Annotated in this window: 42 protein-coding genes and 8 pseudogenes (1 of these 50 only partly in view); 20 read left to right on the top strand and 30 right to left on the bottom strand. The window is 38.2% G+C overall.

Features of this window, described 5'->3' with window-relative positions:
- Positions 1 to 453, top strand: partial view of a cytochrome c oxidase accessory protein CcoG gene (ccoG, locus tag OWR28_RS26290; RefSeq protein WP_332389151.1) — the 3' portion only. Its footprint begins 990 nt before the window's first position; the window shows 453 of its 1443 coding nt (coding positions 991-1443); the start codon falls outside the window, past its left edge; its stop codon occupies positions 451 to 453.
- Positions 454 to 615: 162 nt separating this feature from the next.
- Here the strand turns inward: ccoG and OWR28_RS26285 are convergent, their stop codons facing one another.
- Complete coding sequence (locus OWR28_RS26285; RefSeq protein ID WP_332389150.1) at positions 616 to 1044, bottom strand: helix-turn-helix domain-containing protein; 429 nt, start codon at positions 1042 to 1044, stop codon at positions 616 to 618.
- Between the two features lie 56 nt (positions 1045 to 1100).
- Complete coding sequence (locus tag OWR28_RS26280; RefSeq protein ID WP_332389149.1) at positions 1101 to 1496, bottom strand: AraC family ligand binding domain-containing protein; 396 nt, start codon at positions 1494 to 1496, stop codon at positions 1101 to 1103.
- Positions 1497 to 1677: 181 nt separating this feature from the next.
- Between OWR28_RS26280 and OWR28_RS26275 the strand changes: the two genes are divergently transcribed.
- A complete protein-coding gene (locus tag OWR28_RS26275; RefSeq protein ID WP_002980674.1) occupies positions 1678 to 2022 on the top strand; it encodes a MerR family transcriptional regulator in 345 nt (114 codons plus the stop codon).
- A gap of 117 nt (positions 2023 to 2139) precedes the next feature.
- Here OWR28_RS26275 and OWR28_RS26270 read toward each other — a convergent pair whose 3' ends face one another.
- Positions 2140 to 2367: a hypothetical protein gene (locus OWR28_RS26270; RefSeq protein ID WP_332389148.1), complete on the bottom strand. Its 228-nt coding sequence runs from the start codon at positions 2365 to 2367 to the stop codon at positions 2140 to 2142.
- A 234-nt stretch (positions 2368 to 2601) separates the two neighbouring features.
- Here OWR28_RS26270 and OWR28_RS26265 point away from each other — a divergent pair, with 234 nt between their 5' ends.
- On the top strand, positions 2602 to 3861 hold the full coding sequence (locus OWR28_RS26265; RefSeq protein WP_332389147.1) for a hypothetical protein: 1260 nt from the start codon (positions 2602 to 2604) through the stop codon (positions 3859 to 3861).
- Between the two features lie 56 nt (positions 3862 to 3917).
- Here the strand turns inward: OWR28_RS26265 and OWR28_RS26260 are convergent, their stop codons facing one another.
- The 7 genes and pseudogenes from OWR28_RS26260 to OWR28_RS26230 all read right to left on the bottom strand — a co-directional run bounded on the left by OWR28_RS26260 (position 3918) and on the right by OWR28_RS26230 (position 8981).
- On the bottom strand, positions 3918 to 4601 hold the full coding sequence (locus OWR28_RS26260) for a hypothetical protein (RefSeq protein WP_332389146.1): 684 nt from the start codon (positions 4599 to 4601) through the stop codon (positions 3918 to 3920).
- Positions 4559 to 5140 carry a hypothetical protein gene (locus tag OWR28_RS26255; RefSeq protein WP_332389145.1) on the bottom strand — a complete coding sequence of 194 codons (582 nt, stop codon included), beginning with the start codon at positions 5138 to 5140 and terminating at the stop codon, positions 4559 to 4561. The genes OWR28_RS26260 and OWR28_RS26255 overlap by 43 nt, the downstream gene beginning before the upstream one ends.
- Before the next feature lie 161 nt (positions 5141 to 5301).
- On the bottom strand, positions 5302 to 6024 hold the full coding sequence (rluF, locus tag OWR28_RS26250; protein WP_332389144.1) for a 23S rRNA pseudouridine(2604) synthase RluF: 723 nt from the start codon (positions 6022 to 6024) through the stop codon (positions 5302 to 5304).
- Positions 6025 to 6133: 109 nt separating this feature from the next.
- On the bottom strand, positions 6134 to 6832 hold the full coding sequence (gene truB, locus OWR28_RS26245; protein WP_332389143.1) for a tRNA pseudouridine(55) synthase TruB: 699 nt from the start codon (positions 6830 to 6832) through the stop codon (positions 6134 to 6136).
- Between the two features lie 23 nt (positions 6833 to 6855).
- Positions 6856 to 7673, bottom strand: a pseudogene (locus tag OWR28_RS26240) (undecaprenyl-diphosphate phosphatase).
- A 109-nt stretch (positions 7674 to 7782) separates the two neighbouring features.
- Positions 7783 to 8079 carry a DUF3098 domain-containing protein gene (locus tag OWR28_RS26235; protein ID WP_131438506.1) on the bottom strand — a complete coding sequence of 99 codons (297 nt, stop codon included), beginning with the start codon at positions 8077 to 8079 and terminating at the stop codon, positions 7783 to 7785.
- A gap of 2 nt (positions 8080 to 8081) precedes the next feature.
- The gene (locus OWR28_RS26230; protein ID WP_332389142.1) at positions 8082 to 8981 is read right to left on the bottom strand and encodes a cell division protein FtsX; all 900 of its coding nucleotides are present in this window, start codon (positions 8979 to 8981) and stop codon (positions 8082 to 8084) included.
- A gap of 91 nt (positions 8982 to 9072) precedes the next feature.
- Between OWR28_RS26230 and rsmA the strand changes: the two genes are divergently transcribed.
- Positions 9073 to 9843, top strand: coding sequence for a 16S rRNA (adenine(1518)-N(6)/adenine(1519)-N(6))-dimethyltransferase RsmA (gene rsmA / locus OWR28_RS26225; RefSeq protein WP_332389141.1), 771 nt, complete (start codon positions 9073 to 9075; stop codon positions 9841 to 9843).
- Between the two features lie 124 nt (positions 9844 to 9967).
- On the opposite strand, the gene OWR28_RS26220 is transcribed toward rsmA, so the two are convergent.
- From OWR28_RS26220 to OWR28_RS26180, 9 genes and pseudogenes are all read right to left on the bottom strand, one after another.
- Positions 9968 to 12220 (bottom strand): choice-of-anchor L domain-containing protein, encoded by a 2253-nt coding sequence (locus tag OWR28_RS26220; RefSeq protein ID WP_332389140.1) that lies wholly within the window; start codon positions 12218 to 12220, stop codon positions 9968 to 9970.
- 378 nt (positions 12221 to 12598) lie between these two features.
- Complete coding sequence (locus OWR28_RS26215) at positions 12599 to 14764, bottom strand: Ig-like domain-containing protein (RefSeq protein ID WP_494168546.1); 2166 nt, start codon at positions 14762 to 14764, stop codon at positions 12599 to 12601.
- A gap of 72 nt (positions 14765 to 14836) precedes the next feature.
- A pseudogene (locus OWR28_RS27455) lies at positions 14837 to 16131 on the bottom strand (choice-of-anchor L domain-containing protein); the annotation flags it as partial.
- A 218-nt stretch (positions 16132 to 16349) separates the two neighbouring features.
- A complete protein-coding gene (locus OWR28_RS26205; RefSeq protein ID WP_332389137.1) occupies positions 16350 to 18710 on the bottom strand; it encodes a choice-of-anchor L domain-containing protein in 2361 nt (786 codons plus the stop codon).
- A 188-nt stretch (positions 18711 to 18898) separates the two neighbouring features.
- Positions 18899 to 19468, bottom strand: coding sequence for a DUF1003 domain-containing protein (locus tag OWR28_RS26200; protein WP_332389136.1), 570 nt, complete (start codon positions 19466 to 19468; stop codon positions 18899 to 18901).
- A gap of 10 nt (positions 19469 to 19478) precedes the next feature.
- The gene (locus tag OWR28_RS26195) at positions 19479 to 20249 is read right to left on the bottom strand and encodes a TIGR02757 family protein (RefSeq protein WP_433987035.1); all 771 of its coding nucleotides are present in this window, start codon (positions 20247 to 20249) and stop codon (positions 19479 to 19481) included.
- A 7-nt stretch (positions 20250 to 20256) separates the two neighbouring features.
- Positions 20257 to 21169, bottom strand: a pseudogene (locus OWR28_RS26190) (ribonuclease Z).
- A 68-nt stretch (positions 21170 to 21237) separates the two neighbouring features.
- Positions 21238 to 21813 carry an RdgB/HAM1 family non-canonical purine NTP pyrophosphatase gene (gene rdgB, locus OWR28_RS26185; protein ID WP_376746461.1) on the bottom strand — a complete coding sequence of 192 codons (576 nt, stop codon included), beginning with the start codon at positions 21811 to 21813 and terminating at the stop codon, positions 21238 to 21240.
- A gap of 41 nt (positions 21814 to 21854) precedes the next feature.
- Positions 21855 to 22685 carry a CPBP family intramembrane glutamic endopeptidase gene (locus tag OWR28_RS26180; RefSeq protein ID WP_332389135.1) on the bottom strand — a complete coding sequence of 277 codons (831 nt, stop codon included), beginning with the start codon at positions 22683 to 22685 and terminating at the stop codon, positions 21855 to 21857.
- A 108-nt stretch (positions 22686 to 22793) separates the two neighbouring features.
- Between OWR28_RS26180 and OWR28_RS26175 the strand changes: the two genes are divergently transcribed.
- The 6 genes and pseudogenes from OWR28_RS26175 to OWR28_RS26150 all read left to right on the top strand — a co-directional run bounded on the left by OWR28_RS26175 (position 22794) and on the right by OWR28_RS26150 (position 27313).
- Positions 22794 to 23039, top strand: coding sequence for a hypothetical protein (locus OWR28_RS26175; RefSeq protein WP_332389134.1), 246 nt, complete (start codon positions 22794 to 22796; stop codon positions 23037 to 23039).
- A gap of 11 nt (positions 23040 to 23050) precedes the next feature.
- Positions 23051 to 23248 (top strand): hypothetical protein, encoded by a 198-nt coding sequence (locus OWR28_RS26170; protein WP_332389133.1) that lies wholly within the window; start codon positions 23051 to 23053, stop codon positions 23246 to 23248.
- Entirely contained in the window at positions 23245 to 23496 is a 252-nt protein-coding gene (locus OWR28_RS26165) for a hypothetical protein (protein WP_332389132.1), read from the top strand. The genes OWR28_RS26170 and OWR28_RS26165 overlap by 4 nt, the downstream gene beginning before the upstream one ends.
- Before the next feature lies 1 nt (position 23497).
- On the top strand, positions 23498 to 23968 hold the full coding sequence (locus OWR28_RS26160; RefSeq protein ID WP_332389131.1) for a hypothetical protein: 471 nt from the start codon (positions 23498 to 23500) through the stop codon (positions 23966 to 23968).
- A gap of 399 nt (positions 23969 to 24367) precedes the next feature.
- Positions 24368 to 25962, top strand: a pseudogene (locus OWR28_RS26155) (peptide chain release factor 3).
- Between the two features lie 406 nt (positions 25963 to 26368).
- Entirely contained in the window at positions 26369 to 27313 is a 945-nt protein-coding gene (locus tag OWR28_RS26150; protein WP_332389130.1) for a hypothetical protein, read from the top strand.
- Between the two features lie 239 nt (positions 27314 to 27552).
- Here OWR28_RS26150 and OWR28_RS26145 read toward each other — a convergent pair whose 3' ends face one another.
- Positions 27553 to 27918, bottom strand: a complete 366-nt coding sequence (locus OWR28_RS26145) for a hypothetical protein (RefSeq protein ID WP_002980711.1) — start codon at positions 27916 to 27918, stop codon at positions 27553 to 27555.
- Positions 27919 to 27938: 20 nt separating this feature from the next.
- The gene (locus OWR28_RS26140; protein ID WP_332389129.1) at positions 27939 to 29078 is read right to left on the bottom strand and encodes an acyl-CoA dehydrogenase; all 1140 of its coding nucleotides are present in this window, start codon (positions 29076 to 29078) and stop codon (positions 27939 to 27941) included.
- Positions 29079 to 29430: 352 nt separating this feature from the next.
- Between OWR28_RS26140 and OWR28_RS26135 the strand changes: the two are divergent.
- Positions 29431 to 31207: pseudogene (locus tag OWR28_RS26135) on the top strand (AMP-dependent synthetase/ligase).
- A gap of 248 nt (positions 31208 to 31455) precedes the next feature.
- Here OWR28_RS26135 and OWR28_RS26130 read toward each other — a convergent pair.
- The 3 genes and pseudogenes from OWR28_RS26130 to OWR28_RS26120 form a co-directional block, all read right to left on the bottom strand.
- Positions 31456 to 32231 (bottom strand): annotated as a pseudogene (locus OWR28_RS26130) (zinc ribbon domain-containing protein).
- 2 nt (positions 32232 to 32233) lie between these two features.
- Positions 32234 to 33331: a Nif3-like dinuclear metal center hexameric protein gene (locus tag OWR28_RS26125; RefSeq protein ID WP_332389128.1), complete on the bottom strand. Its 1098-nt coding sequence runs from the start codon at positions 33329 to 33331 to the stop codon at positions 32234 to 32236.
- A 129-nt stretch (positions 33332 to 33460) separates the two neighbouring features.
- Positions 33461 to 34309, bottom strand: coding sequence for a phage tail-like protein (locus tag OWR28_RS26120; protein WP_332389127.1), 849 nt, complete (start codon positions 34307 to 34309; stop codon positions 33461 to 33463).
- Between the two features lie 250 nt (positions 34310 to 34559).
- Between OWR28_RS26120 and OWR28_RS26115 the strand changes: the two are divergent.
- Both OWR28_RS26115 and OWR28_RS26110 read left to right on the top strand, forming a co-directional pair.
- Positions 34560 to 35386: pseudogene (locus tag OWR28_RS26115) on the top strand (ion transporter).
- Positions 35365 to 35586, top strand: a complete 222-nt coding sequence (locus OWR28_RS26110; protein ID WP_332389126.1) for a hypothetical protein — start codon at positions 35365 to 35367, stop codon at positions 35584 to 35586. Before OWR28_RS26115 ends, OWR28_RS26110 begins: the two are co-directional and overlap by 22 nt.
- Before the next feature lie 173 nt (positions 35587 to 35759).
- On the opposite strand, the gene OWR28_RS26105 is transcribed toward OWR28_RS26110, so the two are convergent.
- The 4 genes from OWR28_RS26105 to dnaE form a co-directional block, all read right to left on the bottom strand.
- Complete coding sequence (locus OWR28_RS26105) at positions 35760 to 37982, bottom strand: GEVED domain-containing protein (RefSeq protein ID WP_332389125.1); 2223 nt, start codon at positions 37980 to 37982, stop codon at positions 35760 to 35762.
- Between the two features lie 269 nt (positions 37983 to 38251).
- Positions 38252 to 41533, bottom strand: coding sequence for a fibronectin type III domain-containing protein (locus OWR28_RS26100; RefSeq protein WP_332389124.1), 3282 nt, complete (start codon positions 41531 to 41533; stop codon positions 38252 to 38254).
- Positions 41534 to 41878: 345 nt separating this feature from the next.
- Complete coding sequence (locus OWR28_RS27450) at positions 41879 to 42490, bottom strand: hypothetical protein (protein WP_494168543.1); 612 nt, start codon at positions 42488 to 42490, stop codon at positions 41879 to 41881.
- Positions 42491 to 42501: 11 nt separating this feature from the next.
- Complete coding sequence (gene dnaE, locus OWR28_RS26095) at positions 42502 to 46545, bottom strand: DNA polymerase III subunit alpha (protein WP_494168542.1); 4044 nt, start codon at positions 46543 to 46545, stop codon at positions 42502 to 42504.
- 344 nt (positions 46546 to 46889) lie between these two features.
- On the opposite strand from dnaE, the pseudogene OWR28_RS26090 reads away from it, so the two are divergent.
- The 3 genes and pseudogenes from OWR28_RS26090 (at position 46890) to OWR28_RS26080 (ending at position 51376) form a co-directional block, all read left to right on the top strand.
- Positions 46890 to 48960: pseudogene (locus OWR28_RS26090) on the top strand (alpha-ketoacid dehydrogenase subunit alpha/beta).
- A 114-nt stretch (positions 48961 to 49074) separates the two neighbouring features.
- Entirely contained in the window at positions 49075 to 50103 is a 1029-nt protein-coding gene (locus OWR28_RS26085) for a bestrophin family protein (RefSeq protein ID WP_131438487.1), read from the top strand.
- Between the two features lie 181 nt (positions 50104 to 50284).
- The gene (locus OWR28_RS26080) at positions 50285 to 51376 is read left to right on the top strand and encodes a serine hydrolase (RefSeq protein ID WP_332389123.1); all 1092 of its coding nucleotides are present in this window, start codon (positions 50285 to 50287) and stop codon (positions 51374 to 51376) included.
- A gap of 35 nt (positions 51377 to 51411) precedes the next feature.
- Here the strand turns inward: OWR28_RS26080 and OWR28_RS26075 are convergent, their stop codons facing one another.
- Positions 51412 to 51870, bottom strand: coding sequence for an Lrp/AsnC family transcriptional regulator (locus OWR28_RS26075; protein WP_332389122.1), 459 nt, complete (start codon positions 51868 to 51870; stop codon positions 51412 to 51414).
- A 157-nt stretch (positions 51871 to 52027) separates the two neighbouring features.
- Here OWR28_RS26075 and OWR28_RS26070 point away from each other — a divergent pair, with 157 nt between their 5' ends.
- Positions 52028 to 53257, top strand: coding sequence for an aminotransferase class I/II-fold pyridoxal phosphate-dependent enzyme (locus tag OWR28_RS26070; protein WP_332389121.1), 1230 nt, complete (start codon positions 52028 to 52030; stop codon positions 53255 to 53257).
- 168 nt (positions 53258 to 53425) lie between these two features.
- On the opposite strand, the gene OWR28_RS26065 is transcribed toward OWR28_RS26070, so the two are convergent.
- Complete coding sequence (locus OWR28_RS26065; RefSeq protein WP_332389120.1) at positions 53426 to 54430, bottom strand: glycosyltransferase family 2 protein; 1005 nt, start codon at positions 54428 to 54430, stop codon at positions 53426 to 53428.
- A 207-nt stretch (positions 54431 to 54637) separates the two neighbouring features.
- On the opposite strand from OWR28_RS26065, the gene OWR28_RS26060 reads away from it, so the two are divergent.
- From OWR28_RS26060 to OWR28_RS26050, 3 genes are all read left to right on the top strand, one after another.
- Positions 54638 to 55651, top strand: a complete 1014-nt coding sequence (locus OWR28_RS26060) for an SDR family NAD(P)-dependent oxidoreductase (protein ID WP_332389119.1) — start codon at positions 54638 to 54640, stop codon at positions 55649 to 55651.
- A gap of 37 nt (positions 55652 to 55688) precedes the next feature.
- A complete protein-coding gene (locus tag OWR28_RS26055; protein ID WP_332389118.1) occupies positions 55689 to 56495 on the top strand; it encodes an AraC family transcriptional regulator in 807 nt (268 codons plus the stop codon).
- Positions 56496 to 56647: 152 nt separating this feature from the next.
- Entirely contained in the window at positions 56648 to 57112 is a 465-nt protein-coding gene (locus OWR28_RS26050) for a helix-turn-helix domain-containing protein (protein WP_494168545.1), read from the top strand.
- Positions 57113 to 57671 lie beyond the last annotated feature (559 nt).

Genomic DNA, 57671 nt, shown 5'->3' with positions numbered 1-57671 from the left:
GAAATTGAAAACCGCGATAAATTCAGATTTACTCCGAGAATGAAAGCTACCACTGTAATTCTTGCCCTGCTAATCGGATTTCTTGGATTTTTAATGTACGACCGTGGTTCTATGGAAGCCAAGTTCATTAAACCGGCGGGTTCTACCTTTTTCGTTAAAAATGGTAAAATCACCAACACCTTTATTTATACTCTTCTGAATAAATCTAATGAGAAGAAAACCCTTACCATTAAAGTTATCACTCCGGCAAATGCGGAAATCACTTATTTTGGTTCTGAAAAGATCATATTGAAAGGAGACCAGATCCTGAAAGGTAACATCAACATTTCTTTCCCTGAAGAGGAAATTAAGTTCTCAAAACAAAATATGGTCATCGGTGTTTTTGATGAAAAAGGGAAACTTGTGGATTCATTTGAGACAACTTTTGAAGGACCGTTTAAGTTGGCACTTTAGGTTGCAGATGGCAGGAGGAAGGCGGCAGAGATCAGAATAGTAGTTGATATTTCTAATTCCCCTCCTCTGAGGGGTGGCGAAAATTCAAAGAATTTTTGTCGGGGTGGTTTTCAACAGTCTCTCTCCCAAACTTTGAACCTTACACTTTAAATTTTAAACTCATCAAACCTTATATTTCCTCATAAACTGCGTGGGAGTCATTCCGGAACTTTTCCGGAATACTCTTACAAAGTAGGAATATTCTTCGTATCCCAGCCGGAAAGCAATTTCCACCAGGCTTTCGTCCAGGTACATCAGCATCCTTTTGGCTTCCAGCACTACTCTTTCCGTAATAACATCAGTCGCTGTTTTTTGAACAACAGTCTGTGCAATCCTGTTCAGATGTTTGGATGAAATTCCCAGCAACGATGCATAATATGCAATTGATTTCTGCTGTGTAAAGTGCTGCTCAATCAGGTTTTCAAAATCCTGATAATGTTTAAAATAAGAAAGTCCGGCTGAAGAAGCCAATGTATCAAAGTCTTTCGAAAACAATCTGGCAGCATTGATGAAAATCCGGGACATCAATGACAAAATCAAACCTTCTTTCATTATATTTTTTGCCTGATGCTCTTCCCCCAGTTCCTGAAATAAATTTACATATTTCTTTAGCTCATGCGAATCCAGCTGAAGTTTCCTCGGGAACGATACAGATCCGAAAAAGGAAAGTTTCTGAGCTTCTGATTGACATAATGCATTTCATAAAATTCCTGAGAACAAAAGAAAATATAGCCTTCAATATCCTCCGAAAGCTCCCAGCTGTGAACCTGCCCCGGCGACAGAAAGAAAAGACTTCCTTCAGAGACTTCATATTTATGAAAATCAATTTCATGGACTCCTGTTCCTTTCGTAAAGAGAACAGCGGCATAAAAATCATGTCTGTGGGGTTTCTCTATATGACGATGTCCCACCACCAGATGATTCTTCATCGTGTTAAAATAAAAATCTGAAGTATTTTTACCCGCCTGAAAAAGATCGATATGAAGAACTGAGATCGGATTCATTAATATTGGTATAAGAATTTACAAATTTAGATAAAAAGAACTGGTATATAATGATCCTTACCATCTGTACTTTATTTTACTCCCATAAATTTCCTTTAAAACAAAGCCTGACCTTACTTTTTGCAATATATTTTGGATAAAACTTTAAAAATTTTTATCTTTGAAGTTTAGGAGTTGTAAAATGAAAATAAATTTACCTGATAAACTGTACTATTCTATAGGAGAAGTTGCAAAAGCATTCGATGTAAACACTTCATTAATACGTTACTGGGAACAGGAATTCCCCATTATCAAGCCTAAAAAAAACAGAAAAGGAAACCGATATTTCACCCCTGAAGACATCAAAAACCTTCAGATGATCTACCATTTGGTAAAAGAAAAAGGATACACTCTTGACGGAGCCCGTGTAGCTCTTACCACCAACAGTAAAATTTCTGAAACCATCACCCTGATTGACCGGCTGGAGTTTGTAAAAGCTGAGCTTATCAAGCTGAAAGAATCCCTGGGAGAAAAAGATAGTGAATAAATTATTCAAAATACAGAAAAGGCGCCGCAATTCATTGCGGCGCCTTTTTATTGATACACTCTTATTGAGTTATTAGCTGCAAAGCAACAATTAATTCCTATTTTATTCAGGTAAAAATCACTTATCCTCTTTCTTAAAGCTCACCACCAGATATTCTCCGTCTGAACAATATTTCTTACAGCTATCATCTTTAAAACTTTCAGGTTTTCTGGTGAACTCTTCAATATATTTGGTGCTTTCAGCCGTATCAGCCGGAACGATAACAATATGGTAATTATCAACAACTGTACTATCAGCCTTTTTCAACGCTTCTTCCTTGTATTGTAATGCTTCACTGTATTTCATAGTATTATCAATTAATGGGTGTTGGATAAATAAAAAATTACAAAAACCAAGCCGTTAAGAAAAATATACAATATAAAAACAATCACAACTTTTAGCTCTGATAACGAAATTATATCACATAAAGAACATGATCCTCATTATCTTTTAAACAATAAAGCACCTTCTACTATATAATCTTTAACCATTTCATCATCAGCTATTGTTGTGCTTTATTTTTATCAATAAGTTTACTTCATGATGAGAAAAAACGATTACCGGAAACTGGCATTTATGGTCACATTGCTGACTGTTTTATTTGCCTATCAGAAATATACCAGTAGGGAAAAAGAACCTTTTCCTGAGGTAACATTCATTACAGCTTCAAAGCCGGCAAGCCTATCGGATTTTGATCCCAATGTTCTGAACAAAGAGCAATGGAAGAAACTGGGGTTTTCAGAGAAACAAACCGCTACCATTCTTAAGTATAAAGATATGGTAGGCGGAACGTTTACTTCAAAAGAACAGCTGAGAAAATGTTATGCTATTTCTGAAGAAAAATTTAATGAAATAGCATCTTTCATCCTGCTTCCTGAACTGACAGAAAAAGAAAATTCAAAAGGAGTCCATACGTCCGGAAAAAGAGGAATCACCATTTCAGGAAAATTCAATCCTGATCAGTTTTCTGCTGATGACTGGCACAGGATGGGCTTCAGTGAAAGGCAGGCAGAAGCCATTATAAAGTATAGAAATTATTTAGGCGGAAGCTTTATCAGTAAAGAGAAATTTAAAGAATGCTTTATTATTTCGCCAGAAAATTACAGCAAACTTGAACCCTATATTCTACTGCCGGCAAAAACTCCCGAAAGTTTCAGAAAATTTGCGAAGAGCAATACTGTAAAATCTAAAATTCAGTATCACAATTTTGATCCTGATCAATTAAACCTGGACGGGTGGAAAGCACTTGGATTCTCAGAAAAACAGGCTGCCGCCATCATCAGCTACCGCGACAGGAATTTACAGGGAAGCTTTAAAAATCCTGAAGAGCTGCAAAAATGCTTTGTGATTTCTGCTGAAAAATTTCAGGAAATGAAGCCTTATATCAAACTTCAGGAAAAACAGCAGGAAAAAACAGATTTTTCAAAAACAGATCTCAATATCATTACTTTCAAACAGCTTATGGAGTTCGGGCTGGACGAAAGAAGCGCAGGTTCAATCATCGGTTTCAGGAAGAAGCTGGGAGGTTTTATGAATAAGCAGCAGATTCTAGGCACTTACAATATTGATCAGGACCTTGTCCAAAAGCTGATTTTAACAGCACCGCTGGATACATCCAATGTTCCAAGATACACATTAGCAGACGCACCGGAAGAATGGCTTAAAAATCATCCTTATTTCAAATATTCTGCAGACAAAATCATATTCTACCGGATCAGTAATCCGGATGATAAAAAAATATGGAAACTGTTAAAATTGAAACCCGAGTATGAAGAAAGAATGAAATTATATTTAAAATAAAAACTATTCCAAAAAATAATATCCGGAATAGTTTTATTAAAGCAAAATACTGAATGTTAATGATGCATATAACTGCTGGGGCCATTGGTCCCTTCAATCGATTCCGGCAGTATCCCGTATTTGTTGCGCAGATCCACTGTTCCCAGTTTTTTTCCGGTATTAATATCAATAATACTGATGGTTCCGGAGTTTAAATCAGGAAGATCCAACAGATTATTTTGTACCGCTACCACATCTTTTCCTGATCTGGTTTTAAAGAAAGCCATATGATGAGCTCCTTTATCAGCGTCAAAAGTTTTCAAAAGCTTCAGCTGAGGAAGATTGTTTATATCAAACACAAGCACTTTTCCAGGATCTGCAAAACTTACGTAAAGTTTATTTGAATCATCAATATACATTTCAAGTGTCCAGCCTAATCCTTGTGTGCTTCCGTCAAAGACCTTCGTAAAAGCATCATACTTTTGGGTTGTGTTATTGTATGGAGCTATCCAGATATCGCCGCCAAGCATGGTCGTAGCAAGTGCATATTGTGGAAATTTTCCGCGCAGCAGTAAAACTTCAACGGGAGCAGACAAATCCGTTGGTGAATCTGCTACCTGATAGGTCTCCTTGATTTCATAAGTATTCAGATCCAGTAATGTACACGTATTTCCCATCCCTGTTGTAAGATCCGGATGAATGGTAGAGGTTACCATCATCAGTCCTTTTTCTTCATTAACCGAAATACCATGCGGATACATGATAAATTTATTGGGATTACTCTGAACGGGTGCTTTAATCGTCTTGATAAGCTGATTATTGTTAGCATTAAAAACCCCGATGCTTCCATCTTTCGGACCTCCTGCACCCCCATGAAAGTCATAAAATATCTTCCGTCATTAGTGAAAAATAAATTTTCACCTACCGTATTCTCCCCGGTATCAATAGGGGTGGCGCTTATGAGTTTCGGCTGCCCATTTTGATCTTTTCCTGTTTTTATTTCATAGAGATAGCTGCCTCCTAAAGCTGTTGTAAACATTTTTTTCGCATCCAGATTATAATAAATATGATGCGGCAATACACCAATACCCAATTCAAGCCTGCTGCTGATGTTTCCAAAATTCGGGGCCTCAGGATCAAGTTCTATAACTGCTATTCCGTCTGATGATCCTTTTAAGCTTCTGTAATCAATGTAAAATGAAGTATTATGAGGATGGTCGGGATTGTGGTTCTCATTCAGACAACTCGTAAATATTACCAAATTAAGAAACAGGAATACTGATTTAAATTTTAATTTCATGATTTTATGATTATGGTTATTAGTCTTATAAATATAATATATTTCCTGTAAAAAACACAATATATTACACCAATATGTGAAAAATCATTACTCATAAAAAAATACCATCCGGTTTATATTACCGAACAGTAAGAAATTAAAATCATTAAAAAGTTCTGTTTTTAATCAAAGGTTTTACTGGAATCCGCCAGTAAAGTGTTTAGCATATTAAGCTCATCATCAGTCAGATCCCTCCACTTTCCGACCGGGAGATCAAGCTTGATATTCATGATGCGGATTCGTTTCAGCTTTTTTACTTCATATCCGAGATATTCGCACATTCTTCGGATCTGTCTGTTAAGACCCTGAGTAAGAATGATTCTGAAATTCATTTCATCAATCTTCTCAACTTCACATTTTCTGGTAACGGTATCAAGGATGGGAACACCGTTTCTCATTTTTTCCAGAAACTTTGGAGTGATCGGTTTATCTACACGGACAAGATATTCCTTCTCGTGATTATTACGGGCTCTCAGAATTTTATTGACAATATCACCGTCACTTGTTAAAAGAATGAGTCCTTCACTGGGTTTATCCAGTCTGCCGATAGGGAAAATTCTTTTCGGGTGGTTGATATAGTCAACAATATTATTCTTTTCACGTTTTGTATCTGTAGTACAGACAATTCCTACCGGTTTATTAAAAACGATATATACCGGTTTTTCCTGAGGTTCTCTGATCGGCTTTCCATCTACTTCTACAAGATCTTCGTCTGAAACTTTTGTTCCCAATTCAGGAATTTTTCCGTTTATTGTAATCCTGCCCTCTTCCAGAAGTTTATCTGCCGCTCTTCTTGAGCAGTATCCCACTTCGGATAAATATTTATTGATACGCGTCTTTTCCATTAGTCTTTTCCGTAGCCGGTATAATTTTTATTGCTGAAAATAGTAATTCTGTAAGTTAAGCCTGTAAAAAAATATCAGCTCCATTTTTAAGGTTATGTCATTCCTATTCTCACAGACTTTCGAATCTATAATCATTATTCAGGAACTGATCTGTAGCATCTTCAATCGCATAATCACCGATTTTGGTACGCCTCAGCTGTGTCAGATAAGCTCCTACTCCCAGTTCCTGCCCGATATCATGAGCCAGGCTTCTGATATATGTTCCTTTTGAGCATCCCACCATGAAACTTACAAGAGGAAAATCTATTTTGATATCTTTAATATAATGAATGGTTGTTTTTCTTGCCTTCATTTCAACTTCTTCACCTGCTCTGGCAAGGTTGTAAGCTCTTTCACCATCAATTTTAATCGCTGAATAAACCGGTGGTTTCTGCTCTATTTCTCCGACAAATTTCTCCAGAGCGCTTTTTACCTGTTCTTCAGTAATACCCGAGATATCCTGATGAAGGATTTCAGGCTTTTCGGTGTCATAGGATTCTGTCTGTACACCAATCTTGATCTCTGTCCAGTATTCCTTGGGAGCGTCCTGAATCTCAGGAATTTTCTTAGTAAATTTCCCACAGCAGACAATAAGTAGTCCGGTTGCCCTAGGATCTAACGTTCCGGCATGTCCGATTTTAAATTTCTTGGGAAGATCAAATTCCCTTTTAAGTTTATATTTCATTTTATTGACAGCCTGGAAGGAAGTCCAGTCCAGAGGCTTATCCAATAAAAAAATGTATCCTGATTTCAGTTCTTCAGCAGTCATGAATGGGTATAGTATGTAATTTCTTATTTAAAGAAATAAAAATAAATCAACAGGGCTATTCCAACAAAAATACGATACCAGCCCCATGGTTTAAATCCATATTTGTTAAGTACTCCAATGAAAGCTTTAATCGCAATAAGAGCCACGATAAATGCCACTATATTTCCGATCACAAAGATCATAATGTGATCCTGAGAAGCCATAATCATTTCATATCCTTTCTGTGGATTGGCTGTTTCCTTTCCCCAGGTCTTAACGAAAACTGAATATACAGTTACTGCCAGCATGGTAGGTACCGCAAGGAAGAAAGAGAATTCTGCGGCTGCTTTTCTGGTAAGACCTTGTGCCATTCCCCCAATAATAGAGGCTGCACTACGGCTTGTACCCGGCATCATTGCAAGACACTGCCAGAAACCGATGGTAACAGCATTTCTTATGGTAATTCCTTTTTCATCATCAATTTTAGGATTCTTAAACCATTGATCTGCAAACAATAAAACCACACCACCTAATACCAATACTGAAGAGATCGCAATCTGATTTCCAAGGACAGCTTCAATTTTATCATCAAATAAATACCCCAGTACCAAAGCAGGAACTACAGCAAAAGCAAGTTTGAAATAAAACTGGATATTATTTAAATCAAAAATTTTTTCCAGTATGCCACTACCACAGATAAAATGGCTCCAAACTGAATAGACACCTGAAACATTTTTAAAAATTCTGTTTCTTCCAACCCCATAAGATTTGCTGTGAATCCCATATGTGCTGTAGAAGAAATCGGAAGATATTCTGTCAGTCCTTCTACGATGGCAATAATAATTGCTTTGATTAAATCCATATTCTTTTAAAAATTAAAAAGATTAAAAGATTTAAGAATTAAAAAAATCGGCTCACTGGCTTACATCTTTCAATTCTTAAATTTTTTAATCCTTAAATAAAATTATTATTTATTTTCTTTTTAAGATCGCGTACACTTCTATTACAAACCCGATCACAACAAACAGAGGCGCTATTCTGATTCTTCTGATAGAAAAGATATCGTCATTCCATGAGTTGGGATCAAATTTTCCATCTACCGTATTGGCATCAGGCCCCATCATCAGTAGAAATCCTACTACAATAAATGCCAGCCCTATCAGCATCCATTTGAAATTCTGCTGCCCGAAATAGAAAGCGTTTTCCTGTGGTACTTCTGCTTCACGTCCAAAGTCTGAAGCGGAAAATTTATTTGTTTTTTTGCTCATTATTAAGAGTAATATAAATCGTCAACGTTTGATTTTAAGAATCTCCATGTAGCGAAAATCGTACTTAAGACAGAAATAAAAATTCCTACTCCAAGCACCAGGATGACCAACCAGAAATATTGGTTGTTGTCCTGTACAAAGGCAGAGCCAATCTGGCTTGTGAAATAGTACCAGACTCCTCCCAGAGCAAGAAGACCTATTACAGAGCCTATAGCTCCCAAGATAACAGCTTCCACAATGAAAGGTTTAAGGATAAATCTTCTTTTCGCCCCTACCAGCTGCATTGTTTTAATAATAAATCTCTTAGAGAATATTTTCAGACGGATTGAGTTGTTGATTAATACAACGGCCAATATCAGGAATAGGATGGAAAATCCAAGGATCCATTTTAAGATTCTGCTCAGGTTATTGTATACATCCACCATCAAAGTACTGTCATTCTTAACATCAATGATTCCCGGAACGGACTTGATCTCTTTAATGGCTTCATCAATTTTGGCAGGATCTACGAATTCCGGCTTTAAAGCAACTTCAATAGAGGAAGGGAAAATATTTTCCTCGAACAATGCATCACTGTCGATTCCCATACTTTTCTTGGCTTCTTTTGCCGCCATATCTCTTGAAATATAGGTTGCTTTTTTTACAGGAGCTAATAACTGTACCTTTTTAAAAGTTTCTTCCTCAAGTTTTGCAATTTTTACAGAATCTTTAGCATCATAGTTTTCATCAAAATAGGCGTTTACCACCAATTGTTCTTTGATATAGTCAGAATACTTCTGGGCATTAATCAGAATAAGCCCCATTAATCCTAACAAAAATAACACTAAGGCAATACTTATCACTACTGTAATATTGCTGGACCGAAGCCTTTTCTTATTAAATTCATCTACAGATTTAGCCATTAATATTAAAATTTTTGGCTAAAATAGAAAAAAACTTCCGAAATTTGGGACGAAATAAAGAAAATCATTGTTAATAAAATCATAAAAAACTTTGAGTGTAAAAGCAAAAAAACATCTGGGGCAGCACTTCCTGACAGATGAAAACATCGCAAGGAAAATCGTAGAAGGCCTTAGTTTTGAGAACTATAATAATATCATGGAAGTAGGTCCCGGAATGGGCGTTCTTACCAAATATCTTCTTGAAAAGGATCAGAATATCTACCTTGCAGAAATCGATACGGAATCTATCGAATACCTGAAAAACAATTATACAAAGGTTACTGAAGAAACTTTTGTAGGAGATTTCCTGAAGCAGGATTTCAATTTCATCAAGGAGGATCAAATTGCCATCATCGGTAATTTCCCTTATAATATTTCATCCCAGATCCTGTTTCAGATTGTGGACCATTATCAGTTGATTCCGGAAATGGTAGGAATGTTCCAGAAAGAGGTAGCGGAAAGAACAGCCGCCGTTCCGAGAACTAAAGATTACGGTATTCTTTCTGTTCTGATACAGGCCTATTATGATGTATCCTATATGTTTACGGTACATGAGAATGTCTTCAATCCTCCACCAAAGGTAAAGTCGGGAGTCATCAGGCTTACAAGAAATCCTAAGGAAGGCCTTGCAGGGAACGAAGTTCTTTTTAAACAGATTGTAAAAGCAGGATTTAACCAAAGGAGAAAAAAGCTTTCCAATGCTTTGAAAATATTAAACATTCCTGAAGCTTTAAAAGGCCATGAATTTCTTGACAAAAGAGCTGAAGAGCTTAGTGTTTCAGATTTTATACACTTCGCCAATCTCTGGAAAGAAAATCAGTAAAAACATCAAAAGCTCCTATAGCAGGAGCTTTTTTAATGGACTTAAACATGACTGTATTAGCCGGTAAAAGCAGAAAGCCTTTCAAACGTATTCGAAAGGCTTTCTTTATGTTGCATTATCAATTTTAGTTTCTGTTCTTCAGCATGATCCATCCTGACCAGTTCATCTGAGCTTTTGATTTTGGATACTCAAAATTGAACTTATACCAGTATGTAGCTGTCGGAAGTCTCTTACCTCCTACTGTTCCGTCCCAGGTAGGGTTTTCTTTTGAGAACCTGAACATTTCTACTCCATATCTGTCATATACAGAACCTGTAAAGTTTTTAAAGTCTCCGAGAGCTTTAAGGTCCAGTACATCATTGATTCCGTCTTGGTTCGGAGTGATAATATTGTTGATCTGTAAAGTAAAGAATTCAAGAGATCCAACGCAGTGTGTGCCTACTCTTCTCACTAAAACAGTATAGTTTGTATTATCTAAAAGGTTGCTGAACACGTTGGACGCCTGCCAGGTTATTCCGTTATCTAAAGAATATTCCAAAGTACTTGGTGTATTGTTCATTGGCGGGTTTTCAGCAGTGATGGTTACTGTTTTCTTGATGCTTTCATAATTTAAAGCGGTAACAAAAGGAGTAGCCGCTCCCATTACTTTGGCTTCAAAAACTTTTTTACAGATACCGTTATCAACTTCCACGCTGTAGATACCCCATTGGTCTACATTAATTTTCTGTGTTGTAGCACCCGTGCTCCATAGGTATTTGAAACCTTGTCCTGCTCCTGCATCAAGGGTTACGGTATCCCCTACACACATTTCAACATCTTTTAATGGTGACGTGATTTCCGGTGTAACTTCAATTCTTATGGTTGCCGGATTAAGGGATTTACAACCTTTTGTTCCAATTGCATATACTGTAAATGTTGTAGTCTGGTATAGAGTAACCGTCTGCATATTGCCTGTTCCCATGAAATTGCTCCACAGATAGGTATCTCCTCCTTCAGCGGTAAGGGTTACAGATTCTCCCGGACAGATTTTTATTCTGGAAGCTTTTACTTTAGCCGTAGGTGTTACTTCTTTCAGTAATTTCAGTTCTACAATCTTACTACAAAATGCTCCATTGGAAACAAGCACATACAGGATTTGGCCGTCGTTACCATTATAGTTTAACGGAGTCTGAATATAATTCCCGTTTTGTGCAATTGCATCCGCCTGGTTTTCGTAGAACTTAAAGATGGCTCCCGGTGTCGGGCTTATGGTGGATGTAATTGTACTCAGGTCAAACGTAGTAATATCCGGTGTGGTACATAGCAGCAATGTCGCATCCTGAGCCTGAGGGGTTGTTCCTCCGTGAATTTCTATTGATGCTTTCCCCGGACATGGGTTACCAGGAACACTTACTTCAATGGTATAAGTACCTGGCTGTATTGCTGTAATGGTATTGGTAGTGGCATTTGGTACCGGTGCACCATTATAATACCATTGGTATACAAGGTTAGGATCACTTACAGAAGCCGTAATTACCTGAGGTACATTATCACATACATTGATATCTGAAGGTAATTTTGTTCCTGCTGAATCTAAAAGGTCTACCCCGATATTGAAAGATCCTCCTTCAAGAAATACCGCAGAGTCATAACTGTGGTCACTGAAATCGGCAATTACCATTTTGAAGTGATATTGCTGTCCTGCTACTACTGTTGCTGTTGCCGTTAACGGAATTGTTCTTCCGTTAAAGTTGGTTTCAACGTTAGCTGTATTGTATCCTCCAAAGTACTGTTCGTTTACGGCACCACAGCTGCCTGGTACTGCAGGGTGGATATTCGTAATACTTACCGGTCCTGCTCCACCAGGAAGCACAGCCATATTTACATAAGGTCCGCCTGAAGTAGGTCTCAGCAAAATAGCAAATGCATCTGCAAAGTTACAAGGGAATGAACCTGTATATTCTTCTGATGCGATCAGGTAATTAAATTTAATCTGCGAGGTTGTAGGAACGAAGTCAAATTCCAGAAGAACAGCATCATTCAGTCTGTTTTCCACTACCCCGATTACCTGTGCCAGATCGGCATCTGATCCTCCGCCATTAACATCATTAAGTGCACCTTCAAAGCCATTACCTGCTCTTCTTGCAAATCCGGTGGAAAGTATAAGTCCATCTTTAAATGGAAAATTGGTAGTAGCTTTATGAAAATATCCCCATGCTCTGTTGGCATCACTTGCAGCATGATTAGGAGTAATCTTCACATTGGTAACGTTCGGAGTAAGACAGGTATTAGTCCCTGATGAGATCAATACATCTTTAACCATTTTCTCAATAGTATAACTACTTTCAGCATACTGCGGAGCGTTCACATCAATAAAAACACCTGCCCTTCTGGACATATTGGAAGGAGTTTCTTTTACGGGTTTACGTGGAGGCAGATTCTGTGAAAATAAAAAAGTCGAGATGACTAAAAAAAATAAACAAAGCGGTAGATATCTTCTCATAATATTTTTGTTTCAACAAATTTAATTTTTTTAAATATCTCATATACATATTTATATTTTTTACATTAAAAAAACAAAACAAGAATGTTTTACAGTAAATTTTCGTTAATCAACCTTTATCCGGACAAACCGTAAATTGTGTGGCAGTATTGTTTTAACATATTTGCCATCTATTTTAAATAATTCACGAAACACGATACAGTTTCCCTTTAAAAACAACAAAATCTCTCATTGCTGAGAGATTTTGTTGTTTATTTTTTATTTTAAAAATATTTAATTTCTGTTTTTCAGAAGAATCCATCCTGAGCGCTGTTCCAGTTTTTTACTGGCCGGGTTTTCCCACTGTACCCTGTACCAATATGTTCCTGTAGGTAGATTGATTCCTTTTAAGGATCCTCTCCAGATAACATCACCTTTACCGGCTTTGAATACCTCTGCTCCATATCTGTCAAAGATGGAAGCTGCAAAATCTTTATATCCGCTGATTCCGGAGAAGTCTATCGTGTCATTGATACCGTCCATATTAGGGGTAATAGCATTGCTGATGACGAATGTAAAGTAATCCAGTGAAGTACCGCACTTAGCTCCTTTCACCCTTACCATTACGGAATACATGGTATTATTCAAAACTCCTGTAAATACATTTGATGACTGCCATGTCAATCCGCCGTCTATAGAATACTCTAAAACACCGCCTGTAGGATTACTTGCCGTAAGCGTTAGAATATGATTGTCGTAAACAATATTTGTAAACTGCGGCAGGTCAGGATTGATCAGCTGCGCAGAGAAAGTTTTGGAACAAACTCCATTGCTGATTGTCACGGAGTACGTTCCGGGAATATTAGTTGTTATAGTTTGTGTTGTAGCTCCTGTACTCCATACATAGGTATAGTTTGGCCCTGAACCGGCATCCAGAGTTCCTTTATCTCCGGCACATACAAATACATCTTTTAAAGTAGAAACGATTGCAGGAACTACTTCAATGGTAACTTTAGCCGGATTAACAGAACTACACCCGTTTCCTCCCAATGCATATACTGAATATTCTGTTGTTGCTGTAGGCGTAACGATCTGTGTGTTTCCGTTTCCGGTAAGTCCCACCCAGTTATAAGTAATACCTCCCGAAGCTGTTAATGTTACAGATTCGCCTTCACAGATTTTTAATTTAGATGCTGTAAGGCCTGCTATTGGCGGGCCTACCTGAACCGTCACACTTGCCGGCGTTGCAGAAATACATCCGTTAGCTCCAACGGCAAATACTGTATATACCGTAGTTGTAGTAGGCGAAACAACCTGAGTATTTCCATTTCCGGTAAGACCGTTACCCCAGTTATAGGTTACTCCTCCTGAAGCTGTTAATGTTACAGATTCACCAACGCAGATACGGGGTTGTGATGAAACAAGCGCAGCAACCGGCTGTACCTTATCTTCCTGCACTGTTACCGTTGACGTAAAGGTACAGGTCAGGTTTCCTGGTTGTGATACATTAGTAACTGTTAAAGTATATGTTCCGCCAGCGCTTACTACAGGGGTCAGTGTATTTCCTCCGGATACAATAGTTCCTCCGGTAGTTGTCCAGGCAATAGTAGATCCTGCAGGCACTACAGATGCTGAAGCGTTGATTGTGATCTGAGGGGTTGTACAGGTAATTGTTTGTGGCGCAGCAATCGTAAGCGTTGTCTGAGCTGTGCTTAATAACTGCAATGATACTACGTAGCTGCATCCTCCGTTGCTTACCAGTACGTAAATAGTCTGACTTGCTCCCGGCGGCGTATAGGCTGTAGGCGTTACAATAAAGTTTCCGTTAGCAGCAATAGCATCAGCCTGATTGACGTAGTAAGTAAAAGTAACTCCTGCTGTAGTGGTGATCTGAGGCTGGGCTTCTGTAAGATTATAAGTTAATCCCGGCTGGTAACATTTATGTAATGTTGCATTCTGTGCTGTAAAAGGTTCTGAAACTTCAATTGTTATACTCGCGGGATTTTGGGATGCACAACCGTTAGCTCCCACTGCTGTTACGGTATAAGTAGTTGTCACAGTAGGTGAAACAACCTGAGTATTTCCGTTTCCTGTGAGGCCATTACCCCAGTTATAGGTAGCTCCGCCCGAAGCGGTAAGTGTTGTGGAATCTCCTTTACAGATTTTTATTTTGCTTGCCGTAAGACCTGTAACAGGCGGAGCGCTGTTTCCTGTTACGGTTACAGTTCCTATTGCTGTACAGCTAATGTTTCCTGGCTGATAAACTTTCGTTATGGTTAAAGTATAGGTTCCCGGAGCGTTAACAACAGGATTCAGGGTAGTTCCTCCTGAGACAATATTTCCTCCGGTAGTCGTCCAGTTAAATGTTGCACCTGCCGGATAAACGGAAGCTGATGCATCCAGTGTAGTCTGAGAGCTGGTACAGGTAAGTACTGCCGGCGGTGCAATAGTAGGAACCATTTGTGGGGCTTTTACCAATTGAAGCTGTGCTACTTTTGCACAGAAGCCGGTTGCTACTCTTACATATACTGTTCCTCCTGCACTCGGATAAGCGGTAGGATTGGGAATTGTATTGGCATTTCCTGCATTGGCATCTGCCAGTGTGGTATAGTATGAAAACACAGCTCCCGGAGTTGTACTTATTGAAGCCTGTGCTGATGTTAAATTAAAGGTTGCATTTCCGGCAGCATAACAAGCCGTCAGTGTGGCATTCTGTACCGTGGGAGATGTTCCGCCAACTACCGTAATGGTAGCCTCTCCGGGACAGCTGTTACCCTGGATAAAAACCTTAACGGTATACACACCTGGTGCTGTCGCCGTGTAACTTGCGCCGGTAGCTCCCGGAATCGCATTGGTTCCCAGATACCACTGGTATGTTATATTAGGTCCCTGCACAGAAGCTGTAAAAGTCTGTGGGGTATTATCACACATATTGACGGATGAAGGCAGCTGTACTCCAGCCGGATCCAGAATTTTCACTCCGATATCGAATGATCCTGCTTCAAGAAATACGGCAGAATCAAAGTTGGGATCCTGGTAGTCTGCAAGGACAATCTTAAAATGATAAGTTTCCCCTGGAATTACCGTTGCATGAGCAGTCAGCGGAATGGTGCGCCCATTAAAGTTAGTTTCAATCTGAGCTGTATTGGTTCCTCCGTAATACGCTTCATTCTTAGGTCCACAGTTTTGGTATTGCGGATGGATATTGGTAACGCTTACAGGTCCTGCTCCTCCCGGAAGCACTGCAAGATTGGTATAAGTAGGATCAGATGCTTTTTTAATAACAGGGCAAAACCATCGGTAATGGTACATGGAAAGTTTTGCTGATATTCTTTAGAAGCGAACAAATATCTGAAAGTAATTTCGGTAGAAGCAGCTACAAAGTCAAACTCTATAGATGTTGCATTGGTAAGGCTATTATTACTGATTCCCAAAGCGTTTGCCAGGTCTACATCTCCTCCGGTTCCCAGATCATCACTTAGAGTTCCCTGAAAAACATTCCCGGCTTTACTGGCATACCCTGTAGAAAGGATAATCCCCTTACTGAAAGGAAAATTGGTATTTGATTTATTAAAATATCCCCAGCTTCGGTTCTGATTGCTTGCAGGCAGATTTGGGGATACCGTTACATTGCTTACACTTGAGCTGGTACAGGTAGTTCCTCCTGATATGAGAACATCATTGATCAGCTGGGTTATAGGATAGCCGGATTCCGGATAGCTTGGTGCATTCACATCTATAAAAACACCAGCCCTTAAAGAAGCAGCCTTAGGTTTTGCAGCAATTTCTACCCTTCCTTTATTCTGAGCCAGAATAAAATTTCCCATGAAAGCTAAAAATAACGCTAAAAATAAATTTCCTCTCCTCCTATTTAACATTTTATATTATTTTAAACAAAAATACTATTTTTTTTAATTGAAATTCAAGTTAACACAATTTACATTATTACTAACGCAAATTTATTTATGTTAGAATATCAACTCTGTTTATTTTAAAATAATAAAAAAAGACTGACAAAATTGTCAGTCTTTCAGTTATAGTTTAATTATTCTATATTTTTAAGCAATATCCATCCTGTTTTCACGGTAAGTTCCTTACTGGCAGGATCTTCAAAGGTTACCTGATACCAATATGTTGAAGTAGGAAGCTTTTTACCCTGGAAATATCCGTCCCAGTACGGCCTGATCTTCTCTGCCTTGAAGACTTCTCTTCCGTAACGGTCGAAAACCTGTCCGCTGAAATCTTTATAGTTGACTACTCCGCTAAAATCAATAGTATCATTAATATTATCCCCGTTCGGAGTAATTACATTTTTCATTACGAAGGTAAAAAATTCAAGGAAACCTACGCAGCTTGTATATTTAACTCTAACCCTGATCGAAATGATTTTATTTTTAGGCACATTGTTAAATACATTTGAAGACTGCCATGTAACTCCGTTATCCACTGAATATTCCAGAATACCATTACTTGGATTACTTGCCGTGATAATCATAGTTCCGCTCTCATTATAATCCACTTTTATCACTTCAGGGATTACGGCTTTAATCACCTCAGTTTTAAACTCTTTTGAACAAACTCCGTTACTGATCATTACCGAATATACTCCCGGAGTAGCTACTGTAATACTCTGACTTGTTTCGCCAGAACTCCACTGATAGGTATATCCCGGTCCTGAACCGGCATCCAGGATAATTTTATCACCCTGACAGATATGGCCTCCTTTCAGGTTTGAAACTATAGCCGGAACCACTTCAATTGTAATACGAGCCGGCTGAAGAGATTTACATCCCTGTGCTCCGATCGCGTATACAGTATATGTTGTTGTCTGAGTTGGGCTTACGGTTCTTATTCCTCCGGTAGCCGCTGCAGCATCACCCCACTCATATGTTACCCCTCCGGATGCAGTTAACAATACGGATTCACCGGCACAGATCTTTAATCTTGGAGCTGTCAGCACAGCGGTTGGTGTTTCTTCTTTTCTTAAAGTTAAAGTAGCAATCTTACTACAGAAAGCACCATTGGAAACCAGCACATATAATATTTGTCCATCCGTACCTGTATAATTGGTCAGATTGGTAATATAGCTGTTATTTTGAGCCTGCGCATCAGCCTGATTTGCATAGAAACGGAATACCGCTCCCTGCGTTGTACTGATGAGAGGTTTTGCCGTTTCCAGATTAAAGGTAGTCAATGAAGGTGTTGTACAGAGCTTAAGTTCAGCATTCTGTACGGTAGGACTTGTTCCTCCGACGATTGTAATGGTTGCTTCACTAGGACACTGGTTCCCCGGAACCATTACTTTTACCGTATAAACTCCTGCCTGGGTAGCTATATATATAGCACTGGTTGCTCCCGGAATGGCCACGCCGTCTTTATACCACTGATAAGTCATTCCCGGAATCGGGGCTACCTGGGCTTTAAGCTGTTTTGGTGTGTTGTCACACATATTGATGCTTCCCGGTAAAACCACTCCTGTTTCATCTACAATCTTAATTCCAACATCAAAAGATCCTCCTTCCAGGAATACTGCTGAGTCATGAGTAGAGTCTTTTGCGTCTGCCAGTACCATTTTGAAATGATAGGTCTGCCCCGGGATTACATCTGCAACAGCCGTTAAAGGTGTTGTTCTTCCAAAATAATTAATAAGCAGATGCGGGTTTGCCAATCCTCCAAAATAAGCAGCATTGATAGGTCCGCAAGTGAATCCATTTCCTGAAGGGACAATATTGGTCGCACTTACAGGCCCCGCAGTTCCAGGTAATACCGCAAGATTGGTATAAGTGGGATCCCCTACTTTCTTCAGCAGCAGTGCAAAAGCATCAGAATAACCGAGACATGGATAATTTGAAGTATACTCATCGGAAGCGAATATGTAGTTAAATTTTACCTGGTTGGAATTCGGAACGAAATCAAATTCAAGGGCTACTGCATCCGTTAAGTTAACATTGGCTCCGGTAGCTGCTACAAGATCAGCATCACTTCCTGTTCCTACTGATTGTCCTACAGCTGCTACATAGCTATTACCTGCTTCAGAAGCATACCCTGTAGTCAGCACAATCCCATCCGTAAAGGGAAAATTGGTTGTTCCTTTATGAAAATATCCCCAGAATCTGTTGTTGTTGGTCACATCATGATTAGGAGATACAGTAACATTCGTAACGTTGGCTGTCGTACAGTTGGTACCGCCATTAATCAAAATATTCTTTACCAGCTGCTCCGGAGTATAGTTTGAAGGGGTATAAGGAGGTACATTCACATCAATGAATGCTCCGGCCCTGAGACTGGCGGCAGAAGGCTTTATCTTTTCTGATTTTCTGGCAGGTCTCGTTTGAGAAAATGTAGAAACAGAAATCAGTAAAAGAGAAAAAAGGAAAAAATAGTTTTTTAGTCTATAAGTTAACATTTTAATTTCATTTGTTCAAATGTAGCAAAAAAAACATACTAGATCAGCCTTTAACATTACTATTTCATAAACATACAGATAGATTCACAACATTTTTTCCTTATTGTTACATTTTCTGCAAATCATAAAAACAAAACCCATAGCATAAAAAAACAGATCAATAGTATGATCTGTTTATGTTTTAACGGCTATTCTTCCGTCTGTTTATCATCTTTTTTCAACTGATCGATTTCATTCTGCAGCTGAGATATAATATCTTTTAAAGCCTTTATTTCATTTTTGTTCGAGCTTACATTACTTTTCAGCATTACATTTTTTGCTCTTTCATTGTGATCTTCTTCATCTTCTTCCTCATTGATCTCCTCAATATCTTCCTGGATGTCTTCGATATCTTCGTTAATTTCTTCAATGTCTTCACTGATTTCTTCGATATCCTCGCTGATCTCTTCAATATCTTCCTGGATATCTTCAATATCTTCACTGATCTCCTCAATATCCTCCTGGATATCTTCGATTTTCTCATGGCTCTTGTTCACGGACATCTGGATGAAGATTGCCAGATAAATAGCTTCCAGAGAAAGCACTGTCGTAAGAATCAGAAGCATTTTATCAAAATTGACAATATCCAGCATCGGAAGCACAAACGAGGTAATGAACAGTAATGTATGGACAATCAGAGACTGGATAGACCCTATCCATGATGTAATCTTATCTGCTATTTTTTCAAGAACTTCTGTTTTTTCGTTATATTTTTTCATCCTTATATGTTTACAACAGTTCCTTTGTTACTCCTAATCCAAACAAAGCAAAATCATATTTTGCCGGATCTTTCTCATCAAATTTTCTGATGGCAGTATCCAATTCTTCCACCGTTTTCCAGTCATTCTGGGTTCGGGAAACCAATCCCAGCTTTCTGGAGATATTTCCGGTATGCACATCCAGAGGAATGGAAAGGTTTTTCTGATCTATATTTTCCCAGATTCCAAAATCTACGCCACGTTTATCTTTGCGCACCATCCACCTCAAAAACATAATAATTCTTTTGGCAGAAGAATTTTTATAAGGTGAGCTGATGTGTTTATGACTTCTGTGCTTTTCTGTTTCCAGAAATCCGCTTCTGAACCTTTCTATGGCGTGCAGAAAGTTATTCTCCGTTTCTTTTACTTCAAATAAACTCTCCAGACTTTCATTTTCTTTATAAATCCTCTTGAACTGTCTGATGAAATAGGAAAAATCCTGCCCGTTGAACGTTCTGTGAATGCTTTTATCCTGAATATTTTCCAGATCTTTTTCTGAATAATTCATCACAAAATCATAGGGAGAGTTTCCCATCATATCAAGCATCTTATCCGCAGAATTAATGATCGACTTTCTATTTCCCCAGGAGATCGTAGCTGCCAGAAATCCTGCAATTTCAATATCCTGCTTTAAAGAAAAACGATGCGGAATCTGTATCGGGTCATTTTCAATAAAATCGGGAGCGTTATACTGATCTGCCTTTTCGTTAAGAAAATCTCTCAGTTCTTCAAATTTCAGCATATTCATTTTAAATCTTTACACTTTCCAATGCTTTTGGCAGGAATGTATTGGGAAAAATTTCTCTGGCTTCATCGGTAAATACGGTCAGATCGCCGTATCTGTTGGAAAAATGCCCTAAAATCAGCTTTCCTACCTGAGCTTTCTGAGCAATGGTTGCTGCTTCTAATGCCGTGGTATGTCCTGTATAATCCGCCATCTCTTTCAGATCATGTAAAAAAGTAGATTCATGATATAAAACCGTCACATTTTTGATAATCGGAATAACGCTTTCAAGATATCGGGTATCACTACAGAATGCATAGGAAACTGATGGAGCCGGATCAACAGTCAGGATCTCATTTTTAAGAACATAACCGTCACTCAGTACAAAGTCCTTCCCTGCTTTGATATGATGATAATCGCAGGTTTCAATTTCGCTGTATTTAGCAATCTCTTTCATATTAAGATGCCTGTCTTTCGGCTTTTCTTTAAAAAGGTAACCGTTACAGTAAATCCTGTGATCCAAAGGAATAGTATATACCTCTATCCTGTTGTCCTCATATATTTTTTCAGAATAATCTTTATCCAGCTCATGGTAAACCACTTCAAAACCACGGTGGGTTTCTGTTATCTGAAAAATGGTTTCCAGCATTTTTTAATTCCTTTCGGACCATAAACATGCAGCGGGTTTCTCTTCCCAAAAGACGGAAAGAAGCAATAAGTCCCGGCAGCCCGAAACAGTGGTCGCCGTGAAGATGGGAAATAAAAATATGATTGATTTTTGAAAATCTTGCTTTCGCTTTTCTCAGCTGTACCTGTGTACCTTCTCCACAATCGATCAGGAAAAGTCTTTCTTCCATTTCCAGCAGCTGGGCTGTGGGTGATGTGTTGATGGTTGGAATCGCTGAATTAAAGCCTAATATTGTTAAATAAGTACTCAAATCAATAATTTATGATGACAAATGTACAACAGAAAAACCAAATGGACGTTTTGCCCTGATATTTAAACTTAATCAGTCACTTTTAAAAAATCCATAAATAAATCTAATGCCTGCTTACGGTGGCTGATCTTATTTTTATCTGCAGGATCCATTTCTGCAAAGGTTCTTTCATATCCTTCAGGAACAAAAATCGGATCATATCCGAATCCTTTAAAGCCTTTATTTTCTGTGAGTAAATTTCCGTGAACCCTGCCTTCAAAATATTGGGCCCCGTTTTCATCATAGTAGCACAGAACTGTCACAAAATAAGCTTTCCTGTTTTCAATGCCCTGCATTTCTTCCAGTACTTTTTCAATATTTTTTGCAAAGTCATGATCTCCGGCATAACGGGCAGAGAAAATCCCAGGTCTTCCATCCAAAGACTCTACAACCAGACCGCTGTCATCCCCCAAACTTGGAATGCCTGTTTTTTCAAAGCAATATTTGGCCTTGATCAGGGCATTGGCATGGAAAGAATCTCCATCTTCCACAATTTCTTCGTGAATATTGTAATCGGTAAGACTTTTCACAACGCACCCATTCCCCAGGATCTGCTGTATTTCTTCTTTTTTATGTTCGTTGTGGGTAGCTACTAATAATTCCATTTCTATATTCATTTTCAATTTTACTTTTTTAATCAGGTTACCTACATTTCAGCATAATGCACTTTATACTTTTTCATAAAAAGATAATAGAATAAAGAAAAAAGTACAATTCCTGCAGCCAATACAAGCCATTCTGAAATATGAAGGACCTTCGCAAAACTCTCATCTTTACCGTATAGTACCAGTAAAGACAGGGTTAAATTATTAAATGCATGCAGCAGTATCGGCAACAGCAAAGATTTTGTTTTATGATATACCAATCCCAGCACACAGCCCAGCATTACTGCACTGATAAACTGCCATGGATTTCCGTGAACAACTCCAAAAATAACAGAGGCATACAAAATGGCTCTCCAGGGCTTCACTCCTTTGTTGATCAATCCTTTCTGAATAATTCCCCTGAATATAATTTCTTCAAAAACCGGAGCCATAATTACCGTCATAATAATCATTACAACGGGATTATCAGTTAATTGACTCATCAACTGAGTAAAATATTCATAAAAGTCCCCGAAAAACGGCCCTGTTGTAGGAATCTGAGCGGCAACAAACTCAGAAATAAACATCATCCCGGCCATCATTGGGAAAATAAGAAGGTATGTGGAAAAATTAACCGATGATAAGTTAAAGTTAAGCCTCTTTTGGGTGGTACGTCTTACGATGAGAAAGTCAAAAAAAACAATTGCAGTAAGGAATCCCACGGAATTCGCCACCATCAGAAACCAGTCTTTTAGTTCAATATTTTCCCTGAAAACAACTTTCCAAAAAGTGCTGAATAAGGAAACAGCCATTGTTCCTACGAATAATCCAACCACCAAAACAACACCGCCAATCCATGTAAAAGTAAACTTCGGATATTTGCTATTTTCCATCCTTTATCTGTAAAAGTTTATCAGAAACAAAGATAATTTTTTTGACTGCCACAGGCAACTAAAAAAGGATTTTCTTATTTTCGTTCCTTTATCCATGAACATCACAAAATGCAAACAGAATTTCCATTCCAAAGAATTGAGTCTACCACCAACAGGTGGATGACTGTTGTCCTGAATGCTCTTTTCTTTGTGATCTTTATTCCTTTCGCTTTGCTTTTCGTTTTGGGTCCTGTTTACGGAATTTATAAAAGAGGATTTGAAGCCATGCTGTACCCTACCCTGATCGGCTGGGGACTTTCATTACTGATTCTGATTCCTGTTATCCGTTATTATATCATCAAAAGAAAAAAATAGCCTGCAAAATTGTGATTGATGAAACCGGGCTTTCATTTTATAATTCACAAAATAAAATTGTGGATCAGATCCTTTATACAGATCTCCGGCCTTCAAAACGGGATTTTGATATTTACAAGATAAATCCGTTAGGATCAGGAATCGCTCCTTTACTGGAAGTAACAATCTTATCAGAGAAAAAGAAGAAACAACAAGACGTATTGATATGAATCTTCCTTTAAAAGTGGTAAAAAACAAATCTGCTTTGTATGCTCATTTTCTGCACGGCATTGTTGCTTTCCGCCCTGATTTAAAGGTAGATCCTCTCGTTTTCCGCAGCTATTCTATTGATACCGAAACCTGGAAAGTGAACCGCAAAGGGATTTCTTTGGGAGCCTGGCTTTTATTTCTGGCAGCACTCATAATTACGGCACTTATATGCGGGCTCGTTTTTTTGTTAACTGAAACCAAGAATTAATATGATTGAAAAATTTCAGGCCATAGAATCCAAAATCAATATACCCATTACTTCTTTTCTCATGGGAATTCTCTGGATCGCTGTCATTCTGATTATGGTGGTAATCGGGGTTGTTTTTAATCTTATTTATAATAATTTCAGACCACACATAGAAAATGACCTTGGTATGTCTGTCACGATTCTCATTGCCCTGCTTCTACTTATGTTCTGCTGCATCGCTTTGATCGTGGCTTTAACTTACAGAAAAAAACAAAAGATCCGAAAAGCCATTGTGGATGAAAAAGGAGTAACATTCTACAACCACCGTAATATAATTATTGAGACTATATTATATCATGAACTTCAGCCAGCTCAGCACTCATCCACCGATGTACACGTTTTCAACACCCAGACCGTAAAATACGGCAAAACGACATTGCAGGTCTACTTAAAAAATAAAGCTGGAAATTATGCCTTCAACGGTAGATTTTAATTTTAATTTAGTAATTCTACGCAACCAATATCAGCTTTACCGTCATTTTCTTAAAGGTATTCAACACTTTCGTCCGGATCTGAGAATAAGCCAACAAACAATTGATCAGTACAACCTTAGCTCAGAACCGCAAAAAACAGAATTTGGAATATTTGAATACATCATGTCTGCAGTTTTTATACTGATTGCTGCCGGATTGGTTTATGTCTTTATATTGCTGATCAAAATGTTTGCCTGATAAGTAGCGTTGACGCAAAGCCAATTACTGATGAGCTTATAGCCATATCTTTCATTCTCAAATGCGGTTATCCTTCTATTCTTCTGCGTTATGAATATTGTCTTCATTTAAATTTGAAAACCTCGTAAAAAATCACGATTTTTGCAACTTCAAAATACGATATGTCAGACTTAATCAAAGAAATACAAAAAAGAAAAACCTTCGGGATCATTTCCCACCCGGATGCCGGAAAAACAACCCTTACAGAAAAGTTACTTCTTTTCGGGGTGCTATTCAGGAAGCGGGTGCGGTAAAATCCAACAAAATAAAAAAAGGAGCCACCTCCGACTTTATGGAAATCGAAAGACAGAGAGGGATCTCCGTAGCAACTTCCGTATTGGCTTTTGAATACAGAGACCATAAAATCAACATTCTTGATACTCCGGGTCACAAAGATTTTGCTGAGGATACCTACAGAACATTAACTGCTGTAGATTCCGTGATCGTTGTTATTGACGTTGCAAAAGGGGTTGAGGAACAGACCGAAAAACTGGTACAGGTTTGCAGAATGAGAAACATTCCGATGCTTGTTTTCATTAATAAACTTGACCGTGAGGGTAAAGATGCCTTCGATCTTCTGGATGAAGTAGAACAGAAATTAGGATTAACAGTTTGTCCGCTTTCTCTTCCCATCGGTATGGGAAGTGATTTCCAGGGAATTTATAACATCTGGGAAAACAATATTCAGTTATTCCTGGAAGAGAAAAACAGAAGGTTGGTGATTCCATTAAGTTTGATGATATCAACGATACTTCTATTGACGAGGTTATCGGTGAAAAAGCGGCTAACACTTTAAGAGAAGAGCTGGACCTGATCCAGTCTGTATATCCCGAATTCAATCGCGATGATTATATGAGAGGTGATCTTCAGCCTGTATTTTTCGGTTCGGCTTTGAATAACTTTGGTGTCCGTGAATTATTGGATGCTTTCATTGATATTGCTCCGATGCCACAGCCAAAAGAAAGTGATACCCGTCTGGTAAAACCGGAAGAAAACACTTTCACAGGGTTCGTTTTCAAAATCCATGCGAACATGGACCCTAAGCACAGAGACAGACTTGCTTTTGTAAAGATCGTTTCCGGTACTTTTAAAAGAAATGAAAACTATTTACTGGTAAGAGAAGGTAAAAAAATGAAATTCTCCTCCCTAACGCATTCTTTGCAGATAAAAAAGAAGTGGTGGAAGAAAGTTTCCTGGTGATATTGTTGGTTTACATGATACGGGAAGTTTCAGAATCGGAGATACACTGACGGGTGGAGAAAAATTAAACTTCAAAGGTATTCCAAGCTTCTCTCCTGAACATTTCCGTTATATCAACAACAATGATCCGTTAAAAGCCAAGCAGTTGGCAAAAGGTATTGATCAGCTGATGGACGAGGGAGTTGCACAGCTGTTTACCCTTGAAATGAACGGAAGAAAGATCATCGGAACAGTGGGAGCCCTTCAGTACGAGGTTATTCAGTACCGTCTTGAACATGAATATGGTGCCAAATGTACTTATGAACCATTATCCATGCATAAAGCATGCTGGGTAGAAGCTGATGAAAAGTCTGAAGAGTTCAAGGAATTCGCAAGATTAAAGCAGAGATTCCTGGCAAGAGACAAATACAATCAACTGGTATTCCTTGCTGACTCTTCTTTCACCATTCACATGACACAGGAGAAGTTCCCGAATGTGAAACTGCACTTCATCAGTGAGTTTAGAGATATTAAATAAGGCAAAAGGTAAAATCGCAAAAAGGCGAAATTGTTTCAATATAGATCCGCAGAGAATTTCTGCGGATTTTTTCTTACTGTAGAATCATTTTGATAAAGGATGTGATTTTTAATATACCCGGATTCATGCGGAATGACAAAGTATGGACAAAAGTCAGCATTCTGTATGTCATTCCATAGGAATCTAATCCATGAACAATAAAGCTTTGCGATTAAATAATTCTTTAGAGAATATAAATCCTGTTGTTACACTCCTAAAACACAGAAAAATATTTTGTAAATCTTTTGTAAAACAAATACAAAACACTGAAAATATAACAGTTATAATTTTACCAGCGGAATACAGCCTATTTACAACTGTTACAAGAACTTCACTTCTAATTTTACTTCATCAAAAAATTAATCTTATGAAAAAGTTCATATTACTCGTTGCTGTATCAGGCACTTTCATTATGTGTAAAAAAGGAGAAGCTGCTCAGGATAAGATCACTGAAGCAATCCACACAGCTGACAGCGCTGCGGCGGTGGCTACGGAAACTGTTGACAATGTCAGCAAAACAGCAGATAAGGCTCTCGATTCTGCCAGTATCAAAATAAAAGATTTTGAAAATACCAGAAATGACATCCGGCAAAAAATAGAAAACACTTCCAAAATGGTAGATTCGTTATCTGAGAAAATAGCTTCTGCAAAACTGGAATCAAAAGTCGGAAAACCAGATTCTGCAGAAAAGAAATCTGAAAAAATTGCTGTAAAAGCCCCTGCTCCGAAGGTTATTAAAGAAACCAAAATCATTTACAAAGAAAAGCCAAAAAATGACAGCTATGAACTGAATATACCGAAAGATAAGATGGTAAAATCAGGGTATCTTGCCATAAAAGCAGAAAATGCAGAAACGGTAAAGGAAATCATCAGGGAAGAAGCCTATAGAAACAATGCTTACATCAAAAATGAAAATCTTTCTTATGAAGAATCTGCCAACCCGCACGGAGAAGATCAGAAAATTTACAGCCTTGATATTAAAGTTCCTATCCGCCACTTCGACGGTTTAATGAATGCTATCAGCAACAATATCGGGGATATTGACACAAAAGATATCCAGGTTTCGGGAAGCCAGTATGCAGATAATACCATCTGTACGATCAATGTCAGGATCAGTGATCAGTCCAAAGCAGCAAAAGAACCGGAAACTTTTGGTGGAAAATCATTAGCTGCCATTGAATCAGGGTGGAATGTTATTACTTCCATATTCCTGTTTATCCTGCCGTTATGGCCTTTATTTCTTATTGCCGGTATTGGATATTATTTTTATAAAAAGAAGAATAAAAACACCGCTGGCAATGGCTCTCATTAGATTTTTAATTTTTTTAATGAGATTTGGAACTGATGTTCGATTCTTATGGTTAATTTTATCAAATATTCAACGGAAGTATTGTTTATTAGAAAAATTACTACTAACTTTAAGTATAATCAAAGTGAATGAATCTTCGATACAGACGAAGTTCTCAATAAAACGGAAATTTTAATTTCATATATTAATATTTTGTGATTTGGTGTAAAAGTAAGGCTCTCAATATGAGAGCCTTATTTGTTTTATTTCATATTCACTACTTTATCAACGATAAATTTTGTATTTCCTCTCCACGGAAGAGCCCCGTTGTACTCTTTATAATGCAGATCAAAGGTTTTACCGCTATTGGTTTCCAGTTGTTTGAAAACTTCAGGATCATCTACAGAAAACTCAAACTCATAGCTTGTAATGGTTCCTGTTTTTCCCCTTCCAAAACCTTCCTGAATCAGTTTTCCTTCATAGGTTTTAAAGATATAGCCTTTTTTCATGGCATAATTCAGGTATCCGGATTTTACTCCTTCCCCGAAAACGAAATAATACTTATACCATACAAATACTCCCAGTAACAGCAGTACAACACCGAGGGTGATCCACAAAGATTTTTTCATAGTAGTGTGTTTATAAAATGTTATTTTGCGATGCTTCTTGAGATCACAATTTTCTGGATTTCAGAAGTTCCTTCATAGATCTGAGTGATTTTTGCATCTCTCATTAATCTTTCTACGTGATATTCTTTCACGTATCCGTATCCACCGTGGATCTGTACTGCTTCAATAGTAGTATCCATTGCTACCTGAGAAGCGTATAGTTTTGCCATAGCTCCGCTTTCAGAAATATCTTTTCCCGCATCTTTTTCACAAGCTGCCTTGAAGCATAACATTCTTGCTGCAGTGATCTGAGTAGCCATATCTGCCAGTTTGAACGCGATAGCCTGGTGGTTGATGATCTCAGTTTTGAAGGCTTTTCTTGTTTTAGCATATTTCAGTGCCAGTTCGTAAGCTCCTGAAGCAATACCCAAAGCCTGGGAAGCAATACCGATTCTTCCTCCGTTCAGTACAGCCATTGCAAAGTTGAACCCGAATCCGTCTTCACCGATTCTGTTCTCTTTTGGAACTTTTACGTTATTAAAGATCAAAGAATGTGTATCACTTCCTCTGATTCCTAATTTGTCTTCTTTTGGTCCGATTTCAAAACCTTCCCACCCTCTTTCTACGATGAAAGCATTGATTCCTTTATGCTTTTTCTCAGGATCTGTCTGTGCAATGACAATATAATAGGTAGCTGTACCACCGTTTGTGATCCAGTTTTTGATACCATTTAAAAGATAGTAATCTCCTTTGTCTTCAGCAGTTGTTTTCTGAGAAGTTGCATCAGAACCTGCTTCCGGCTCAGATAATGCAAAGGCTCCGATTACCCGCCCGCTCGCCAGTGGAGTAAGATATTTTACTTTTTGCTCTTCAGAAGCAAATTTTTCAAGACCGGCACAAACCAATGAATTGTTTACAGACATTACAACAGCTGCAGAAGCATCCACTTTTGCAATTTCCTCCATGGCAAGCACGTAAGAAACGCTGTCCATACCCGCACCTCCGTATTTTGGATCTACCATCATTCCTAAAAGCCCCATTTCTCCCATTTTCTTCACCTGTTCTGCAGGGAATTTCTGGTCACGGTCTCTTTCAATCACTCCAGGTAAAAGTTCGTTCTGTGCAAAGTCTCTTGCTGCCTGCTGAATCATCAGCTGTTCTTCCGATAAATTAAAGTCCATAAAAAATAATTAGATAGCCGTAAATTTACACTTTTTAAGCAAATCTGAAAAAATAAATTAAAAGCAGGAAAAAGGCACAGAAAAACCAATTTTTGAGAGGTTTAAGGATCTGAGCTACCTGTTTCGGGATTCAAAAAATAAGATCTCAGATTGAAACTGAAATATCACAGGAATTGTGGAGTTATATAAAAGACCAATCGAAAGGATAAACCTCCCATTGAGCCTACCAGAGCTGTTTTTGATGAAAATTATTATGGTAAGCATTTAACTAATTTCTAATTATTGGCTTCAGATGTTTTCAATTAAAAAAAATGCTTATATTTAAATTTCTTTATAAATTATGTAAAAAATCATGACGATCAAGAGATTATTCGATATTCCGCACTATGCCTTAGAAAAATATCCTAAAACGGATATGTTTGTAACGAAGTATCATGGTGAATGGAAAAAAACTTCTACGCAGGAGTTTATTAATGAGGGAAATAAGATATCCAGAGGGTTACTGAAGCTGGGCATAAAGCCTGGTGACAAGATCGCTTTGATTACTACAAATTCCCGCACAGAATGGGCAATTATGGATTTCGGGCTCTCTCAGATCGGGGTTGTTTCAGTACCGGTTTATCCGAGTATTTCTCCGGAGGATTATGAATTCATCTTTAATAATGCAGAAATTCAGTACTGTTTTGTTTCTGATAAGGAGCTGTTGAATAAGGTCATGAAAGTAAAACACAACATCCCGAGCTTACAGGGAATTTTTACTTTTGATAACATCAGTGGCGCGGCCAACTGGAGAGAGATTCTGGATCTGGGTAAGGATGAATCTACACAAATTGAAGTGGATGATCTTTCCAATGCGATCAATACGGAAGATCTTGCAACCATCATCTATACTTCCGGAACTACAGGAAGACCTAAAGGGGTAATGCTTACCCATAATAATATTGTTTCAAACATCCTGGGAGCCATTCCGAGGATTCCCAAAAGAGAAGTTTTGATTACAAAGAAGCCAGGGCACTAAGCTTCCTTCCTATCTGTCATATTTTTGAAAGAATGCTGTTCTATCTTTATCAGTACAACGGTTTTTCCCTTTATTTCGCGGAAAGCATTGAAAAAATGGGTGAAAACGTAAAAGAAGTTAAGCCGCATTACATGACTGTAGTACCAAGACTGGTAGAAAAAGTATATGATAAAATTTACAATACAGGATCTTCTGCCGGAGGACTGAAATCAAAAATCTTCTTCTGGGCACTGAACCTAATCAGTAAAAGAAAACCATTTCAAAACCATCCGGACTTCAGGAAATTATAGCCGATAAACTTGTATTTTCCAAATGGAGAGAAGGTTTAGGCGGTGAAATTGTGACTTTGGTTTCAGGATCCGCAGCATTGTCCACAAGACTCAATTTAATGTTCCAGAATGCAGGAATTCCTATTCTGGAGGGGTATGGTTTAACAGAAACTTCTCCGGTAATTTCTGTAAACAGCTTTGAAAAGATGAAGGTGGGAACCGTAGGGATTCCATTGGATAATTTAAAGGTAAAAATACAGGAAGACGGGGAAATTACCGTTAAAGGCCCATCTGTATTCAAAGGATATTTCCAGAATGAAGAAATGACCAGAGAAGCCTTCACAGAGGATGGATACTTCAAAACCGGCGATATCGGACATATAGACAGTGACGGATTTTTACAGATTACCGACCGTAAGAAAGAAATGTTCAAGACTTCAGGCGGAAAATATATTGCTCCCCAGACTATTGAAAATTTAGCAAAAGCTTCTAAATTCATTGAGCAGATTATGGTAGTAGGTGATGGTGAAAAAATGCCATGTGCTTTGGTACAGCCTGATTTCGAATTTGCAAAAAGCTGGGCCATGAGAAACAACCTGAATATCGGCTCTACACCGGAAGAGATTGCGAAAAGTCCTGAACTGAAGCAAAGAATTGAAAAAGAAATAGAAGGCATCAATGAACACCTTGGAAACTGGGAGAAAATCAAAAAAATTGAGCTTACCCCTGAAGTATGGAGCATTGAAAGCGGACTGCTTACTCCAACGTTAAAACTGAAAAGAAAAGCAGTAAAAGAGAAGTTTATTGCTTTGTACAATAAGATGTATGATCATCATGATTAAAAATCATCAACCGCTTCATTTTGAAGCGGTTTTTTTATAGGTTTTGGCTGAAGCCAATGGAGAATATCTTATTTTTGATTAAACGGGCTAAAGCCCGTTCCTACTGACTCCCATCATTCAGTTTTTTAATCAATTACAACACTATCACTGTCATTCGCAGGAATCCATGCTATGTTTAGATCAATTCATTCAGATAAAAAAAGCTGTTTCATTTCTGAAACAGCTTTTGTATGTTATAAAATCAATAACTAAAATTTAATTACAGATTTCATTTTTTCGTTTTCTTCCATTACCAACTCGTCATCAACAAGGATTTTCCCGGAGTGCTCATCAATGATGATTTTCTTTCTCTGAGCAATTTCCATCTGCTTTTGAGGAGGAATCGTGAAGAAAGATCCTTTTGGAGCTCCTCTTTCCAATCCTACTACAGCAAGACCGTTGATAGAGTTTGTTCTGATTCTGTTGTAAGAAGCCAGTAATCTCTCATCGATTTTAGCTGCGAATTCTTTAGACTGCTCCAGAAGATATTCTTCTTCTTTCTGTGTTTCAGAGATCAGGCCATCCAATTCTTCTTTTTGAATTTCAAGTGGCTTTTCAAATCGTCGATCTTAGCATTCAGTTCGCTTAAAGTTTCGTTTTTGTGAGCAATTTTAGCTCCGAATTCTTTAATTCTTTTTTCAGCAAGCTGAATTTCCAGATCCTGGAATTCTATTTCCTTCCCTAATGCTTCAAACTCTTTATTGTTTCTTACATTATCCTGCTGAGATTTGTATTTCTCAATTAAAGTTTTAGCATGGTTAATCACTTCATGCTTTGTTTTGATCTGATCTTCCTGATCTTTGATATCTGCATGAAATTTTTCAGCTCTTTTTTCAAGACCTTCAATCTCGATTTCAAGATCTTCAACTTCAATTGGCAATTCTCCTCTAGTATTTCGGATTTCATCCAATCTTGAATCAATGATCTGTAAATCGTATAAAGCTCTTAATTTTTCTTCAACTGAAATATCGTTGGTTTTTGCCATATTTAAATGAAATAATTTACTGGGTTTGTTTTTTCAATAGATTTTGAAATTGCAAATGTACTAAATTTTTGTGATAAAATTTCAAATAATTGTTGAGTAACAAATTGTTCAGATTCATAATGTCCTATATCACAGATCAGCATTTTAGACTCTGCCAGAAAATAGTCATGGTATTTAAGATCTCCGGTAAGGTAAGCATCACATTTTTTGGCGGCTGCAGATCGTATTCCACTGGCTCCCGAGCCACCCAGAACCCCTACTCTTTTGATTTTTTTATTATTGAAAGCCGAATGTTTTATGACTTCAAGGCCAAACTTTTCTTTCACAAATCCAAGGAAATCTTTTTCATCCATTTCTTCTTCCAAGTCTCCGTACATTCCCAGTCCGGCATAATGATTTTTATTGTCCAGACTGTATATCTGGTGAGCCACTTCCTCGTAAGGGTGCGCCGCTTTCATCGCTCCTACAATCTGGCCCTGTTTAAAGCTTTCAAAAATTACAGAGATCATGTCTTCATCCGCATTTTCACGAATTCCCTGCTGTCCGGAAAACGGATCTGATCCTTCCACCGGTCTGAATGTCCCGTTACCGTTCACTGTAAAACTGCATTCGTCATAAAACCCGATATTGCCTGCACCGGCTGAGAACATGGCTTCTTTTACTTTTCCTGAATATTCTTTGGGTACAAAGACCGTTAATTGTTTTAAATTATTTTCTTTTGGCTGAAGGATTTTCACATTCTTCAGTCCCAGCTGGCTGCAGATTCCATGGTTTACCCCAAAGAAATCATTATCAAATGCGGTATGAACGGCATAAATCGCCACTTTATTTTCAATAGCCTTTAAAACAGCTCTTTCCACATAGTTTTTTCCTGTTAAGGATTTTAATCCGGAAAATATAATAGGATGAAAACATACAATCAGATTACAGTTTCTTGCAACCGCCTCATCTACCACATTCTCCAGTGCATCATGGCATACCAGAATTCCGGATACATCGCGGTCATAAACACCACACAGCAATCCTACATTATCAAAATCTTCTGCCTGTCTGATCCTTATTTCCTCTTCTATCTTTGCAATTACAGTTTTTAGTTTCATTACTTTATATTTTACGGTTGCAGCGAAGATATTAATTTTACTAAAAATCCGGAAAATTTTCTGCAGCAATAAAAAAACCGGCTTTCATCGGCCGGTTTCATTTTGATATTAAAAGAATAAAAAAGGCTGTTAATCTTTGAAAAGCGATACTCTGGTAAAGGATTCTATTACTACACCGCAGTTTATATCAGACTCCATAAAAAGCTGGTAGCCTCTGCCCGGATCAAGACTCGCAGGGTCTGCAATGGTATAGAAATAAAAGGTAAGAATGTTACCTGTTCCACTAGAACCGCTTGGAACCAGCTGGATAGAGTTAATTTCAAAACCGGAATCAGGATTTTTAAAAGTAGCTTTTATTGATCCTGATGAATTGGACCCTGGAGTAATTGTAGCAATGGCTCGCCAGATATGTACTTGCCCGTAAATTTCATTTTCCCTCCATTTACCGGTAGCCGAGACATAAATATTACTTGTAACTCCCGGAAATGGAACCGTTGTTTCCGGCCAGCTTGTAGTAGGGCTTGGCGCAAAGACCAGCGGTGTGGCATAAAGCACCTGTTGTCTCGGGCCATAGCCGCTTCCTGCTGCACTTAAACTGAATGAGGGTTTTACATTTGCGTTTCCAGAATTTATTTTAACGACACCGTCGTTACCAGCCTGAGAAGATGTGGGAACAAAAAGCTGTCTCCAGAGGGTACCATCCCAATACTGGAAGTTATTCGTTGTCGTATTAAAAATAAGGGTTCCTGCAGTAAGGTTAGCATTTACAACACCTGCAGGAGGTACTGTGGAAGCATTATTATCAGCCAGGTAAGTATCCCGGTCGGTATCGGTAAGACGAGGAATAAGAATTCCTTTCTGGTTGGAAACTATATCCAGTACTGAAGCACCATTCGGCGCGGTAGTATTAATCCCAACCTGACCATACATAAAACTGCTTATCAAAAACAGCATAAACAAGGTTAAAATTTTTCTCATGATATAAAGCTTTTGTAGAATAAAATTACAAACTTGACATATAAAAATGTTAAAAAAAACATTTTTATATGTCATATTTTATTCGTATTTTACTAAATATAACACATTGAAAAACATGTAATTAAGTATAAATAATTCACTTTTTAATGACAGAAAATTCATTAACATTTGCAGGATTCTTTTAACAATCATATATTTACCCTATACTTTGCAGAAATTATTAACTTCGCTGTGAAATAACCCTATAGAAATGGAAAGAGAACATAATCTTGTTCCTGAGGATAAACTTTGGAAAAGATACCTTTACAGGATAATTTATCGCTCCGATACAAAGCTTGGAAAACTCTTCGACATCATATTATTATCTTTAATTCTTGTAAGTACTGCCATTATTATGATGGAAAGCGTGCCTAAGCTTGATAAAAGATTCCATTATACCTTTCTGATCCTTGAATGGGTAATCTCGATTTTTTTACTGTTGAATATTCTATGCGGATTGCTGTAGTAAAAAATAAACGTAATTATATATTCAGTTTTTTCGGAATTATAGACTTCCTTGCCCTTGTACCTTTTTACCTCAGCTTTTTCTTCCCTGTCACCAAATATTTCCTGATCTTCAGAATGCTGAGAATGCTGAGGATATTCAGGATTTTCAATTTGCTGGATTTTATGAATGACGGTTACTTAATTGTAAGGGCTTTAAAGAACAGTTCGAGAAAAATTTACATATTCCTTCTGTTTCTGATCATTTTCTCCGTTATTGTGGGTTCGCTTATGTTTATGGTGGAAGGCGGAAGAGAAGGCTTTGAAACGATACCGCAATCCATCTACTGGGCAGTGGTTACGGTAACCACCGTAGGATATGGTGATGTGTCTCCTATTACGCCTTTAGGAAAGTTTTTTGCAGTTGTTCTGATGCTTGCCGGTTATTCCATTATCGCAGTTCCTACCGGTATTGTAACAGCGGAAATGAGAAACAAAAGACAGAACCTGGAAATGGTATGTGAACGGTGTGGCAATGATGACATTGATGATGACGCAAGGTATTGCAAGAAATGTGGCAAGAAATTAGCTTAATATTTGATATAAGTAAAATATTCACCAAATACCACGAAATCATGGAACCGAAAAAGAAAAACAGACCCAATAGCCTAGTGATTATTCTTTTTGCACTGGTAGTGCTGATGATCATCATTTACTTTATCTTAGTAATGTTCTTCCCTACTGTTTTTGATCTTATGAATAAGGGAGATATACAGCCGGTGCCCAACAAATGACAAGTAATGGGTAATAAATAATTCATAATAGATGATCATCATGATAAAATAAAAAAGATGAGCGAAATAATTTCACTCATCTTTTTTGATCAATTAACATCTAAATAAATCATTTACCAATAAAAATGACGGGTCACATTGACCCGTCATTCTCTTTTTATTTAAATGATTAGTTACTTTTTAATTGCTTTAATGGTCTGCTTGGTCCCGTCCTTCATTTCAAGAGTTACCCAATAGACACCTTGCATTAAATCTTTTAAATGGATCGCAGATTCAGGGTTTGTCATAGTTTTCACCAATCTTCCTGCAGCATCTGTTACCGATATATTTTTTACATTCTTACTGTCAGAGATATTCAAAACATCTGTAAACGGATTAGGATAAACCTGGATTGTATTTTTTGCCACAGCAACTTCAGATGTTGCAAGGTTCGCATTGTTAATACTAATATCATCAATATACAGATAATACTGGTCAGAATCTGAATAGGCATTAAATCCAAAGAAATACACGCCTGTTACAGGAACTGTAAATGTCACAGACTCCGTATGGGCAACTCCATCATTGATTGAAGGATAATCTGCTACAGAACCTGTCATCGCTGCTGCATCCGGTGAAGTTCCATAGGCTACTTTCAATTTTTCAACATAGGTTGATGAGTTATTACCATACTTATAGCTGATGGTATACTGTACTCCTGCTGTTAAATTCAGTCCTTGTGTAAAGAACCAGGTATTGGCAGCGCTGGAAGAGTTATAATGATATTTCAATACATTAGTCGTGAATCCCTGGCTGTCAGAAGGTGGATCTGACGTTTCCCAATTATTTCCTGTTCCCGCATTAACATTCGTTGTACAGCCCGGAAGCGCCGGAACAGTAACATTTTCAAAATCTACAGTATAAGGAAGGCCGGAGCTTGAACATAATGTTGTAAATGAAGCCGACTCACTCCATACACTTTTACTGGTGGCACTGCATGCGGATCTTACCCATACATAATAAGCAGTAGAAGCTGTTAAGCTAGGAATATTATAGGTAGTCGCAGTAATTCCTGTGAAATTAGGTGTACTTGTTGATGTAGGTGCTGTATTGGTTGTACTGTAATAGATATCATATCCGTTCGCAGGGACGGGAGTTGCTCCTGTCCAGGAAACTGTAGCTCCAGCTGCACTAAGATTGGAAATGACTAATGCGCTAGGTTCACTACAAGCCGGTGCCACATCTATATTGATATCATCCACATATAATTTATTCATATTAGCATCAGAATAGGCCTGGAACCCAAAATAATAGACTCCTGTAGAAGCTGGTGTGAAATTTACAAAAGCACTTGTTGCCGCACTGGTGACAATATTCGGGTAATCTGCCAATGTATTGGTCATTCCTGCACCTGTAGCGGAAGTGCCGTAAGCTACTTTTAACTTTTCAGCGTACACAACTCCTTCTGCATTTGCATATTTATATTTTATCCTGTAGGTAACTCCAGCGGTAAGGTTAATTCCATTCGTGAAGAACCATGTATCAGCACTATTGGCATAGTCATAAGAATACTTAAGTACATTTCCTGTAAATCCTTGTGCATCCAGGTCATCTGTTTCCCACATGTTTCCTGAGCCGTCATTAACCACTGAGGTACAGTTCGGCAGGTCAGGAGGAGTTATACTTTCGAAATTCAGGGTATATGGTACTCCTACTGCAACGCAGGATGTCATAAATGTAGCCATTTGAGACCACGTACTTTTATCTGTAGCAGTACATACAGAACGTACCCATACATAATAAGTAGTTGCCGGTGCAAGTGAAGGCAGATTGGCAGTCAGTCCGGTGCTTGTTCCGGAAGCTACGGTAGTAGCAGGAGGATAGGTACTGGAAGTTGAATAGTAATATTCATAACCAATGCCCGGAGCAGAAGACGGAGCTGTCCATCCAATCTGGGCTGAATTCGCCGTTACGGCAGAAACAGTTACGGCAGAAGGAGCAAAACAGGTTGGAACCGCGCCAATTACTACTGTATAATCATGGGCTTCTCCATATCCATCCATATTACAAGGAATAGGATCACTCGAATAACGGTCACCTACCCTCATTCTGTAAGTACCGGGAGTAACGGTGGAAGGAATCGCTATAAGTCCCGAAGTAATATTGTTTCCACCTACAAAAGTACTGCTTGCAGAAGCTACAAGCTCCGGAGCTGCATCATCAAAAGTTCCGTCATTATTAAAATCTATCCAGATGCGTACATTCTGATCACTGTAATTATGTTTAACGCTAAAATCATAACTCAAACCTGCATTCAGGTTGATTGTCATAGAAGTGTAATCCCCGTATGCATCCGTAGAGCATCCTGTATTCGAATGATCAAATCCGGCACCCGGAATTTTAAAAGAATCTATCATGTCCCCTCCATCACAGCCACTGGCAAACTGAGGTATACAGTAAGTTTGGGCGGAGGATAAAAAGCCGGCTATAAAAAAACCAACAAGTAAAAAGTTTCTCATATAAAACAGTATTAGTTAATCAAATCTAGTGAAAATCAGTAATAAAAAAATAATTTATTCATAATATGACAACAAATACAAATTTCCCTTCAACAAAAGACAATTCCACCTATAAAAAAAGACTGCCCAGTTTGAGCAGTCCTTTTTTCATATCATTTAAAAGTCACTTATCTTTTAATTGCTTTAATTGTTTGCTTAGATCCGTCTTTCATATTTAAAACAACCAGATATAATCCTTCTTTCAGATCTCTCAACTGAAGTTCAGAAGATGGTTTTTCAATTGTCTTAATCAATCTTCCGGAAACATCAACAATTGAAACGGACTGTACCTTAGAAACATCAGAAATTGTTAATGTATCAGTAAACGGATTCGGATATACATTAATATTATTCTCTTTCACAGCAGTTTCAGAGGTTCCCAAATTAGGATTTTGTTTTATTTCAACATTATCTAAAAGAACATCATCATAGAAGTATCCGTTACCATTTACATTTTTATTTACAGTAAACCTTACCTGAATAGTAGCCCCGATATAGGAAGCAGCTAAAGGAACAGCAACTGTTCTCCATTGATTCAGGTTTGTATTATCACTAAAGATCACTACCCAGCCATTTCCATCATTCACCTCTACAGTAAGTTTATTGTTGTCATAAGTAGATGGAGAAACCGTAGTAGATGTTGATGTTGAATGATTTTTAAACCAGTCAAAAGAAACAAGTGGTGCAGTTAATCCTGCCAGATTCACAGAAGGAGTAACCAATTGTACTGTATTGACTCCTGCTCCGCTATATGGTGAACTTGCATCTACCCAGGCATAAGTACCTGCCGGTTTTCCATTGTTAGCTGTATTGGCACCATAATCTGCTGATCCTGAGAATTTCCAGAAAAGATTCGCATCAGTAGTAGTTGCCGTAGGATTTACATTATTCCAGCAGCTTGGAGCAACTCCCGCATCAAAGTTTTGAGAGAAAGGAGCTGTTACTGCGTTACAAAGTGTAGTAAAAGCAGTTGCCGGAGAAGTCCAGACACTCTTGTCAGAAGCGCTGCATACAGATCTCACCCAAACATAATAGGTTGTAGAAGCCGATAAGCCGGATAAAGGCACTGAAGCTGTAGTACTGGTTCCCGAAGCAGTTGTAGAAGCTGTAGGAGCAGTATTGCTTGTAGAATAATAATATTCATATCCATTTCCAGGAGCTACAGCAGGAGCAGTCCAAGAAACAGTTGCGCCACCGTTTGTAACAGCAGAAACAGTAACACCTGATGGCTCTGAACAAGTAGGGGTAACATCTATATAAATATCATCAACATAAATCTGGTTCATATCCGCAGCAGAATAAGCCTGGAATCCGAAATAATAAACTCCCGTTGCACCTGGTGTAAAGTCTACGAAAGCACTTGTGGCAGTTCCACCGGTAATATTAGGGTAATCAGCTAAAGTATTTGTCATCGCTGCACCTGTAGCTGAAGATCCGTAAGCAACTTTTAATTTTTCAGGATACTGTGTTGTTCCTGTTGAATTTGCATATTTATATTTGATTCTGTAGCTAACTCCGGCTGTAAGGTTCAGCCCTTGTGTAAAGAACCACGTATTAGCAGCATTACTGCTGTTGTATGAGTAGTTAAGTACTTTTCCTGTAAAGCCAGTTGGTCCGGTCGCTGTTTTCCATAGATTTCCAGAACCATTATTAACAACTGTTGTACAGATAGGTAAAGCAGGCGTCGTAACATTTTCAAAGTCTAAAGTATAGGGTAAGTTGGTAGAATTACATATTGTCTGGAAAGACCTTACCGTACATGCTGTAGCCGGCCCTGTAATATTAGCTGTATATGCAGTAACAGAGTAATAATAAGCTGTTGAAAAATTTAAAGGAGAAGTGAAAGTATAAGATGTATTAGCTCCACCAGCAATATCCGTATCTAAAATATCATTTCCTCCTGAAGTTGTTCCGACTTTTAACTTGTAGCCTGTAGCTCCATTTACAGCATTCCATGTTATTGTAGGGGTTACACTTACTCCTGTAGCACTGGATGCCGGAGCGGTAACGGTAGGACAAAGACCTAATGTTGTAAAGTTGGCTGAACTTGACCATACTCCTTTATCTGTTCCGTTACAATTTCCTCTCACCCAATAATAATACTGAGTTGAAGGCGTCAGACCGGATAAATCTGCGGTTGTTATTCCGGCACCTACAGAACCTGAAGGAGTAGCCGTTGAAACAGGTGTTGTGGAAGATGTAGAATAATAATATTCATATCCGTTACCTGGCGGCGTTGTTGAAGCAGTCCAGCTTATCGTTGCAGTTTCAGGAGTTAAAGCAGAAGACGAAAGACCAGTAACTGTACTTGCACAGTTGGCCAATGTTGTAAAAGATCCTGCAGAAGCATAACCGCTTCCTGTTCCTGCAGCATTTGGAATATGAGAGTAAACAGATTGCACCGAACCATTTAAAGCCTGCACCTGTACCTGATAAGTTGTATTCTGAGCCAGCCCTGTAATTGTGGCAGAAGTAGCAGAAACCGGATTACCAACGAAGTCAGTCCAGTCACAGCTTCCCACCGCTCTGTACTGAACATTGTAAGCCGTTGCACCTGTTGGAGCGGTCCAGTTGATTGTCGCGGCATTATTAGCAATTGCAGTTGCAGCAGCAAAAGTTCTCACTGGCGCCTGCGTGCCTGGAGTCCATTTATACTGCAGTCCGGCCGGAATTTTAACACTTGCATTGGTTGTACTGGAGAAAAGCATAGTGCTGCTATTAGCACTACCGGTAACAGCTTTAGACCAATCACAGGTAGTACCGGAAGGTACATTTCCAATCATCAGAGAGTTTACATTGGAAGCGTAGGTAGTACTATTTCCTCTTATTCCTACCTGAGGTGTACTGTTGGAAGTACTGGTTCCAGGATCTGTACAGTTTCCATATATGATTTTGATTTCTCCGGTAGCATACACAAGACGGATCTGAAAATTCAACCTTTCAGTAGATCTGTTGCTGTAATTGGCATGATCCTGCCACTGTACAACAAACTCAGTTCCCAGATCCTCATATCTTACTTCATGATTTCCGGGTGGCTGTGTTGTATCTGATGATGAAAAACCACCATCCTGCCCAAAGGCTGAAATAGCTCCTGTTGTTGAGCCCAGAGATGATAAAGGAGTATAATTTGTCCCTGAAGGCGCAGCTCCAAAGGCTATAAATCCATTAGCACTCACATAACATGTAGTCATGGCAACACCTCCAAAATTAAAAGGGGAAGAAAGAGGGATTGCCGCAGATACGTCATTATCATAAGTTGTATTATTTCCTACCGGAAATAATTTTGTCCCTCCCGTAATTGAGGTGTAAGTCACCCCCGTACTTTTAGAAAAAGTATAGTTGGCAACGTTGGTTTGTGCATAGACTCCCATACTTAAAGAAGCCAGACACGAAAGTAGTAATTTCTTCATAAATATAGTAATAATAAAAGTTAGGGCGGTAAATGTATAAATATTAATTTAAATTTTAAATAAAACAATAAAAAATATCATAAAATTTTAAATAAAAACAAATAAAAAGAACATAAAGACACAATAAAATCAAACGTTTATTTAATTTTGATATTTATTTCGCAATATGTTGAAAAATAACAAATAATTGACAATCAATATTTTAATTACCATACTATTAAAATAGACTTCAGAAAATTTTTCTAATTAACATAAAAACACGTTAATTTTTTTTCATAAACACCCTCAATATGCAAAAAAAGAGTGACCTAAGCCACTCTTTTATATTCATATTTTATTTATTTTCTAATTCAAATAAAACTCATATTTATTCAATAACTGAATTTCTTTAATCAGATCTCCGTTCAGATCAACTGAATGTTTCATAGACTGCACTTCGATATGGGAATCATCTTCAAGGTTTTTAATAAAGAACTTCAGTTTTTGATTTCCTTTATTCCTATCCAGAACTGTCCTGAAAAAATCAAGGTCTTCAGGTCTTACATCCATTACATCCATCACAAGCGATATACTTTTTGCAAATCTTTCGAATGCTTCCTGAAGCTCTATAACGTCAACTACATTAACAAAGACTCTTCCGTCTTTCACCTGGGCAAATTTTATTTTAAAAATAACAAATCTCTGAACTTCCAGTTTTTCCTTCAGTCTCATATAATCCCTGTCTCCCAACCTGAATGAATATGACCCGGAATAGTCTTCCAGCGTAACAAAAGCCACTTTCTCACCACTTCTGAAACCATCCTGAACTCTGTATTCCGTAATAAGGCCGGCTACAGTATACTCTTTTCCTCCGCCGCCATTTTCTCTTTCTTTCTGAAGGGTTTTCCAGTCTTTCTTTTTCTCTTCAAACAATTCCTCCTGCTTGTTGGCAAAAGCCTGCTCTTTGTAAGCATCCACCTCATCGAGATTCAGGAACAGGAAATTTCCTTTGGGTTCTGCTTTTTGGTCACTTCTTCTATAACTTCTTCTTCTCCCACTGACAAATCATCAGAAACAATCTCGCTTAAATCAACAGCATCATCCTGGGAATCAGGCTCAAGAACAGGAGCTTCATCTGTAACGATTTTCTCCTCCACTCCTTTTTCCAGGACCGCTTTCTTGGAAAGCTGCCCCTGCATAAACTGGAACTGATATTTAAATTCATCCAGCGGATGTGCAGAAAGGTAGAAACCAATAATCTCTTTTTCTTTATTGAGCTTATGCATATTAGGCCATTCAGGACATGGTGCAAGTTTAGGCTGCTCAATCTGAACTTCTTCCGCAAAATCTGCAAATAACGAGTGTTCCATCTCATTTTTACTTTCCTGGAAGCTTTGCCCGTATCTGATCAGTCTTTCCAGGTTGGTTTTCCCGGCCATATCAATATCAAAATACTGACCTCTGTGGAAAGAATCCAGCTCATCAAATGCACCGGCAAGCACCAAACTCTCCGCTACCCTCTTGTTCATCTGGGAAGGTAAAATTCTTTCAAAGAAATCGTAAATATTTTTGAATCTTCCGTTTTCCCTTTCTCTGGTGATCGCCTCACTTGGGCCTTCACCAATTCCCTTAATCGCTCCCAACCCAAAACGGATCTGTCCTTTTTCGTTTACTGAGAATTTATATTGAGATTCATTAACATCAGGACCTAATACATCTACTCCCATACTTTTACAATCTTCCATGAACATGGTAATTGAATCCGTATTGTTAATGTTGTTACTCATCACACTCGCCATGTATTCTGCCGGGTAATTGGCTTTTAAATAAGCGGTCTGATAAGCGATAAAGGCATAACATGTTGAGTGAGACTTATTGAAGGCATATTCTGCAAAGGCTTTCCAGTCATTCCAGATTTTCTCCAGTCTCTCTTCATTCAGGTTGTTTTTACGGCCACCTTCAATGAATTTCGGGTACATTTTATTCAGAACGTCAATCTGCTTTTTACCCATTGCTTTCCTTAGCGTATCAGCCTCACCTTTGGTAAAATTGGCCAGCTTCTGGGATAAAAGCATTACCTGCTCCTGATAAACGGTAATCCCGTATGTTTCTTTTAAATATTCTTCCGTTTCCGGTAAGTCATAGACGATTTCTTCAATTCCATGCTTTCTGTTGATAAAGTTTGGAATATATTTAATCGGGCCCGGACGGTACAAAGCATTCATTGCAATAAGGTCGGCAAAAACCGTTGGTTTAAGCTCCCTCATATACTTTTGCATGCCGGGACTTTCATACTGGAAAATCCCTACTGTTCTTCCTTCTTTAAATAACTGATAGGTTTTGGCATCATCAAGCGGAATAAGATCCGGATCAATATCTACTCCATGCCGTGCCTTCACCAGTTTTAAAGCATCTTTAATGATCGTCAGTGTTCTGAGTCCTAAAAAGTCCATCTTCAGAAGGCCTGCACTTTCCGCCACCGAGTTGTCAAACTGAGACACCAGGATATCAGCATCTTTGGCTGCAATCGTCACAGGAACCAGATTACTCACATCTTCAGGTGTGATGATCACCCCACAGGCGTGAATTCCGGTATTTCTGATACAGCCTTCCATCTTTTTAGCACTGGCCAGAACACCGTGCCGCGAATCATCCGGACTCTCCAGAACGTACCTCATTTCATCAACGAGCATCTGTTCTTCCGGCTTTAGTTTATCATATTTCGCCAAAGCTTTGGCAATATTCATTCCGGGTGTGGAAGGAATCAGCTTGGCAATATTATTCGTATCCGGAATCGGAACATCCAGTACTCTTCCGGCATCTTTAATCGCAGACTTCCCTCCAAGTACAGAATAGGTAATAATCTGTGCTACCTGACTCTGTCCGTATTTTTCAATTACCCATTTGATAACCCTGTCTCTTCCTTCATCATCAAAATCAATATCAATATCGGGCATAGATACCCTTTCCGGGTTCAGGAACCTCTCAAAAAGGAGGTCGTATTTAATAGGGTCTACATTGGTAATTCCAATACAGTAAGCTACTGCAGATCCTGCAGCGGAACCCCTTCCCGGACCAACCCAAACGCCCATTTTACGGGCTTCATTACAGAAATCCTGTACAATAAGGAAGTATCCGGGATAACCGGTATTGGCAATTACTTCAAGCTCAAAGTCAAGACGTTCCTTAATTTCTTCAGTAATACCATCTGCTCCATATCTGTTTTTTGCCCCTTCATAGGTAAGATGCGTCAAATAAGCCATCTCTCCTCTTTTCCCTCCGTCTGCCTCATCCTCTGCATGGATAAATTCTTCGGGAATATCAAACTTCGGCAGGAGTACATCTCTTTTTAAGGTATAAGGTTTAAATTTCGCCGTAAATTCTTCATAAGCATCAAATGCATCCGGATAAGCTAAAAAGGCTTCTTTTATCTCATCAGAATTCTTGATGTAATACTCACCTGTCGCCAGTCCTCTTCGTTTTCCAAATCCTTTTCCGATAGGTGTTGTGAGTTTTTCACCATCTTTGATACAGCTTACAATATCCTGGATATTGGCATCATCTTTATTGGTGTAAAAAGTCTCGTTCTGAGCTAAGATTTTGACATTATACTTATCCGCCAGATATAAAAGCACTTCATTCAAATGCTCTTCTTCAGGCAGTTTATGATTCTGAATCTGCACATAGAAATCATCTTCAAAAGTATCTTTCCACCATTTGAAAAGCTCTTCCCCTTTCTGTTCACCGGTATTCAAGATGGCATCAGGAATATCCCCCATAATCCCGGAAGTTAAAGCTATAACTCCTTCTTTATACTGGGCAATCAGTTCACGGCTTACCCTTGGAACTCCAAAATAGAATCCTTTAAGGAAACCAATACTGGAAAGCTTTGCCAGGTTTTTATACCCGTTAAAATCTTTTGCCAGAAGCACTACCTGCGTTCTCCTGTCAGGATCATCCTTGGTAAACTGCTTTTGCTCGTAACGGTCTGAAATATAAAATTCACACCCCACGACAGGAATAAGCGGTTCTGAAACAGGTTCTTCTTCATTAAATTCTGTTCCGTTTTCTTCTGCTTCCTGTTTTTTAGCAAGATATTCTTTATGTTTTTTCGCTCTGTCTGCATTAGCCCCTTCCACTGCTGAAACGAACTTAAAAGCTCCCATCATATTTCCGAGATCCACCATTCCGACAGCTGGAAAGTTTTCATCAGAAGCTTTTTTAATCAGATCATTGATACTTGAAGTAGCTGTAAGTGTAGAGAAAACACTATGGTTATCAAAATTGAAATATTTACCTAAATCAATTTCATCAATGCTTCCAAAATCCTGTTGCTTTTTCTTATTATGAAAATCAGCAACCTGCCTTCTGATAACAATATTGAAAGGCTTTATCGGATCCGGGTAAAGACTCTTGAAATAAGCCAGCTGGTCTTCCGAAATCTTTAATGTTTCTGCAGGAACCACCCCAATTCTTACCATTTCGAAGAAAGCTCTGGCCGTTGCATTAACATCGGCTGCAGCATTATGGGCTTCATCAAACTTACTTCCGTAAAGCTTCTCATAAAGCTCTTCAAGTTTCGGAGGTTTAAATCTTCCTCCACGACCTCCACCAAGCTGACAGAAGTCGGTACCCAAAATCATGGTATCCGCTTTGGGCTTTTCCTGGAGATTGTCTTTAAGATTCTTCCTGTAAAATTCTGCTCCTACAATATTATAGTCGAACTCTACATTATGCCCGGAAACCACTCTTACCTTTTCCAAAACTTTGGAAAATTCTTCCAAAATCTCCTGAAGATCTCGTCCTTCCTCATTGGCAATTTTCGTGGTAATCCCGTGAATCCTAGCTGCGTTGAAGGGAATATCATACCCTTCAGGTTTTATTATATAATCCTGGTTTTCAATCAAGTTCCCGTCATCATCGTGCAGCTGCCAGGCAATCTGTACCATTCTCGGCCAGTTATCCGAATCTGAAAGCGGAGCGTTGAAATTTTTTGGTAAACCGGTTGTTTCTGTGTCAAAAATTAAATACATATAATGCTCTAACTTTTTTATAAAAGAGAATGTAAAGTTACTTCATTTTTTCGAATTACATTCTGAATATTACAAGATAAACAATCAACATTTTTGAAACTCAATATCGAAATTATCAATAAAAATACCTTAACTGCGCATAGAAAATCAATAGCCCATAAAAAAACTTAATTATTATAATTATCCAAAAATTCATTTATCTTCTCACACTTAAATTAGCAAAACAGAAGGCTAAAAAAGACTTATTTAAAAAAATAATTATAGAATATGCAGTAAATCAATGAATTTATTACAAAATACTAACAGTTGTTAGTATTTTGTTTTTTTATGTATATTTGCTTCCTATGGAAAATGCACTTCACGAAAAAGTTTCTCAGGATATATTACTCAAAGCGTATAATCATATGATGCTCGCCAAGGCAATGGCTGATATTTACGAAGAAAACAGAAACGTATGCAAATATGTTCACAGTACTTCAAGAGGTCACGAAGCCATCCAGCTTGCAACAGCTTATCAGTTAAAAAAAGAAGACTGGGTTTCTCCTTATTACAGAGATGAAAGTATTCTTTTAGGCATTGGTTTTGAACCTTACCAATTAATGCTCCAATTACTGGCTAAAGCTGACGACCCTTTTTCGGGAGGAAGATCTTACTATTCGCATCCTTCCAGCAGAGATGAGAACAAGCCAAAGATCATTCACCAGAGTTCCGCAACCGGAATGCAGACTATACCTACGACAGGAGTAGCACAGGGAATCAAATATATTCAGGATTTTAACCTTCAGAATTTTGAAAACAACCCTGTTGTTGTCTGCAGTCTTGGGGACAATTCAGTTACAGAAGGTGAAGTGAGTGAGGCATTACAGTTTGCTGCCCTGCACCAGCTTCCTATCATCTTTCTTGTTCAGGATAATGAATGGGGAATTTCTGTAACCAAGGAAGAAGCAAGAACTTGTGACGCCTACGATTTTGTAGCAGGATTCACAGGATTAAGCAGAATGAGAGTAGACGGAACTGATTTTGTGGAAAGTTTCGAAGCTATGAAAAAAGCTGTAGATTTTGTAAGAACGGAAAGAAAACCTTTAGTTGTTTGCGCCAAAACAGTACTGATCGGACATCATACTTCCGGAGTAAGAAGAGAATTCTATAGAGATGAAGAAGATTTAACTAAACACAGAGCAAAAGATCCGGGAGAAATCCTTAGAAAATATTTACTGGAAGCAGGTGTTGACGAAGATCTTTTAAAGCAAATTACAAAAAAGCACGTCTTGAAACAGAAGAAGCTTTCGAAAAAGCTAAAAACGCAGAAGACCCGAAGCCTGAAACCGTAATGCAGCATGTTTTTGCTCCTACTCCTATCACGGAAGAAACAGGAACACGTGAACCTGCTAACGGTGAAAAAATTGTAATGGTAGACGCCGCAATCCACGCCATTCAGGAATTAATGTGGAAACATCCTGAGGCCCTTCTTTATGGACAGGATGTAGGAGAAAGGATAGGTGGGGTTTTCCGTGAAACGGTTACGCTAGGAAAAAATTCGGAAGCAAAAGAGTGTTTAACACGGCTATTCAGGAAGCTTATATTATTGGGTCTACAGCTGGCATGAGTGCTGTTGGATTAAAACCGATCGTTGAAGTTCAGTTTGCTGACTATATCTATCCGGGTATTAACCAGTTAATTACAGAGATTTCAAAATCAAGTTATTTAAGTGGCGGAAAATTCCCGGTAAGTAATATTATCCGTGTTCCTATCGGAGCATATGGAGGTGGCGGACCTTACCACAGTGGAAGTGTTGAAAGTATTCTTGCCAATATCAAAGGAATCAAAATAGCATACCCAAGCAATGCTGCAGACTTTAAAGGTTTATTAAAAGCAGCCTATTACGACCCGAATCCTGTAGTGATGCTTGAGCACAAAGGATTATACTGGAGTAAAGTTCCGGGAACTGAAGATGCAAAAACCATAGAACCGGCCGAAGACTATATACTTCCGTTCGGAAAAGGTAAAGTAATCATCGAAGCTGATCAGACTGAAACAGAAAAAGGCAGAACTTTATTGGTCGTTACTTATGGTATGGGTGTTTACTGGGCTAAAGAAGCAGCCAAAAATTTCAACGGAAGAGTTGAAGTGATCGATTTAAGAACTTTAATTCCTCTTGATGAAGAACTTGTTTTCGAAAAAGTGAAAACACATGGAAAATGTATTGTTCTAACTGAAGAGCAACTTAATAACTCATTTGCAGAAGCATTTGCACACCGTATTTCTAAAAACTGCTTCAGGTATCTTGATGCTCCTGTAGAAACAATGGGATCACTGGATGTACCTGCTGTACCCATCAATCTTGTACTGGAAAAAGAAATGCTTCCGAATGCAGAGAAGCTTTCCAAGAAGATCGAAGAAATGCTGAAATATTAAATATATGAAACCTCTGATTTTTCAGAGGTTTTTTTATTAATTTTAATAAACAGAACGGATACCTCATTTTGGTATTCATTTTGTTTATATGCACTCCAAATTTCATACGTTTTTATGATTACAACCAAATATGTCAATTATAAGCAGGTTCTCAATTTATCAGGTTTTCACCTCATCCTGATTTCAATCTGGTGTACCCTGATCGCTGTGCTGTTCTATTTCTTCAACTGGCAATGGATGACCATTCCATGGGTTCCTGTTGCCCTGATTGGTACTGCAGAAGCATTCCTTGTGGGTTTTAAAAACAACCAGGCGTACGACAGACTTTGGGAAGCCAGAAAAATCTGGGGTGGAATTGTGAATTCAAGCCGCTCGTTTGCTTCTATGGTATACGCTTTTGATACTAAAAATGAAGAAATCGGTGTATTTGATCTTGAAGACCGTAAAAGAAAAATTGTTTACCGCCATATTGCATGGCTGTATACTTTCCGTGAGCAGCTTCTGGTTCCAACGGAATGGGAGCATATCAGTACAGAAAATAAATTCGGGAACATCAACCTGAGAAGGAACAGACTGATCAAAGCAGGATTTCCTGATTACGGAAGAGCTCCTATTTTCTTACATAAATACCTTTCAGAAGAGGAATATGATCTTAAAAATGATTATAAAAACTTCGCTACTTACCTGATTGCCCAACAGGCAAAAGATATCAATGAGCTGAAAAACATGAATGCTATCACAGATTTTAACCAGACTCAGCTGCAGAACAGTCTGAATGAATTTTATAATTTCCAGGGGCAGGCAGAAAGAATCAAGAAATTTCCTTCACCAAGACAATTTGCCAGTACAGCCTTTGTTTTTAATATCCTGTTTATCATGCTTCTTCCATTAGGATTGGTAAACGAGTTCGCAAAGCTTGGCGACTGGGGAATCTGGACCTCAATTCCTTTCTGTATCATCATCGGATGGATCTATATCATTATGGAACTGGTGGGAGATTATTCCGAAAATCCTTTTGCAGGGCTGATGTTTGACGTTCCTATGCTTTCTATCTGCAGAACCATTGAAATTGATCTTCTTCAGCTAGGCGGAGAAACAGAACTTCCTGATCCTATCTCTTCCAAAAACGGAGTTCTGGTATAATTTCTTTTTCCAAAAATCATTGTAAAAAAATTTCAAAGTATATTTCAAATTTCATTGTTATTTCATAACTTAGAGAATTGAAAACATCAGCTGAAATCTGTCCAAAATTGGGATATTATTCTATTTCGGACAGATTTTAATTTATAATTTTCTCCACTAATAATTTATCCTTTTTTTAACAATGAGATCCAAGCAAGTACTGCAGGTTATAACAATGCTGTGTCTTATCCTATCCTGTCCTGAAGTAAAGTCACAGGCTGCTTTCAACAAAGAATTACCCAAAGAATTCACAGACAGATTTACCAAAGAAATCAACGACAGTATTCCTTCTCTGGGATCTTTCATTGTTTCTCAGAATGACAGGATAATTTATGAGCAATATTCTCACGGAGCCGGCAAAGAGACTGTTTTCAGTATAAAATCTGTTACCAAAAGTATCGTTTCTGTTCTTGCGGGAATTGCAAAGGATAAAAACTTACTTCCCAATCTCAACACTCCGGTTTTAAAAATCCTTCCGGAATACAATGTTTCAAGGAGCAGTTTCAAAAATATTTCCAATATCGAAGGGAAAGTGCTTCACGATTCAATAAGAAATACATTAACGTTAAAAAATCTGCTTACCATGCAGGGAGGATTTGACTGGGTTGAAAATTCAAAAATCTCAACAGCGATGTCATTTTCCAGTGATCCTGTGAAGTTTGTGCTGGATCTTCCTTTTGAGGAGTATCCGGGAACTGTATTCAATTACAACAGCGGCGAATCTCACCTTTTTGGCGCTGCACTGGCAAAAATTGTAAAAACCAGTCTGAAGCAATTTGCAACAGAAAATCTTTTCAGACCTTTAAAAATGAACGTTTCCCAATGGGATACGGATTCAATGAACAGAAATCTTGCAGGGTCTGAGCTTTTTATGAAGCCTGAAGATATGTTGAAATTTGGCTTAATGATCCTGAACAACGGAAAATTGGGAGGCAGGCAGATTGTATCCCAGAAGTGGATCCAGGAATCTACAGCTGAACACGTAAAACTGGATTCCTGGGATGTAATGCCGGATGCCAACGGATATGGCTATTACTGGTGGCGAAGAAAAACCAACGGTCACCAGGCTTTTGTAGCAACCGGCTATGGAGGACAGCTTATCTGTGTCATCCCGGATTTAAAAACGGTTATCGTGACGACCTGTTTTTTGAATGACAAAAACAGAGGCAGAACCGAGATTAAAAGGCTTCATTATTTTATTGATAAAGTCACCAAGGAGATTGATAAGGATTAATCTCCCGTTCAATTTAAGTCAAAAGTTTCGGTAATCTATAATACGATTGCTGTTGTATTTTTTACTTCGGAAATCATAAATGAACTGTGTGTGCTTGCAATATGCTGAAGCGTTGTAAGTTTCGTCAGCATAAAACTGCGGTAATCTTCAATATCTTTCACCCCTATCTTAAGGATATAATCATAATCTCCGCTTACATGAAAGCATTCTGTAACTTCTTCAAGATCCATCACTTCCTTCTCAAACTGAAGTACAAATTCTTTTTTGTGCTGGCTTAATTTTACGTGGCAAAGCACAATAAAGTTTTTCTTAACTTTACTCTTGTCCAGCAAGGCTACATATTTTGAAATAACGCCCGCATTTTCAAGCTTTTTGACACGCTCATAAATTGCTGTAACAGACAATCCCAGCTTACCGGACAGTTCTTTGGTGGTTTGTTTGCAGTCTTCCTGTAAAAAATACAGGAGTTTCCTGTCAGTTTCGTCAAGTTCCATAGATATTTTTTTGGTGAAAATTTAACAATCCCGAAGATACTAAATATTTTTTCTAAATAACCAATATTTTACAGTTTTATTTTCTATAAATTCAAATTTATGTTGTAATAATTAACAAATTAATGCAAATTGAGACCATAAAATAAAAACGATATTTATGGAAAACTTTAACGCAGCCAATGAGATCCAGGATCTTCAGTATTTTGGTGAATTCGGAGGAGTGAATCCTTCTATCTCTGACAGCTCTACGTATACATTCCTTTCTGCAAAGACCATGTTTGATACTTTTGAAGGAAATGCTGAAGGATGCTATCTGTATTCCAGACATTCATCCCCGATGAATCTTTACCTGGCTCAGGCTCTTGCCAAGATGGAAAACACAGAATCAGCCAATGTTACAGCATCCGGTATGGGAGCTATCACTTCCGTTTTAATGCAGGTATGCAAAAGCGGAGACCATATTATTTCAAGCAGAACCATCTACGGAGGAACCTATGCTTTTCTTAAAAACTTCTTTCCCCAGTTTAATGTAGCAACTACTTTTGTTGATATCAACAATTTCGAATCTATAGAAAATGCCATCACTCCCAATACTAAGGTTATTTATTGCGAAAGTGTGAGCAATCCGCTTCTTGAGGTGGCAGACCTTCGAAAACTTTCTGAAATCTGTAAAAAACATAACCTGAAACTGATTGTAGACAATACCTTCTCTCCTCTTTCGATCTCTCCTACATTATTCGGGGCAGATGTTGTGATTCACAGCCTGACAAAATTCATCAACGGAAGCAGTGATACGGTAGGAGGTGTATATTGTGCCACACAGGCTTTCATTGACGATACTAAAAATGTGAATTCAGGAGCATGTATGCTTCTTGGGCCTACGATGGACAGTTTGAGATCTTCAAGCATTCTGAAAAACCTGAGGACATTACATATCCGAATCAAACAACATAGCCACAATGCCATGTATCTTGCGGAAAGATTCGAAAAAGACGGATTAAAAGTATCTTATCCGGGATTGCCATCACACAAAAACCATGAATTGATGAAAAGCATGATTCGTGAAGAGTACGGATACGGAGGATTGCTGACGCTGGATGCCGGAACTACAGAAAAAGCAAACGAACTGATGGAACTGATGCAGACAGAAAACCTGGGTTATCTCGCAGTAAGCTTAGGCTTCTATAAAACCTTATTCTCATGCTCAGGAAAATCTACCTCCTCTGAAATTCCTGAAGAAGAAAGGGCTTCCATAGGCATTTCTGACGGGCTGATCAGATTCTCCATCGGCCTTGACCACGATATCAAAAGAACTTACCAGAAAATGAAGGAATGTATGCTGAAAGTAGGAGTTCTTAACCACCATGAAAACATTTCCATATCCTAAATTTATTGTAAAAGGCTGTTTCGTTTTTGAAACAGCCTTTTTTATTTTGGTTTAAATCACAACATATAATTTTAGATTCCTACGGAATGACAACTTTGTGTATAATAATTCCTGCTAAAGAAAATCAATAGGAATGGGCTTTAGCCCAAACTTAAAAATTACATCTTACTATTTCTTATAATAATGATGCGGAAAGGCATCCTCAGGTTTCATTCTGAAAACATTCAGCAAAATCCAGGATTTTAAGAAACCATATCCGTAAGAAAACATCTGGATATAAGTGGAAATAACCGCCATTCCGGCAATACTGATATTTTTAGTCAGGAATAAGGCATGAAACAACACCAGGAAAGTATACAAGCCATAAAAAGCAAGGATGATTCCTCTATGCATGATGAAATACTCCAGGAAGCCCATTACATATCCTAACATAAATAAGGTAGGAAATGCGAAAGAGATTTTCACATAATCCGGATGCCTCTGGTTAAGAATCGGCCTTGCACAACCAAACTGATAGACCTGTTTGGAAAATTTCCCAAAATCGACTCTGCGTTTATGATAAACGGCAATATCATCAAAAAAAGCAGTGGTAAATCCGTTTTCCCAAAGCGTCATAGAAAGATCCGGATCCTCACCGATTCTCATTTCAGAAAACCCGCCCACTTTCTTAAAGACTTCTTTTTTCACGCCCATATTAAAACTTCGGGGCTGAAATTTGGAAACCGCTTTCTTACTTCCCCTGATTCCTCCGGTTGTAAACACCGATGTCATAGAATAGGAAATGGCTTTCTGCATCAGGTTAAATCCTTTATGCGCTTTATCTGCTCCTCCAAAAGCATCACAGGGAATGGTCAGGATATCGTTTTTAATATGCTCTATATAATCTTTTTCAACGATGACATCACTGTCTACAAATACCAGCCACTCATTTGCTGCTCTTGCTGCACCATAGTTTCGGGTCAGTCCGGGTCCTGAATTATCTTTTCTGAAATATTTAATATCCAGAATTCCATCAAAATTTTTAATGGTAGGCTTCAGGTCGATGAGAGAACCATCATCTACAATAATGATCTCGAACTCCTTATCCGTCTGCTGGGTAAGGGAAGTCAGCAACTCAAAAAGTTCGTCTTTTCGGTTATAAATAGCAACGACAATGGAAATAGTGGGCTTCAAATTGAAAATTTTTCAAAATTACTTATTCGCGGAACAACCTACAAACAGTTTAACAGCTTATTCAGAGAAATTAACGATATTGAGTTTATTTACCTTAATGAATGGGGATTACACATGAAACTCTGGACCAAGTTATTTGGTATTTTAAACAAAATAAGCACCGGGAATCCATCCTAATTTTGCTATAGAAATTTAAACCAATAAAAAATGGAAACAATGATCAGCGCATTACAGCAACCTATTAACTCTGGCTTTAATGCTTATTCAACAGCTCAGGAAGTTATTCAGGGAATTGATCTGACCGGAAAAACGGTGATCATTACCGGCGGTTATGCAGGAATAGGTCTCGAAACCACAAAAGCACTTACTTCAGCCGGAGCCCATGTTATTATTCCTGCAAGGGATATTGAAAAGGCAGGAAAAAATCTCACAGGAATTGAAAATATTGAACTTGAAAAAATGGATCTGATGGACCCGGCATCCATTGATGCTTTTGCAGAACGATTTACAGCATCAGGCCGGAGTCTGGATATTCTTATTAATAATGCAGGAATCATGTGGGTACCTCTCCGCAGGGACAGCAGAGGCATCGAGTCTCAACTGGCAACCAATTATCTGGGACAGTTCCATCTTACCGCAAAACTATGGCCGGCACTGAAAAAATCAAATGGTGCACGGGTTATCAGTGTTTCTTCTTATGGACATCAGATGGCACCGTTTGATTTTAAAGATCCCAATTTTGAGAGGAGAGAGTATGATACCCTTTCCGGATACGGACAATCCAAAACGGCCTGTAATTTATTTGCTGCAGCATTGGATGAAAGAGGTAAAGAACATCATATCAGAGCCTATTCTCTTCATCCGGGTTCTGTGTATGGGACTGATCTGGGAAGAGAAGAACCTATCGAACTTTTTAAACAGCTTGGGACACACGATGAAAACGGAAATATCAAACCTGAAGTACAAACCCGGTTAAAAACAATCCCACAAGGAGCTGCCACTACAGTCTGGTGTGCTGTAAGTCCGTTACTTCAAGAAATCGGAGGCGTTTACTGTGAAAACTGTGATATTGCTGAAATAGACAGAGGACAAATTGAGCACAGGTTTGATGAACCGGCAACCATCCGTGGAGTACAGCCCTATTCTATTGATACGGAAAATGCAGAACGTTTATGGAAATTAAGTGAAGAGATGCTTGGATTCCGGTTTGAAACCAAGTAATTGTTTTTAAATACATTTGTATATTAAACTTTTGACAATGGATTTCCAGATACAATACCTCACACCGGATATCAAGCTTTCCAGTTATGATGACAGGCTCTTCAAAACGGAAACGGTTTTTGAATACCATATGTTGGTCTGGTTCATATCAGGAGAAACAAAAATTATCCAGGCAGATAAAACCTATTTATTTAAGACAGGAGATATTTTCCTGATTCCAAGAAATCATCTTGCTACCATTATCAATTATCCGAAAGACGGGCTGCCACATAAGGCTGTAGTGATGCATCTTACGACAGAGCGCCTCAGAAATTTTTACAGTTCTGTTGATCATCAAAAGAAAAACAGCCAGCGGGAATCCAGTATCCACAGTTTCAGCAGCCACCCGCTTCTGAAGAGCTGTCTTACCTCACTTATTCCTTATTTTGAAATTGAAGGGCCGTTTCCTGAAAACATTGCTGATTTAAAGATCACTGAGGCCATCAGTATTTTAAGGGAAATTGATCCGGATATAGATGCTGTACTTGCTGATTTTGATGAGCCGGGAAAAGTGGACCTGATTAATTTTATGGAAAAGAATTATATGTTCAATATGCCTCTGGAACGATTTGGCTATCTGACAGGAAGAAGCTTATCTACGTTCAACCGGGATTTCCGAAAAATTTTTCAGACCACTCCGCAACGGTGGCTTACCCAAAAGCGTCTTGAACTGGCCTACTATCATTTGTCAGAAAAGAATAAAAAACCTTCCGATGTTTTTCTGGAAGTAGGCTTTGAGGACCTGTCGCATTTTTCGCATGCTTTTAAAAAACAGTATGGGTTTGCCCCTTCACTGGCAAGATAAAAAAGGTTGTACTGACGGGTACAACCTTTTTATTATTCAAATCATAGCATCTGATTTTAGATTCCTACGGAATGGCAATGGAAGTAGAAAAAGCGCTACTCTAACTGTATACAAAAAGCTTCTCAATAATTGAGAAAACTTTTTCCCCTGCAATTTCTGAAAAAAGGAATATTTTTCGCGTAATATTTTGCATATTTGTAGAAAATACGGGTCATGCAAAAGAAAAACTACGCAACGTAAGAAAAAGAAAAGGTATCACACAACAGCAAGTGGCAGATTTCATGGCTACAGATGTATCTAACTACTCCAGAAAGGAAAGTGGTGATGTATCTATAAGAAATGACGAATGGGAAAAAATCGCCCGCTTTCTGGAAGTTCCTGTAGAAGAAATCTATGAAGAAGATGAAGCGAAACTGATCAATAATTTTGAAAATAATACCAATAGTAATAATATTGGAACAGTAAGCAATACAGTAAGCAATAATGAAATTGCAACAGTAAGTGGAAATTATTATTGCAACGTCCCTGAATTTCTCCTGGAAAATCAAAAAGACTATATAGAGCTTCTGAAAAAGGAAAACGAAAGGTTACGGGAAGCCCTTAAGAATAAAGAATAAAAAACTCAGCAATGTGCTGAGTTTTTTTGTCATTGCTAGCAATGACAAAACCTTATTTCTGCGGTATAGTGTCACCATAATCTTTCTTCTCTAGCGAAAAATTTTTAGCCGCTTCTATCAGAAGTTGAACATGAATCAGAACCAAATAGTTCCAATACATTGACAATTATTTCAAGTCCATCAAAAAAATTCCACGACATTTAATCTCAGAGTTTATTAATTATTACCCTCCAGCTTATGTACTTTCTTCGTTCCTTCATACATTTCGTACTGTAAAAATCTTGTTTCCAGTTTTCCGTTGTTAATAGTCTCTATACTTTTGGTTTAAAACCTGTTTTTGTTCTATTATATAAACCATCTTGACTTAAAGCAAGCATATAATACTATAGAAATAAAGAAAATCATTACTGAACAAGTAAAAAGAAGCAATTTGAACAGTGTTTTAAAGTAATAAAATTCCAAAACATAGAGAACAAAAAATACTAAGAGTGAAATACCTGTCCCTATTAAACAAGCTATCACTAAGGTTTGTGTATAGTTTTGCGCCGGTAGAGAATCT

The sequence above is a fragment of the Chryseobacterium sp. 1B4 genome, assembly GCF_036631475.1.
In the GTDB taxonomy this organism is placed as follows: Bacteria; Bacteroidota; Bacteroidia; order Flavobacteriales; family Weeksellaceae; genus Chryseobacterium.
The sequence above is the reverse complement of the archived record's forward strand: the minus strand, read 5'-3'. Positions and strand labels throughout refer to the sequence as shown.

What these genes read in the sequence shown, in the direction of transcription:
- OWR28_RS26285 (WP_332389150.1), bottom strand. Translation starts at nt 1,044, where the DNA reads ATGAAAGAAGGTTTGATTTTGTCATTGATGTCCCGGATTTTCATCAAT.
- OWR28_RS26280 (WP_332389149.1), bottom strand. Translation starts at nt 1,496, where the DNA reads ATGAATCCGATCTCAGTTCTTCATATCGATCTTTTTCAGGCGGGTAAA.
- OWR28_RS26275 (WP_002980674.1), top strand. Translation starts at nt 1,678, where the DNA reads ATGAAAATAAATTTACCTGATAAACTGTACTATTCTATAGGAGAAGTT.
- OWR28_RS26270 (WP_332389148.1), bottom strand. Translation starts at nt 2,367, where the DNA reads ATGAAATACAGTGAAGCATTACAATACAAGGAAGAAGCGTTGAAAAAG.
- OWR28_RS26265 (WP_332389147.1), top strand. Translation starts at nt 2,602, where the DNA reads ATGATGAGAAAAAACGATTACCGGAAACTGGCATTTATGGTCACATTG.
- OWR28_RS26260 (WP_332389146.1), bottom strand. Translation starts at nt 4,601, where the DNA reads ATGTATCCGCATGGTATTTCGGTTAATGAAGAAAAAGGACTGATGATG.
- OWR28_RS26255 (WP_332389145.1), bottom strand. Translation starts at nt 5,140, where the DNA reads ATGAAATTAAAATTTAAATCAGTATTCCTGTTTCTTAATTTGGTAATA.
- rluF (WP_332389144.1), bottom strand. Translation starts at nt 6,024, where the DNA reads ATGGAAAAGACGCGTATCAATAAATATTTATCCGAAGTGGGATACTGC.
- truB (WP_332389143.1), bottom strand. Translation starts at nt 6,832, where the DNA reads ATGACTGCTGAAGAACTGAAATCAGGATACATTTTTTTATTGGATAAG.
- OWR28_RS26235 (WP_131438506.1), bottom strand. Translation starts at nt 8,079, where the DNA reads ATGAGCAAAAAAACAAATAAATTTTCCGCTTCAGACTTTGGACGTGAA.
- OWR28_RS26230 (WP_332389142.1), bottom strand. Translation starts at nt 8,981, where the DNA reads ATGGCTAAATCTGTAGATGAATTTAATAAGAAAAGGCTTCGGTCCAGC.
- OWR28_RS26220 (WP_332389140.1), bottom strand. Translation starts at nt 12,220, where the DNA reads ATGTCCAGAAGGGCAGGTGTTTTTATTGATGTGAACGCTCCGCAGTAT.
- OWR28_RS26215 (WP_494168546.1), bottom strand. Translation starts at nt 14,764, where the DNA reads ATGGTTCCTACTATTGCACCGCCGGCAGTACTTACCTGTACCAGCTCT.
- OWR28_RS26205 (WP_332389137.1), bottom strand. Translation starts at nt 18,710, where the DNA reads ATGTTAACTTATAGACTAAAAAACTATTTTTTCCTTTTTTCTCTTTTA.
- OWR28_RS26200 (WP_332389136.1), bottom strand. Translation starts at nt 19,468, where the DNA reads ATGAAAAAATATAACGAAAAAACAGAAGTTCTTGAAAAAATAGCAGAT.
- OWR28_RS26195 (WP_433987035.1), bottom strand. Translation starts at nt 20,249, where the DNA reads ATGCTGAAATTTGAAGAACTGAGAGATTTTCTTAACGAAAAGGCAGAT.
- rdgB (WP_376746461.1), bottom strand. Translation starts at nt 21,813, where the DNA reads ATGGAATTATTAGTAGCTACCCACAACGAACATAAAAAAGAAGAAATA.
- OWR28_RS26180 (WP_332389135.1), bottom strand. Translation starts at nt 22,685, where the DNA reads ATGGAAAATAGCAAATATCCGAAGTTTACTTTTACATGGATTGGCGGT.
- OWR28_RS26175 (WP_332389134.1), top strand. Translation starts at nt 22,794, where the DNA reads ATGCAAACAGAATTTCCATTCCAAAGAATTGAGTCTACCACCAACAGG.
- OWR28_RS26165 (WP_332389132.1), top strand. Translation starts at nt 23,245, where the DNA reads ATGAATCTTCCTTTAAAAGTGGTAAAAAACAAATCTGCTTTGTATGCT.
- OWR28_RS26160 (WP_332389131.1), top strand. Translation starts at nt 23,498, where the DNA reads ATGATTGAAAAATTTCAGGCCATAGAATCCAAAATCAATATACCCATT.
- OWR28_RS26150 (WP_332389130.1), top strand. Translation starts at nt 26,369, where the DNA reads ATGAAAAAGTTCATATTACTCGTTGCTGTATCAGGCACTTTCATTATG.
- OWR28_RS26145 (WP_002980711.1), bottom strand. Translation starts at nt 27,918, where the DNA reads ATGAAAAAATCTTTGTGGATCACCCTCGGTGTTGTACTGCTGTTACTG.
- OWR28_RS26140 (WP_332389129.1), bottom strand. Translation starts at nt 29,078, where the DNA reads ATGGACTTTAATTTATCGGAAGAACAGCTGATGATTCAGCAGGCAGCA.
- OWR28_RS26125 (WP_332389128.1), bottom strand. Translation starts at nt 33,331, where the DNA reads ATGAAACTAAAAACTGTAATTGCAAAGATAGAAGAGGAAATAAGGATC.
- OWR28_RS26120 (WP_332389127.1), bottom strand. Translation starts at nt 34,309, where the DNA reads ATGAGAAAAATTTTAACCTTGTTTATGCTGTTTTTGATAAGCAGTTTT.
- OWR28_RS26110 (WP_332389126.1), top strand. Translation starts at nt 35,365, where the DNA reads ATGTGGCAAGAAATTAGCTTAATATTTGATATAAGTAAAATATTCACC.
- OWR28_RS26105 (WP_332389125.1), bottom strand. Translation starts at nt 37,982, where the DNA reads ATGATAGATTCTTTTAAAATTCCGGGTGCCGGATTTGATCATTCGAAT.
- OWR28_RS26100 (WP_332389124.1), bottom strand. Translation starts at nt 41,533, where the DNA reads ATGAAGAAATTACTACTTTCGTGTCTGGCTTCTTTAAGTATGGGAGTC.
- dnaE (WP_494168542.1), bottom strand. Translation starts at nt 46,545, where the DNA reads ATGTATTTAATTTTTGACACAGAAACAACCGGTTTACCAAAAAATTTC.
- OWR28_RS26085 (WP_131438487.1), top strand. Translation starts at nt 49,075, where the DNA reads ATGATTACAACCAAATATGTCAATTATAAGCAGGTTCTCAATTTATCA.
- OWR28_RS26080 (WP_332389123.1), top strand. Translation starts at nt 50,285, where the DNA reads ATGAGATCCAAGCAAGTACTGCAGGTTATAACAATGCTGTGTCTTATC.
- OWR28_RS26075 (WP_332389122.1), bottom strand. Translation starts at nt 51,870, where the DNA reads ATGGAACTTGACGAAACTGACAGGAAACTCCTGTATTTTTTACAGGAA.
- OWR28_RS26070 (WP_332389121.1), top strand. Translation starts at nt 52,028, where the DNA reads ATGGAAAACTTTAACGCAGCCAATGAGATCCAGGATCTTCAGTATTTT.
- OWR28_RS26060 (WP_332389119.1), top strand. Translation starts at nt 54,638, where the DNA reads ATGGAAACAATGATCAGCGCATTACAGCAACCTATTAACTCTGGCTTT.
- OWR28_RS26055 (WP_332389118.1), top strand. Translation starts at nt 55,689, where the DNA reads ATGGATTTCCAGATACAATACCTCACACCGGATATCAAGCTTTCCAGT.